The organism is Scytonema sp. PCC 10023 (assembly GCF_963920835.1).
Classification (GTDB): Bacteria; Cyanobacteriota; Cyanobacteriia; order Cyanobacteriales; family Nostocaceae; genus Kalymmatonema.
In genome coordinates this window covers 1-57,671 of sequence record NZ_CAWUDP010000065.1, presented here as the reverse complement: position 1 = coordinate 57,671, position 57,671 = coordinate 1, and the positions used below count along the sequence as shown (strand labels likewise).

At 41.9% G+C, this 57,671-nt stretch carries 42 protein-coding genes and 1 pseudogene; 27 read left to right on the top strand and 16 right to left on the bottom strand.

From position 1 onward, the window contains the following. Positions 1 to 356: 356 nt before the first annotated feature. The 4 genes from ACM0OZ_RS31840 to ACM0OZ_RS31825 all read left to right on the top strand — a co-directional run bounded on the left by ACM0OZ_RS31840 (position 357) and on the right by ACM0OZ_RS31825 (position 5,592). Positions 357 to 1,055: a hypothetical protein gene (locus ACM0OZ_RS31840; protein ID WP_414586831.1), complete on the top strand. Its 699-nt coding sequence runs from the start codon at positions 357 to 359 to the stop codon at positions 1,053 to 1,055. Positions 1,056 to 1,324: 269 nt separating this feature from the next. Beyond that, complete coding sequence (locus ACM0OZ_RS31835) at positions 1,325 to 2,002, top strand: response regulator (RefSeq protein ID WP_414586830.1); 678 nt, start codon at positions 1,325 to 1,327, stop codon at positions 2,000 to 2,002. A 657-nt stretch (positions 2,003 to 2,659) separates the two neighbouring features. Further along, positions 2,660 to 4,546, top strand: coding sequence for a CHASE2 domain-containing protein (locus ACM0OZ_RS31830; protein WP_414586829.1), 1,887 nt, complete (start codon positions 2,660 to 2,662; stop codon positions 4,544 to 4,546). Between the two features lie 311 nt (positions 4,547 to 4,857). After that, the gene (locus tag ACM0OZ_RS31825) at positions 4,858 to 5,592 is read left to right on the top strand and encodes a DUF928 domain-containing protein (protein WP_414586828.1); all 735 of its coding nucleotides are present in this window, start codon (positions 4,858 to 4,860) and stop codon (positions 5,590 to 5,592) included. Between the two features lie 133 nt (positions 5,593 to 5,725). Here ACM0OZ_RS31825 and ACM0OZ_RS31820 read toward each other — a convergent pair whose 3' ends face one another. From ACM0OZ_RS31820 to ACM0OZ_RS31800, 5 genes and pseudogenes are all read right to left on the bottom strand, one after another. Next, positions 5,726 to 6,556 carry a TerB family tellurite resistance protein gene (locus ACM0OZ_RS31820; RefSeq protein ID WP_414586827.1) on the bottom strand — a complete coding sequence of 277 codons (831 nt, stop codon included), beginning with the start codon at positions 6,554 to 6,556 and terminating at the stop codon, positions 5,726 to 5,728. Between the two features lie 617 nt (positions 6,557 to 7,173). Continuing rightward, a pseudogene (locus ACM0OZ_RS31815) lies at positions 7,174 to 7,428 on the bottom strand (chorismate pyruvate-lyase family protein); the annotation flags it as partial. After that, positions 7,323 to 8,009 carry an AMP-binding protein gene (locus tag ACM0OZ_RS31810; RefSeq protein ID WP_414586826.1) on the bottom strand — a complete coding sequence of 229 codons (687 nt, stop codon included), beginning with the start codon at positions 8,007 to 8,009 and terminating at the stop codon, positions 7,323 to 7,325. The pseudogene ACM0OZ_RS31815 and the gene ACM0OZ_RS31810, both read right to left, overlap by 106 nt. Before the next feature lie 236 nt (positions 8,010 to 8,245). Continuing rightward, the gene (locus ACM0OZ_RS31805; RefSeq protein ID WP_414586825.1) at positions 8,246 to 8,413 is read right to left on the bottom strand and encodes a transposase-like zinc-binding domain-containing protein; all 168 of its coding nucleotides are present in this window, start codon (positions 8,411 to 8,413) and stop codon (positions 8,246 to 8,248) included. Positions 8,414 to 8,576: 163 nt separating this feature from the next. Further along, positions 8,577 to 9,968, bottom strand: coding sequence for an AAA-like domain-containing protein (locus tag ACM0OZ_RS31800; RefSeq protein WP_414586824.1), 1,392 nt, complete (start codon positions 9,966 to 9,968; stop codon positions 8,577 to 8,579). 267 nt (positions 9,969 to 10,235) lie between these two features. Here ACM0OZ_RS31800 and ACM0OZ_RS31795 point away from each other — a divergent pair, with 267 nt between their 5' ends. Beyond that, positions 10,236 to 10,424 carry a hypothetical protein gene (locus ACM0OZ_RS31795; protein WP_414581817.1) on the top strand — a complete coding sequence of 63 codons (189 nt, stop codon included), beginning with the start codon at positions 10,236 to 10,238 and terminating at the stop codon, positions 10,422 to 10,424. A 285-nt stretch (positions 10,425 to 10,709) separates the two neighbouring features. Here the strand turns inward: ACM0OZ_RS31795 and ACM0OZ_RS31790 are convergent, their stop codons facing one another. The 7 genes from ACM0OZ_RS31790 to ACM0OZ_RS31760 all read right to left on the bottom strand — a co-directional run bounded on the left by ACM0OZ_RS31790 (position 10,710) and on the right by ACM0OZ_RS31760 (position 23,840). Then, positions 10,710 to 10,868, bottom strand: coding sequence for a hypothetical protein (locus ACM0OZ_RS31790; RefSeq protein ID WP_414586823.1), 159 nt, complete (start codon positions 10,866 to 10,868; stop codon positions 10,710 to 10,712). Positions 10,869 to 10,973: 105 nt separating this feature from the next. Beyond that, entirely contained in the window at positions 10,974 to 11,378 is a 405-nt protein-coding gene (locus ACM0OZ_RS31785) for a response regulator (protein ID WP_414586822.1), read from the bottom strand. 231 nt (positions 11,379 to 11,609) lie between these two features. Continuing rightward, on the bottom strand, positions 11,610 to 11,987 hold the full coding sequence (locus ACM0OZ_RS31780; protein ID WP_414586821.1) for a response regulator: 378 nt from the start codon (positions 11,985 to 11,987) through the stop codon (positions 11,610 to 11,612). Beyond that, positions 11,984 to 18,769, bottom strand: a complete 6,786-nt coding sequence (locus tag ACM0OZ_RS31775) for a PAS domain S-box protein (RefSeq protein ID WP_414586820.1) — start codon at positions 18,767 to 18,769, stop codon at positions 11,984 to 11,986. Before ACM0OZ_RS31775 ends, ACM0OZ_RS31780 begins: the two co-directional genes overlap by 4 nt. Before the next feature lie 63 nt (positions 18,770 to 18,832). Then, complete coding sequence (locus ACM0OZ_RS31770; protein WP_414586819.1) at positions 18,833 to 19,009, bottom strand: hypothetical protein; 177 nt, start codon at positions 19,007 to 19,009, stop codon at positions 18,833 to 18,835. Beyond that, the gene (locus ACM0OZ_RS31765; protein WP_414586818.1) at positions 19,010 to 20,944 is read right to left on the bottom strand and encodes a response regulator; all 1,935 of its coding nucleotides are present in this window, start codon (positions 20,942 to 20,944) and stop codon (positions 19,010 to 19,012) included. A 451-nt stretch (positions 20,945 to 21,395) separates the two neighbouring features. Next, positions 21,396 to 23,840 carry a CHAT domain-containing protein gene (locus tag ACM0OZ_RS31760; protein WP_414586817.1) on the bottom strand — a complete coding sequence of 815 codons (2,445 nt, stop codon included), beginning with the start codon at positions 23,838 to 23,840 and terminating at the stop codon, positions 21,396 to 21,398. Positions 23,841 to 24,493: 653 nt separating this feature from the next. On the opposite strand from ACM0OZ_RS31760, the gene ACM0OZ_RS31755 reads away from it, so the two are divergent. The 3 genes from ACM0OZ_RS31755 to ACM0OZ_RS31745 all read left to right on the top strand — a co-directional run bounded on the left by ACM0OZ_RS31755 (position 24,494) and on the right by ACM0OZ_RS31745 (position 30,808). After that, entirely contained in the window at positions 24,494 to 25,459 is a 966-nt protein-coding gene (locus tag ACM0OZ_RS31755; protein ID WP_414586816.1) for a ribonuclease Z, read from the top strand. A gap of 1,262 nt (positions 25,460 to 26,721) precedes the next feature. After that, complete coding sequence (locus tag ACM0OZ_RS31750; RefSeq protein WP_414586815.1) at positions 26,722 to 28,983, top strand: GumC family protein; 2,262 nt, start codon at positions 26,722 to 26,724, stop codon at positions 28,981 to 28,983. A 1,582-nt stretch (positions 28,984 to 30,565) separates the two neighbouring features. Further along, the gene (locus tag ACM0OZ_RS31745; protein WP_414586814.1) at positions 30,566 to 30,808 is read left to right on the top strand and encodes a hypothetical protein; all 243 of its coding nucleotides are present in this window, start codon (positions 30,566 to 30,568) and stop codon (positions 30,806 to 30,808) included. Here the strand turns inward: ACM0OZ_RS31745 and ACM0OZ_RS31740 are convergent. Further along, positions 30,805 to 31,146: a helix-turn-helix domain-containing protein gene (locus ACM0OZ_RS31740; protein WP_096562242.1), complete on the bottom strand. Its 342-nt coding sequence runs from the start codon at positions 31,144 to 31,146 to the stop codon at positions 30,805 to 30,807. The two genes, ACM0OZ_RS31745 and ACM0OZ_RS31740, sit on opposite strands and share 4 nt — an antisense overlap. 101 nt (positions 31,147 to 31,247) lie before the next feature. Here ACM0OZ_RS31740 and ACM0OZ_RS31735 point away from each other — a divergent pair, with 101 nt between their 5' ends. The 3 genes from ACM0OZ_RS31735 (at position 31,248) to ACM0OZ_RS31725 (ending at position 35,062) form a co-directional block, all read left to right on the top strand. After that, positions 31,248 to 31,427, top strand: a complete 180-nt coding sequence (locus ACM0OZ_RS31735) for a hypothetical protein (RefSeq protein ID WP_414586812.1) — start codon at positions 31,248 to 31,250, stop codon at positions 31,425 to 31,427. A 1,043-nt stretch (positions 31,428 to 32,470) separates the two neighbouring features. After that, positions 32,471 to 33,115 carry an IS200/IS605 family accessory protein TnpB-related protein gene (locus ACM0OZ_RS31730; protein WP_414586811.1) on the top strand — a complete coding sequence of 215 codons (645 nt, stop codon included), beginning with the start codon at positions 32,471 to 32,473 and terminating at the stop codon, positions 33,113 to 33,115. A gap of 78 nt (positions 33,116 to 33,193) precedes the next feature. Further along, positions 33,194 to 35,062, top strand: a complete 1,869-nt coding sequence (locus ACM0OZ_RS31725) for a hypothetical protein (protein ID WP_414586810.1) — start codon at positions 33,194 to 33,196, stop codon at positions 35,060 to 35,062. Positions 35,063 to 35,176: 114 nt separating this feature from the next. Here the strand turns inward: ACM0OZ_RS31725 and ACM0OZ_RS31720 are convergent, their stop codons facing one another. After that, positions 35,177 to 35,938, bottom strand: a complete 762-nt coding sequence (locus ACM0OZ_RS31720; RefSeq protein WP_414586809.1) for a glycoside hydrolase family protein — start codon at positions 35,936 to 35,938, stop codon at positions 35,177 to 35,179. A gap of 374 nt (positions 35,939 to 36,312) precedes the next feature. Between ACM0OZ_RS31720 and ACM0OZ_RS31715 the strand changes: the two genes are divergently transcribed. The 8 genes from ACM0OZ_RS31715 to ACM0OZ_RS31680 all read left to right on the top strand — a co-directional run bounded on the left by ACM0OZ_RS31715 (position 36,313) and on the right by ACM0OZ_RS31680 (position 42,939). Then, positions 36,313 to 36,747, top strand: coding sequence for a hypothetical protein (locus tag ACM0OZ_RS31715; RefSeq protein ID WP_414586808.1), 435 nt, complete (start codon positions 36,313 to 36,315; stop codon positions 36,745 to 36,747). A gap of 890 nt (positions 36,748 to 37,637) precedes the next feature. After that, positions 37,638 to 38,357, top strand: a complete 720-nt coding sequence (locus tag ACM0OZ_RS31710) for a sigma-70 family RNA polymerase sigma factor (protein ID WP_414586807.1) — start codon at positions 37,638 to 37,640, stop codon at positions 38,355 to 38,357. After that, positions 38,338 to 39,204: a hypothetical protein gene (locus ACM0OZ_RS31705; protein ID WP_414586806.1), complete on the top strand. Its 867-nt coding sequence runs from the start codon at positions 38,338 to 38,340 to the stop codon at positions 39,202 to 39,204. Before ACM0OZ_RS31710 ends, ACM0OZ_RS31705 begins: the two co-directional genes overlap by 20 nt. A 164-nt stretch (positions 39,205 to 39,368) precedes the next feature. After that, a complete protein-coding gene (locus ACM0OZ_RS31700) occupies positions 39,369 to 39,539 on the top strand; it encodes a hypothetical protein (RefSeq protein ID WP_414586805.1) in 171 nt (56 codons plus the stop codon). Then, positions 39,529 to 39,921 (top strand): FHA domain-containing protein, encoded by a 393-nt coding sequence (locus tag ACM0OZ_RS31695; RefSeq protein ID WP_414586804.1) that lies wholly within the window; start codon positions 39,529 to 39,531, stop codon positions 39,919 to 39,921. Before ACM0OZ_RS31700 ends, ACM0OZ_RS31695 begins: the two co-directional genes overlap by 11 nt. Then, positions 39,905 to 40,489 (top strand): hypothetical protein, encoded by a 585-nt coding sequence (locus ACM0OZ_RS31690; RefSeq protein WP_414586803.1) that lies wholly within the window; start codon positions 39,905 to 39,907, stop codon positions 40,487 to 40,489. The genes ACM0OZ_RS31695 and ACM0OZ_RS31690 overlap by 17 nt, the downstream gene beginning before the upstream one ends. Positions 40,490 to 40,530: 41 nt before the next feature. Next, on the top strand, positions 40,531 to 41,100 hold the full coding sequence (locus ACM0OZ_RS31685) for a hypothetical protein (RefSeq protein ID WP_414586801.1): 570 nt from the start codon (positions 40,531 to 40,533) through the stop codon (positions 41,098 to 41,100). 606 nt (positions 41,101 to 41,706) lie between these two features. Continuing rightward, positions 41,707 to 42,939, top strand: coding sequence for a DUF4336 domain-containing protein (locus ACM0OZ_RS31680; RefSeq protein WP_414586800.1), 1,233 nt, complete (start codon positions 41,707 to 41,709; stop codon positions 42,937 to 42,939). Between the two features lie 271 nt (positions 42,940 to 43,210). Here ACM0OZ_RS31680 and ACM0OZ_RS31675 read toward each other — a convergent pair whose 3' ends face one another. Further along, positions 43,211 to 45,439, bottom strand: coding sequence for an FdhF/YdeP family oxidoreductase (locus ACM0OZ_RS31675; RefSeq protein ID WP_414586799.1), 2,229 nt, complete (start codon positions 45,437 to 45,439; stop codon positions 43,211 to 43,213). A 451-nt stretch (positions 45,440 to 45,890) separates the two neighbouring features. On the opposite strand from ACM0OZ_RS31675, the gene ACM0OZ_RS31670 reads away from it, so the two are divergent. From ACM0OZ_RS31670 to ACM0OZ_RS31640, 7 genes are all read left to right on the top strand, one after another. Further along, entirely contained in the window at positions 45,891 to 47,567 is a 1,677-nt protein-coding gene (locus ACM0OZ_RS31670; RefSeq protein WP_414586798.1) for an AAA-like domain-containing protein, read from the top strand. Positions 47,568 to 47,626: 59 nt separating this feature from the next. Continuing rightward, on the top strand, positions 47,627 to 51,202 hold the full coding sequence (locus ACM0OZ_RS31665) for an AAA-like domain-containing protein (protein ID WP_414586797.1): 3,576 nt from the start codon (positions 47,627 to 47,629) through the stop codon (positions 51,200 to 51,202). Positions 51,203 to 51,334: 132 nt separating this feature from the next. Further along, on the top strand, positions 51,335 to 52,417 hold the full coding sequence (locus ACM0OZ_RS31660) for a class I fructose-bisphosphate aldolase (protein ID WP_414586796.1): 1,083 nt from the start codon (positions 51,335 to 51,337) through the stop codon (positions 52,415 to 52,417). 771 nt (positions 52,418 to 53,188) lie between these two features. After that, positions 53,189 to 53,407 (top strand): hypothetical protein, encoded by a 219-nt coding sequence (locus ACM0OZ_RS31655; RefSeq protein WP_414586795.1) that lies wholly within the window; start codon positions 53,189 to 53,191, stop codon positions 53,405 to 53,407. Positions 53,408 to 53,494: 87 nt separating this feature from the next. Then, positions 53,495 to 55,252 (top strand): hypothetical protein, encoded by a 1,758-nt coding sequence (locus ACM0OZ_RS31650; RefSeq protein ID WP_414586794.1) that lies wholly within the window; start codon positions 53,495 to 53,497, stop codon positions 55,250 to 55,252. A 145-nt stretch (positions 55,253 to 55,397) separates the two neighbouring features. Further along, on the top strand, positions 55,398 to 55,595 hold the full coding sequence (locus tag ACM0OZ_RS31645) for a hypothetical protein (RefSeq protein WP_414586793.1): 198 nt from the start codon (positions 55,398 to 55,400) through the stop codon (positions 55,593 to 55,595). A gap of 259 nt (positions 55,596 to 55,854) precedes the next feature. Next, positions 55,855 to 56,793: a DUF5996 family protein gene (locus ACM0OZ_RS31640; RefSeq protein WP_414586792.1), complete on the top strand. Its 939-nt coding sequence runs from the start codon at positions 55,855 to 55,857 to the stop codon at positions 56,791 to 56,793. Positions 56,794 to 56,853: 60 nt separating this feature from the next. Here the strand turns inward: ACM0OZ_RS31640 and ACM0OZ_RS31635 are convergent, their stop codons facing one another. Next, positions 56,854 to 57,039, bottom strand: a complete 186-nt coding sequence (locus tag ACM0OZ_RS31635) for a hypothetical protein (RefSeq protein ID WP_414586167.1) — start codon at positions 57,037 to 57,039, stop codon at positions 56,854 to 56,856. Positions 57,040 to 57,098: 59 nt separating this feature from the next. Between ACM0OZ_RS31635 and ACM0OZ_RS31630 the strand changes: the two genes are divergently transcribed. Next, the coding region (locus ACM0OZ_RS31630) for an RNA-guided endonuclease InsQ/TnpB family protein (protein ID WP_414586791.1) at positions 57,099 to 57,671 on the top strand (573 nt) is incomplete at its 3' end.

Below are 57,671 nucleotides of genomic sequence, written 5' to 3'. Positions count from 1 at the left end.
ATTTATCATTTATTGCTAAAAAACGATAAATGACTTATCTGAGATTTTGCACCTGTTGCAATACTGAGGAGGCAAAGCCTCCAAACCCTCGTTACCAGGTTCAACCTGGTAACGAGATATTAGAGCCTCTGGCTCTTGTTGGGTGCAAGATCTGACTTATGACAAATCAATATATCAATGAAATGTGCAATAGCTGAATAACTAATTCTTAATGATTTTGTTCTCTATGCAGTATTGAGAAATAAAAGTGACGTATTATAACTATTATATTTCGCACAAAGATACAATGCCCTGCCTAGCCTTTCTTTATTATGCTAGGAAAATAAATAACATAACGATGTCTTGTGAGGCTAACATTGTGTACACCCATTATATTCTTAATTATCTACTTCGTCACCCTGATCCGGTTTCTAGCTTCTGAGCATACAACTCAAGAGGCATTACAGTGGTGGTCTTGTAGGGAATCTATAAAACTCTTTCAAGAAGCGGAGAAAATCCGAGACGGTTTGTTGCAAGAGTCTTTCGCAATTCGTCGTAGCCTAGAGATGTTAAGCGTAGATAACTTGGAGTTGTCGTTCAACAAAACTCAAGATTGCTTAAAACAAATTGATCAGTTCCATCAATATTTAGTGCAATTAAGCGATCGCTTATTTCCAGCATACCTTCAAGATAGCTTGCCTTTAGCTATTCACTGCCTCTTAGAACCTTGGAGAACATCTCATCCACACCTATATTTTCATATTGATATGCCACCTTGTTGGCGACAGGAGTCAGTTGGATGCAGTTTGACAGTTGTCAGAGCTTTAGAGGAGTTACTAAGAATAACTTTGCCAGAAGTTTTAACCCCAATATCAATTGATATCAGTTTAGAAGAACAGCAAAATATAGGTCAGCTGATCGTGCGAATGACTTATCCTGATACCCATACACTTATTTCTTATTCTAGTCTACCTGAATTAAAATTTCTTTGTAAAACTTTTAAAATCTTAACATCCGGCAAATGCTTTTACCGTATCAAAAATCTCAGCATAGTCTGGTACTTTTGCTGGAAGTAAGTTATAACTTGTAGTCTACAAACTAAATATAACGTGAGTTAGATGTATCCTGATTTGACCCCTCTCCAAACCTCTCCCCTATAAGGGGAGAGGCTTAAAACTCTGATTTTTACGTTGCTCCTCCCTCTCCTTCTAGGAGAGGGAGGTTGGGTGGGAGAGGTCTGTCGAACTCACGTTAAATATAATTGATGAATTAAACATCAGACGATTTCTGATCTTGTTTTTTAGTATATAATTATACAAATGTTTTCGTTGACGAGGTATAACAAATGAGACAAACTTTATCAGGGAAGGCATTGCTGAAAATTTTGGTTATTGATGACCACGAATCAGTTTTAGGTGGAACCATAGATGTCCTGCGAAAACAATACCCAGATGCGGAACTCATCACTGCTCTAACTGCTAAGAATGCTCTCAATCAAGTGATGAATTCGCAGCCCGACCTCGTGGTTATGGACCTTTCCATTCCTGAGAATACTGGGATGATGGCACGACCTGATACGGGCGTTCAACTTCTCAGGACTTTCATGAAGGAGTTCCCCAACTTGAATATTGTTGTCCAAAGCGCTCATGTCAGAACAATAGTACGCATTAGACCTGACATTGATGCTCATAAAGGAGGCTTCACTGTTGCGGATAAAAGTCTTTCTAGTCAAGAAATGTTAACGAGAGTTGATTGGGCATTGCAGGGATTAACTCATACCAAAGATATAAAAGGAATTCATTCTGGATTGGAGGTGAAACCAGAGTGGCTAAGGGTGCTAAGTCTAGCTTTTGAGGAAGGATTACAAGATAAGGCGATCGCAGAGCGAATGTGTGTCTCTGAAAGGATGGTGCGCCATTACTGGAGTAAACTGCAAGACGCTTTAAACGTTTATCCTGACGATGGAAAAAATATCCGAATTCAAACAGAAATGATAGCCAGGGAAGAAGGGTTAATAGATTAGTTGTGAGTTCAAAGTTATCAATAAGGATAAACTCATGATATATGACCAAGAAAGAACTCAGGAATCAGAACTCAGAAGTCAGAATATTAAACGCGTTTTCTCGTCACGAATTAAGAGTAGAGACGCCCATAGAGGGCGTCTCTACTAAGTATTGATCTTATGCCCCCGAATTCATTGCCTACGGCACGGACTTCGTCCTACGTGGAGACAAAGAAAGTTTTTCCTTCTCCAATCTCCCGGATTCTATCCGTGGGGATATTCTGATTACTGAGTTCTGTGTTCTGCGTTCTTCTTAAGAATTTTATAGAGATTGAAATTGTAAAAAATATTGAATTGGAAATCAAAATAGATTTTTAGAATTTAAATCAATACGGTTCAGTTAAGAGAATTGATCTACCGTCAACCTTTGTAGAACTTTCGGACGCAACGTCTCTAGACACTGGAAATTCATATTGTTCAGCCCTAACTGAACTGTATTGGAATTTAAATAGGTCGGCACAAATATACATTTTTTGTTTGTAGTAAGCGCTTTAGCGCTAAAGCGCTTACTACAAGCGTTTCACGTCAATTTACATTTCTTTACATAAGTTTGTTTAATCACGCCGACCTACTTACAATAGAATTTTTACAAAAAAACCTGCTCAATTCACACTTCTAATGCAGCCTGGAATTTGGAAAATAATTAAAGATGAAATTGCCATTTGGCGTGTGGGTGCATTACCAGGCATTGCAGTGATTGGACTAGTGATTGTAGCCCGTCTCACTGGTTCTATGCAATCTTTAGAGTGGCTAGCTTTTGATAGTTTTGTTCGTCTACGTTCAAGTGAACGTATCGATGAACGCATCCTGATTGTAGGAATTGACGAAAAGGATATCCGCAATGTCGGAAAGTATCCTATTCCAGATAAAGAAATTGTAGCGCTTGTCAGAAAATTACAAACCTACAAGCCTCGGGTGATTGGTATTGATATTTTTAGAGATTTACCTGTTGAGCCTGGTCATCGTGAACTTGTGGCTGCATTTAAGGATATCAAAAATTTAATTGCTATTGAAAAAGTCTTGCCTGAGCAAGTTGCGCCACCACCAGCATTACCACCCGAACAAGTTGGTTTTGCAGACCAAATTACGGATAATGATGGCAAATTGCGACGTAGCTTGCTAGCAACACCAACGGCTAAAGAATACAAGCTCTCTTTATCGCTATCTCTAGCAAGTGCTTATCTGGCTCATAAAGGTATAACCTTAGAAAACGGTATTCGCGACTCGGCTGCTATGAGGTTCGGAAATACCGAACTACCTCGGTTTTTGGCAAGCACTGGGGGTTACGTGCAAGCCAATGATGGTGGAGTTCAAGTACTACTCAATTTTCGTAGTGGTCGAGAACGATTTAGAACGATTACTCTTAATGATATTAAAACGGGAAATTTTCAACCTGAGTGGATACGCGATCGCATCGTGATTATCGGGATCATAGCCCCAAGCATCAAAGACTGGATAACGACTTCCGCAATTCCATCTACCAAAACCGCACCAGGGCGAGTTTATGGAGTGGAAATTCAGGCACATGCCATTTCTCAAATCATCAGTGCTGTGCTTGACAAACGACCACTTTTACATTCTTGGTCAGAAGGGTGGGAATATGTATGGATTATAGGCTGGGGTATTTTGGGAATTGGTTTTGCCAGACTCACTAAATTCCCGTTGATCAATCTTTTGGCTGTTTTCGTTGCTAGCAATTGTCTTGTCGCCCTGAGTTATTTGTTCCTCGTGACATGGGGTTTGTGGGTTCCAGTAACACCAGCAATGCTCGTTTTAGTTTTGAATGGTATAGGCATGACCGCCTTATATCAATACGACCAAGCTTGGCGTTCTAGAATTAACGCTCGCCAAACCGTGATTGAACGCACATTTGAAACGATTCACAACGGACCATTGCAAACCCTTGCTAAAGCTTTAAAGCGTGTCAGAGACAGAGATTTACCAGCGAACGAATTAATTGGCGAACTTGAAAAAGAACTTGAAAAATTGAATCATGAACTGAGGGGAATTTATGAATTTCTGCAACAAGAACCTCTGATGCAAGATAATTGTCTTTATTTAGGAAAAGGTCTAGTCCTAAATTTACAAGACCCCATTCATGAACTTCTTTATCAAGTTTATAACCATACCTTAGAGCGGGACTTTTCCTGTTTTAAAACACTCAGAGTGAAAATCCGTACATTTGAGCCTATAGATAATCGACATTTAAATACAGAACAAAAGCTAGGACTGTGTCGATTTCTGGAAGAAGCTTTGTGTAACGTCGGTAAACACGCCACAGGAGTCACAAAGCTAGAAGTCACCTGTACGACTTATGAAGGCTGGTACACTTTGAGCATTATAGATGATGGCTTAGGCATTAACTCATTTAAAGAAGGTCACGGAACGCAGCAGTTTAGGTCATTGGCGCGACAACTTAAAGGGAAATTTAGGCGATCGCCTCTTTCTCCTAAAGGCACTCTTTGCGAGTTATCTTGGCCCATAGCCAAATTGTACTTTTGGTAATTGTTACCCTGGGAAAATGAGCCTTAATATCTTTACAATTTCGCCTTTTTATCAAGATTCTATTTCCCCTCTGGAATTGACATAACTGCATGAGAAGATATTAATAGTAAAACGTTAGTGATTGAATAGTTAACCGGCCTAATTAAAGTTATGTAAATTCCACTATATACAAATATTAAACAATATTTTAATAGGAAATTTCTACGTAATTTCCTCTAGATTGAAAAGTAAGGGAATTCGTAGAAAACCCGCTTTGAATTTTTAAGATTTTACTGTTGTTTTTTTAGTGCAATGCCGGAGAGGATATGAAGATGACTCAGAGAGAGTGGCTCTTGCACAAACTTTTTAATGCCAAATTTTTAACAAGTTGTGTTTTGACCATTACACTTTTGTTTACTCAAGCGGCGCAAGCTGCATACAAACCACCCCGCACTCAAAAGCCGCCCAGTGGTTATACGGACTCCTCAGGTGTTAGAGGGGGGTGCCAAGCAAACGGTGTGCGCCCAGTCATTTTACTTGCCCCTGTGACACACGTCGGTCAAACGACTTCGCTTCACCCAACGTTTGCTTGGTTTGTACCTCACTCACAACAGATCCCTATGGAATTCACACTCTACGAGTTTGATACAAACGACCAACCAAGCAAGCTCGCTTACAAGCAACAGTTGCAAAGCTCACCAGGGATTATGACACTATCCTTACCACAGCAGGGACAAGGTTTAACTGTCGGTAAAAAATATCTTTGGCAATTGGAAAGTTTGTGCAACCGTAACCGTCCCTCGCGCAATTTACTTGTTCGCGCAGAGATGGAGGTTGTACCAACGCCATCAAATTTGAAAATTGCGCTTTCTGAGCAGCTTGAATCCTCCGAAAGAGTTAACTTATATGCTGAAGCAGGTATGTGGTACGACGCTTTAAGCGAAGCTCTAGCCTCCGCTAATAATAAACAACAGGCAAAAGTTGCAGCAAGTTTGTTAGAAGATCTCGCCAAATCAGAACACCCATTACTAGATGAGGATTTGTCTAGCATTGCTCTGAGTGATTGATCATGGGGACAAAGCCAAAAGTTACAACACTAATGTTGAAGTCATTGTTTGAGTGAAATGAGCTAAACTCCAGTTAAAAGGGCTAGTACCGCTGCGCGGAAGTCAAAAGTCACGCATTCAAAAGTCAAAAATCTTACAACTTTACTATCTCTAATTCTGGTGGTAGTGGAAAGCCAAAATTTTCATGATAATGAGGAAATTTAATTGAGAAAAGGCATAAAGGTTGATTTCGATAAAAAGCGGTTAAATAAAACACTCGAATAACAAAATCCTCTTTGTCACCTTCCTCTGATATAGAAAAATTGCCAGGAAAAATCTCGTCAAAGTAAATTTCAAAATGTTTGGCGGTTGCCAAAAAATACTTTCCAATGATTTTAGCAGCATTATCATAAGCTGGGTTGGGAATAGATTTTCTGTAATGACTTTCGTCAAATCCCGCTTGTAAAAGAAAATCAAAAAAATCATGAAATAACTTGTATTCTTGGCTGCTATTAAAATCTTCCCAACCTTTTCTTAAACTCTCGTAGAGTTTTGGATATATCTTAAAAGCTAGCTGATCTAACTGCTCTACTATTTCTTCTTTTACTCCTAAAATAGAAGCCATTTGCCGAATTTTTGCCTTTTCCTTTTCATGATATTCTCCATCAGCAGCGCAAACTCTAATTGCAGTGAGAAGTATATCCCTTTGTGCTATGGATACCTGAGGAGAGCGAGCAATGACTTCTTCTATAGCTTCATCCGCCTCATATGTTTTTAGCTCTTCAATCACCCAGTCTTCTACTCCCCAAGATGCACAGAATCCAACAGCCCAGTCTTTTTCTTCGCTCGAGAGAACTCCATCTGCTTTAGCGCAACATAAAACTGATTTCATATAAATGGAACTATCCTCATTTGTAGGAATCTGGTTAAAACCAAAGAACCAATTAAGTATCCACGATTGACCAACTTTTTTGATGTCAGACATAAGTTTTTATTTCTAGCTGCTAATTGGCTGTGAGCTTTTTGAGTATCATTTTTTAATCCTCTTATCATCGTTTGTAAAATGCAAGGACAGTTAAGACACTTAAGCAATTTACATGAATAAATTTTTTAAAATTATCTAACTTCAAGAATGAAAATGCAAGGTCAGATAAGACAGTTAAGACAGTTAACTAGACAGATAAGACAGTTAACTAGACAGATAAGACAGTTAAGACAGATAAGACAGTTAAGACAGATAAGACAGTTAAGACAGTTAAGACAGTTAAGACAGTTAACTATAGGATTCCTATTTAATTTTTGAAATACACGTAGGGTGTGTCTTGCTCACCAAAACCCAGATAGAACCTAGATACTGTTCCTTAAACAACCACAAAGTGCCTAAATTATTGCTAGCTTCTTTCTCTTGAATGTGAGTAGCCATTTTGTTCTCTGGAATGAGTTATTTTTGTAAATTACAAGTCTAATTATTGCATGCATAGATATTATTTGAAAAAAATATTTTAACTGTCATAATTGCAAAAATAAACTATGGATATTTAATTCAAAACCCATAGTTTAGTAACACTAATTAAGCGTATTTATCGATGGAAATGCATAATTTTACAGAAATCGAGGTGCAATGCACTCCGAGCCAAGGTACTTTCTCAAGTAGGGCGAGAAAACCTCATAAATCAGCGTTAGAGGTTGTCCTTGATGCCAAAATAGGTAGTAACGTCCCCAAAAAGGTCCTGTGTGACTAAAAGCTGACTCTAAAAAAGCTGATTTACCGTAGTGAATTCCCCAAATTTCTCGATACAACTCTGTACGTTGACCGGTTCGCAGTTTTTGAATTGGTAAAAGTTTGCCAAAAATGTATAGTGGGTATGCATCACACCTTTAGGCATACCAGTAGTGCCACTAGAGTACAGCAAGGCTATCAAATCTTCTCGTGGATTGATTTGTACGGATGGTACTTCCCCTTCACCTTCTAAAAGTACAGAAAATGAAGTAGCACAATCTGCCTCCCCAAACACAAACACTTGCTCTACCTTTGACTGACGGGCTGCTTCTAATGCTTGAGTTACAAGCTCAGGTATTGTGACCAGATATTTTGCACCAGCATCATTAAGTTGGTATGCAAGCTCTTCTGCTGTATAGGATGGGTTTACTGTGGTGATAACCCCGCCCAAAGTTGCCACGGCATGGAAGGCGATCGCATATTCGGGAAGATTCGGGCTGTAAATCGCCAAAACATCACCCTTTGAGAAGCCACGCGCCGCTAAGCTAGCAGCAACTCGACCGATGAACTCTGCTAGTTGTCCATAAGTCACTATGCGGTCAGTCAGCCCTTCAATGAGAACTGGTTTCTGGGCTAATTCTACTGCTCGTTGCAATACAAATTCTGTCAGTGGCTGCTCGGAGATAGCAATATCAGGATATGGACTGCGAAAGATCATGGAATTCCTTATGAAATACAACAGGGAAAGATATTGAACACTGGTTCAGGCAGGGCAAACGCCAGCGCCTCATTAACAAGACTCTGTTCTCAATAGGGTCTGAAAAAATCGCATTAAGCAACGCTTATTGACGTAAAATTGTGTTCGATTTTTACTTTACTTTTATAAGTAAGTAAAATGCTGAGCGCGATAAATCTGATTTGAGCGTTCAATACATAAATCAGACTTTTCGTCAATCACCTATCAACCAAATTTAGATGCCTTTGCCCTGGTGGTGTATAACTTTTTGGTTCATAGGTATCGATAAACTGTCGCTGACAGACTTGGCACAAGTAGTTCTGTTTTCCTTTGCGCTGTCCATTTTTGCTAACTGTGGTTGAACCGCATTCAGGACATTGCATCATATTTCTATTGTCTCATATCTTGCACCTATCCGTATAACCCAGGGCTTAGTCAAAAGCAGCGCAATAAAGTTACATCACTTTTCTGAGCTTTTATCGGTTAAATAAGGGCTTCAGGCTTAGTACTGAGTGTGAGAATAACATCAATTTTTCTTGGTGCAAGATGTCAGTTGTGCAACGCTACAATTGTAGATAGTTGTTTTTTAAAGTAAGCGCGGTAAAGTTCGCAACGAGGAGAAATGCGCGAGCCTTCATAGCAGATCAATCCCAAGCAATCGAGCTTGTAAGCCTCAATCGGATTCAGATAAACACTTTCGGATGCTGCTACAACTTTAGTATATGCCTCTATCAAACTGGGGTTCTCTTGCAGCGTTGTCCACTGTCGCAATAAATGAGAGCGATAAATGCCGCCGTTGGCGATCGCGTCCTCTACGAGTTCTTCTAGGGTCATGCCTTGATAGGTCAGATAATATAGGCTAATCTGAATCAGTGCGGGATGTCCGCCCACTAGAGACATCAATTGGGTAGCCTCTTTACCAGAATTCCAGCTTAACCCGTGCCTCTGGGCTAATTCCTTTACTTGTTGCTCAGTAAAGTCGCTCAGGTACAACGGTAACCCAATGTGAAATGGAGAACAGTTGATATCTAGGGAAGCATACACTTCTGTGGAGTAAACCACCACTAGTCTCAGTTTCTGCCAGTTAGTATTCACTCGTGCTTCCTCGTACCATGAGCGTAACAGAGGAAAAAACTCTTGAGCAATTTGAGGATATTCAAAAAAGCGGTCAAACTGCTCTAACACCAGAACTATTGGACGTTTGATTTGCTCCAGTAAGTAGTTTTTCCAGTAGAAATTACAATTCAACTTACTGTCAATTTCACTATCCCAGTAGGCATCCAAATTGGGAGCAATGCCTAATTCTTTTGCCACTCGCCAGCAAAAATGACGGAAAAATAGGTTTAAGTCACTCAAGAATAGCGCATCGATTTGATTGCAATCTAGTTTTACTGTGTAATACTCCTGCTGTTGAGCAAAAGCACAAAGCCGCAGCACTAGAGAACTTTTACCCATCTGTGTTGGAGCGCAAATCCGAATCACACAGCCTGGTTGAGTTATTTCTTGATAGCCCAGTTTCTCAACGGGTGGTCGTTCAATATACAGCACAGAATCGAGGGGAACTAAGCCATCTGGGTACAAACAACAACCTCTAAACTTGTCATGCTGTTCATTAGCAAAGGTGTCTTTCCCTATTGATTGCAATGCATATATCTCTTTTGTGTCCGAATTATATGATAAGGCTTCAGTGGTTTCATCCTCATCCATCTCCTTACTGATGGTGTAATCCTTTGTGCATATTTCTAGGTCAAAGGCACTAAAGCATAGTTTGAGCGTTCGCCGATCCACACTTGCATTCAAAGACCATAACCGACTCAGGGTTTTCATTGATACGTTCATGCGTGCGCTTAATTCTTGCAAGGTGAATCGCTCGCCGTTGTTCTGGTTTATCTCCACTGCTTCAATTGCCGTTTGTAACCGCTTTAGTCCAACAGAAGTCAAGAAAACTCCCCTTCTTCGTCTAGTTCTAGATTGTTTCATCTCGCTCACTATACAATTTACTCTAAGGAAATTGTGTCTTTCCATCTTGGAGCTATCCCTATTACTAAGGATGTCTAAAAGACGGAAATACTATTTTGTTATTTGATGTCAATTCACCCAGCCTCACTGAGTCAACACTTTTTCATCTAAAAATCTCCGGGAGTGTGGAAACCTTGTGTCTTTAGACCAAGGAGGAAACACGACGGCCGCGTTATTTTTAGCCGTCAAATGCCTTTAGATACCATTACCGCCTTGGGGTTACTTGAATCGGTGTACTTTTGTGATGTACTTTCAATGGGACAGTTACCATTTCAACTCGTTCACCCCAACGGGAGAGCCAGTTCCCTACGGCGGGAAACCCGCCTTCTCCTAGCGGAGACGCTGCGCGAACAGGACTGGACTCACCTGTACGCATAACGGTTTTGCACTCGATGTGCCTTCCCAAAAGGGAGTAAAGTTAGCCTTGACAAAGTTATTGGTCGGTACTTTCGCTTGCGACACTGGCTTAACCCTCTAAACCTGTTTAATCGTCCGGTTTCAGAGTCCGGAACTGGCTGCGCATTCTGGAGTGAGAACTTGAACACTTACCAATAACGTAGTACGCTTCGGTACTGAGTCGGGTCAACTAATCCTATTGGCTTGAGGCGCTTAAGCCCCTAGCATGGACGGCAGGGGTGTTGACCGTGCTGGAATTATTTTTTGTTAGCCTTTTAAAAGGTACCTCTGCACGCGGCGAGATATTTTCGGCTCGGCGACTAACAATTCTCTCAACCTGCTTTGAGGCGATTGCGCAAAGTGCAGTGCCAGAGGCGATCGCACTTCCGTTAGGGGAGTAGAAAATTGGCTTGCGGATACAGTCATTTTGTTCCTCCAAATTCTTTTTCCAAAAACCTTAAGCTCAGGCTATCAATGAAAAATAAGGAACTAATAGGGACGCTAAAATTTTTTCGATTGGGCGGCGATCGCTCAAACAAAAAATTCATTCTCAGCCTGCAATGTCCATCCGAGGGCGCGAGCGATCGCTCCTGGTAAAGTCACTGGATTAAAGGGCTTAGCAATTGCCTTAACCACACCAAGTGAGTAAAGTTTTTGTGAGGTAAACCAAGCCGCTCTCACGCTCAAGAAGATAACTGGAATAGCTTTGGTTAAAGGGTTTTCCTGGAGTCTATGCAGAAAGGTGATGGCATCCATACCCGGCATGGAAACGTCAAGAAGGATCGCATCAGGACGTTCTATCGCTAGCTGTTTCAGCCCGGCTTGAGCCGAGGCGACAGTTATAACATTCCACCCTGCTAGGTCGCTTAAACAGACTTGTACGAGTTCTCGAATAGTTGCTTCATCATCAATAAGCAATATCTTCTTGGTTGTCATTCTTAGATTGCTTCAAGCAGATTGAAGGAATTGATTTATTGAGATTAAACCAAGAAGATAAGAAACTGATAAGAATATCAGCCAGTACGGTTCAGATAAGACCAGAACCCTTATCAGGAACACAATGTTGAACTCTCGGATGGCGCGTCTCTACACTCGGATGGCGCGTCTCTACACACGTGATTTTTTACACATCAACCTTAACTGAACCGTATTGGAATATCAGCTACACTACTCAATCCAACCTAGCATTTGGGCTATTTGTTCGCAAATGAGCGTTGGATCGAAGGGTTTTGTAATAATTCCGGCTATATCTAATTGAGCAAAGCGGCTGCGCTCGTTTGGTAATACTTTGGCTGTTAGCAAAATCACCGGAATCATTTGAGTTGTTGGGTTGGCTCTGAGTTGCTGGTAGAATTGCAAGCCATCCATGTCAGGCATCGATACGTCGAGGAGAATCATATCAACAGCATACTCCTGGGCTTTGTCGAGTCCTTCATGACCGGATTGGGCAGCGATCGCCTCCCACCCTCCCAAATCCTCCAAGCAGGTGCAGGCAAGTTCTCGCAGCGATTCTTCATCATCGATCACAAGGATGCGTTTGCTCATGATTCTCTAATCATTCCTGCTGGTGGTATTGGCAAGGTGAAATAAAACGTGCTACCTTCACCGAAGGTACTCTCTACCCAAATATTACCATCGTGCTGTTGGACAATACTTTGACAAATCGCCAAGCCTAAACCAGTTCCTCCCTTGGCGCGAGCATCAGAGACATCAACCTGCTGGAAGCGTTCAAAAATCTTTTCTAGTTTGTCGGCGGGAATGCCTCTGCCTTGGTCTTTGACTTGAAACAGAACTGAGTCGGTCTGTGGTTGGGCAGACAAGATAATAACCGAGTTCGGGGGAGAAAACTTGATGGCGTTGCTCAACAAATTGGTCAGGGTTTGGATGATCGAGTCGGGGGAAGCCCACACGCGAGCTGTGGTGGGAGTGATCGAGAGTGTAATGGCGGCTGCAATAGCGATTGACTGTACCCCTTCAACTGCTCGTTGCATTAAATCTTCTGCCTGACACACTTCCCTGACAAGCTGCACTCGCCCCGAAGACAAGCGCTCCAAGTCAAGGATATCATTCACCAAACGCACGAGGCGATCGCTGTTCGTTAAAGCTTGCTGAATCATCCGCTTGGCTTTTTCGGGTTTGTTGTCGTAGATACCAGTATTGAGCAGCCCTAAAAATCCTTGGATGGCTGTGAGCGGGGTGCGAAGTTCATGGCTAACGATGGAAATGAATTCATTTTTCATCTGCTCAATAGCGTGCTGTTCGGTGATATCTTGGATCTGGGCGACGTAGTACAAAGGTTCGTTCTGGGAATTTCGTACCAGCGAGACGCTCGTTAGTCCCCAAGCGATGCGTCCTCGATTGCACAAGTAGCGCAACTCGACTTGAGCATTGCGATTCTCGTTAGTCAGGACTTGCTCGATGCAGTGCTGAAGCTGATTAACATCTTCTGGGTGAATTAGCTTAGATGCGTTCAGGGTTAGAGTCTCTGATTCGGAGTAGCCAAGCATTTCACCTAGCATCGGATTGATAGAGAGCCAGCGATCATCCAATCCCAGCAGCGCCATGCCAATGGGGGCATCATGAAACGCATGGCGAAACCGCTCTTCACTTTCACGCAGAGCTAACTCAGCTTGTTTGATATGGGTAATATTTGTTACGCGCACTAGATGGATGAGTTGATTAGCAATCGAAACGCCCTTAGCAGCCAGGTTGCCCCAAAAGAGATTTCCTTTTCGGGTTACGTATTCCATTTCCCGACTCCAGCAGCCTTTTTGGTCAATTTCCGCAGTGATTTCGCCCAGTTCGTCCGAGGTAAATGGACGAACCTGAAGTATATGCCCTCTGATGCCAATCAGTTCGGCTTTACTATCTGCTTCAAACAGTTCTACTGCTCGATGATTGCAGTCAATGATCAGCAATGTTTCAGGATCGACCAGAAACAGAGCATCGGCAGATTCGTTGTAAATCGTCTCGCGCAGGTCTTTTTGCTGTTGCAGTTCTAATTCTGCCCGTTTGCGCTCCGTAATATCAAGTATCGTTCCGAAGAATTTAATCACCTCTTTTTGCTCGTTCACGACAGTCTCGCATCTTCGAGAAACGTGCCGAACTTCACCATTAGGGCGTACAATCCGAAAATCCAATTCCTCGCCTCTCCCAGTCCGCATCATTTGCGCGTAACTCTGTTGCACTAATGCTCGGTCATCCGGATGAATTTGCTGGATGTATTGTTCGTAGGTTGGTTCGCTTTGAGTTGGATCAAGACCAAAAATGCGAAATTGTTCTTCCGACCAGGTAATTTTCTGTGTCATGACATCAAATTCCCAGCTTCCGACATGGGCAACTCGTTGAGCGGCTTTTAAAGTCGCTTCACTCTCTTGTAAAGCGGCTGTCCTTTGACCAACTTGCTTTTCTAAAGTACGATTGTAGTCAGTTAAAATCTGCTGAGCATGTTTGCGTTCTGTGATATCTTGAATTGTAGTAATCGCATAGGCAAGGTAACCCTTTTCATCAAAGACGGGTGTTCCTCGACTCTCGACGGGAATAATCCTATCCGGTTGGTGGATTTCTATATCATCCGCGATCGCCTGCTCGCCGTTCAACGCTCGCAGGATTGGTAGTTGGTCGCTTGGGTATTGCCGAGATGTTCCCGCGACATAAAGTTGATAAACTTCTCCCAATTGTTCGCCTGTAGCTGACGGCGCGACTCCTTGACCCAATAATTCCACAGCCATTCGATTGGCATAGCACGGTCTACCGTGAGCATCCAGCACTCCGATGCCTATGGGTATTGCCTCTAGAAATTGAGTCAGCCTCGTCTCATTTTCACGCACTTCGGCATAAAGGTTGGCATTTTCAATTGAAATTGCTGCCTGGGTCGATAACAGTTTCAAGATTTCCAATCTATCTGGCGTAAAAGCCCCAGTTGTCAGATTATTTTCCAGGTACAAAATACCTACCAGTTTGCCTTGATTTCGCAGGGGCGCACACAAAATTGATTTCGGTTGCTGTTTAACAATGTAAGGAGTACGCATGAAATTGCCTTCACCAGAAGCATCATTCAAAACAACGCTTTCTTGGGTACGGATAACGTAATTGACGATCGCATCACACAGCATTGGGGTATGACTGCTGCCACCGAGTGTTTCAACGGGGATGGATGGTAAAATTTTGAATTCATTATTCTCAACTGTTCCTGATGCCGAAATCACCCATTGCCCATTGTTGTTCCCTGGCTCAAGCTGCGATCGCAAAATCAGATAACCTTTCTGTGCCCCTGCATTTTCCAGGACAATTTTCATCATCTTTTCTAACAGGGTACTTAGCACAATTTCACCCGACAGGGTTTGTGAGGCTTTGAGAACGCTGCTCAAATCGAGTTCAGTAGATGTTTTCGATCCACTGCTTAAAATTGCATTACTGTAAGGCTTGATGCCCTCGCTTGAAGCTGTTTTGGGAAAAAATTGGGGATAGCGTTGTTCTAAATCCTTAACCTTTGCTGTTGCTCCCCAGCGTGTGTAGGTGTAATGAGCCTCTTGCATATAAGTTTGGGCAAACTTCAACCTACCACGCGCTAAATAAAACTTGGCAGCTAACTCATAAGCTAAAGCTTCTTCCTGGATATATTCGTTTTCCCTTGCTCCTTGAATCGCTTGTTCGTAAAACTCCTCGGCTTCAAAAAATTGACCCAAGACTCGTGCTTTCTCTGCCTCGACTAGATAAAATTTATGCAGATAATTCATCGGGGCATGATGTGCCCATTTCTGCATTTTCTCTTGATTTCCATGAACCCGATTGAGCCAAGTTTCTTTTTCGGAGTTTGAAGCCTCGACAAATGCGATCAAATGTGCTAAAGAATCATAGAAATGCAGTAAACCAGTAACTAGCATTGTAGCTAATCCTTCTAGATACTGTTTAGCGAGTACTGCATTATGGACGGCTTGCCGAGTGTCACCAAATAGATAACATAATATGAGTTTATTTAAGTAAAAAAATAAAAGTTCTATTCTATTATTGGCTTTGAGAGCAAGTGGCAGGCTTTGCTCCTCGTTGTAAGCATCACCCAATAACTGGATGGGATTTTCAGTTTGATCCAACAAGTTGAGGACTGTTTGTCGAAAGATTGCCGTCCAATTAAAAGATGCTTCCTGCTTGATTCGAGCGATCGCTTTACTATAAGTTGCTATCCGTTGTTCTAGCTGGGTAAGTTCGTGACCTAAAAAGTATAAATGTTCACACACATAACAGGCGCAATAGCCAGCATATTCAAAATCGCCGATTTCAACTCCCTTTTGATAGCCCTCAATCAAAATTGATATTGTTTCCTTGAAATGCTCTTTCCAGTGCATTGAGTGGGCACCAAATCCCAAGCATATTTTAGCTTTTACTTTCTGAGCATTTAACCGTTCTCCCAACCTTAAAGAGAGTTTGCCAAATTTATAAGCTGACTCAATGTCTTGGAGTATTCCACACAGAACTACTGTGTATTGACCATAAGCAAATGCTGATAATTCTGTATTGCCATATTTGATAGATAAATTAATTTTTGATAATGCAATCAGTAAGAAAAGATTAGGAACCGCTATAAACGAAGCCGATGCTATACTCGATAGGACAAGCATCGCTGCTAGCTTTTCGGGTTCGGTCATCTTTGGTAGGTTAATTAATTCTTCGATTTCCTGCCCAGCCAAAAGTGAAGCTGTTTCCTCCATTCCTCTTTGAATATCTAACTGGCTCGGTTCTTCTGGTAATATCACCCCTAACAGATTCAGCGCTTGCAGTCCAATCTTAACGGCTTCTTTCAGATTGCCCTGTGACACAGAGGCTTGAATTTTGACATCATAAACTTTGACTTTGTGCAGCACTGTTTTGGCATGGTTTAACACGACTAGAGCCAATTGCTCCATCGTGATAAAATCCCCGTTGAGGTACGCCGCCTCTGCTGCTTCTTCGTACAAAGCTAAGGTTAAGTCATACTCGCTGTGCCAACTATCTGCACTCAAAAGTTTTAGCCCGACATTCAAATACTCAACTGCCGCGCCATAAGCCGTTGCTGCTTTGGCTTTATGACCAGCCATCAAATTGAGTTTAGCTATTTCATTTCGCTCGTGTTGATGGGTTAGTAATTCAACCCCAAGATTGAAATGATCGACAATTTCAAATAATTCATCTGATAAGGCATCGGCTGAGGTATTTTGTAACAGCAGGCGAGCTATTTGTAAGTTAAGAATTGTTTTTTGTCCATCATCCATCAACGCATAAGCCGCTTGTTGTACCCGGTCATGCAGAAATTTATAATTTTGAATGAATAGGTTTTCATCTAACTCAGATGTAGATAGGATTAACCCGGATTGAACTGCCGTCAGTAAGTCAGAAAAAACTTCACTTCTTGATTTTTCACAAATGATAGAAAGGGTTTTTAAGTCAAATTCTGCACCAACACAAGCCGCTAAACACAAAACCTCCTGTGTGGATTCTGGCAATTTTTTTAACTGACCAATCATCAACTCCACCACATTGTCAGTGATATTCGTTGCCTGAATTTGAGCTAAGTTCCATTGCCAAGCATTGCGTTCAAAATCAAAGGTAAGCAGATTGTCGGCGTGCAGTGTTTTCAAAAATTGATTAACAAAGAAAGGATTACCGTCAGTTTTACGCGCCACCAGTTCTGCCAAGGGTCTGACGGATGCCGTATCACTATGCAATGTATCAGCTATTAACTGGCTGATAGACTCACTCTGTAAAGGAGCTAAGGTAATAAAATTGACAGTTGCTCCGACATGACGCAACCTATCAACAGTCATCATCAATGGATGGGTGGAGCCGACTTCATTATCTCGATACGCTCCAATCAGAAACAGATATCGTGTATCCGCATCCGTCATCATGAGGTCTATCAACTTGAGACTGGCGGAGTCTGCCCACTGCAAATCATCCAAAAAGATGACTAAAGGATGCTCTTTTATACAAAATGTCTGGATGAAGTTTTGGAAAACGAGATTAAAGCGATTTTGCGACTCAGCAGCGCCTAACTCAGGGACGGACAGCTGTTTGCCGACAATCAGTTCCACTTCCGGAAGTACATCAATAATCACCTGACCATTAGAACCCAAAGCACATCGAAGTTTTTCTCGCCATTGCTCAAGCTGTGCTTCAGTTTCAGTTAACAGTTGCTGTACCAATCCGGCGAACGCGCTCACAATGGCTGAGTAAGGAATATTTCGCTTAAACTGGTCAAATTTACCAGTTAGGAAATAACCGCGTTTTTCAGTAATGGGTTTATAAATCTCTTGTACTAAGGCTGATTTTCCGACACCGGAATACCCGGCAACGAGCATCATTTCACTACTCAGGGTAACTCGCTCAAACGCTCTGAGTAAAGTTTCAACTTCCGCTTCACGTCCATAGAGTTTTTGGGGGATTTGAAACTTGTCGGAAATATCAGTAGAACCGAGGGGAAACGGTTCAATGTTGCCAGTTGTCTGTAACTGGTGAAGGCATTTTTCTAAATCAGCTTTTAGTCCCCAAGCACTTTGGTATCGTTCTTCTGCCGTTTTCCCCATCAATTTCATCACAATATCTGAAACTGCCTTGGGAATGGCTGTACCGCCCTTCCCCCCTAGCTGATGCGGTGGAATGGGGTGTTGGGCGATATGACAATGCACTAACTCCAGGGCATCATTCGTTTCAAACGGTAGTTTTCCCGTCAGCAGTTCGTAGAAGGTCACACCGAGAGAGTAAAAGTCCGTGCGGTAATCAAGACTTCGGTTCATTCGTCCGGTCTGTTCCGGCGATATGTAGGCTAAAGTGCCTTCTAAAACATTGGGATTTTTCAGAGTCGGATTAGAGCGGGTGATGAGAGTGGAAATGCCAAAGTCAATAATTTTGAGTTGTCCAGTTTCTGGGTTCAGGACGATATTAGAGGGGTTAATGTCTTTATGGATGACATGGTCGCTGTGAATGCTGCCCAAAATCTCAGCCGTTTTGATGCCTAGCTTGAGAAATTCTGGTAGGGGAAAGGTATGTTTTGCGCCTACAGGGGCATTCATCAATAGATTTAAGGATGTTGCGCCAAAATCCTCAAGGATGATAACTAGAGTTCTCTCTACTGGTTCTAAGCCATAAGCCTTAATCGCACCATCTACATTCAAATTGCGAGTGATTTCATATTCCTGCTTATATCGAATCAGTTCAGAGGGTGTAGGATAGTCCTCTTTCAGAACTTTGAGAATAACTGCTTTGTTACCTTTCTCTCGGATACCTCGATAAACCAGAGAATTGGCACTTTCGTAGATTTGAGTAAGCAGCTGGTAGCCTGCAATGGTAATCATTATTAAGTGACGTGGAGATCAAGGTGTTGTGCTAGTGGAAGGGCATTGCTCACTTGATGCATCCTATTGATAGCCAAGCTCCTGCACCGCCTGTTGTCCATACAGCCAAGATAGATAACCCACAATTCCTACAGAGCCAGTTATTAGCAGCAGAAAGGGAACGGTGAGAGCGAGGCGTAGAGGAACCTTCGGGTTATGGCGTTGGCGTAGCCTCTTTCCAACAAGATTGGGAAGTATCACTCAAGTAAAAGTTCCTGAAGTTCCAATCCTCCACTTTAGGGTTCTTAGTTCTTGCTGTAAGCGGGAGCGATCAATGCGACTGATGACACGGGTCACTAACTCCGGTCCCACCACGGGCTTGCCGATAAAATCATCGGCTCCCGCCGCAAACACTTGCTGAATCGATTCTAAATCTGTATGAGCAGTAACAACCAGTACCGGCAAATTCCCCCAGTTTGCATCTTGACGCACTACGCGGCACAAGTCAATGCCACTGTATGTTGGCATTTCCAAGTCGATAACCAGTATATCAGGCAATGTGGCAATTAGCACCTCCCAAAATTGTTGAGGGTCTTGCAAGGTCTTCACCCTTAACCCCCAAGGTTGCAGCAGATTGCTCAATAGCTCCAGCGCTACCGGATCGTCGTCTAAAATCATCACTTTGGCTTGGGGGGCTTGAGATTGAGGCAGGACTTGAGCGATCGCCTCAAATACTTCGGCAGCGGCGACTGGCTTGTGCAGAAATCGGTGTGCTCCCAAACGAGAAACAGCAACTCGCTGTGTTAGATTGTCTTGCTCACCTATCACCAAAATTGGCGTGGTGGGAAGCTGCTCCTTGAGTTTTTGCAGCTTTTTTAAACTGTTTTCAAGCGGATCTTGCTTATTGAGATTGAGCAAAACAGCGTTGGGAGATTGAGAAATCTGCTTTTGAGCGATGCAAGAGAGCGCAGTGCCAGAGGCAATCGCCCAATTGGGAGCAACTTCAATCCGCACTCCCCAATTCGTCGCCTCGGTTTTCAGTTGATTGGTCAAGGATTCATCATCGATGACCAGCACCAGAGGAATCTGAGTTGGCTCAAGCTGTTCTTCGGTTAGTGGCGTGGGAGGTTTGCTGAGCGCCTCTTTGAGTTCGGTAACAAGTTTTGAGAGTTGGGAAGCTTCCTTTGCCGCTAAAGGCTTGTCGCCCATCAGGAGATGTTCAATCGCCTGCGTTAACTTCGATCCCGTCTCGTAGCCAAACGATCCTAGCGTCCCTGTCAGCTTGTGTGCTTCGTCGCTTGCACGGTGGCGGAGTTCGGGCTGTAATTTCCCGAAGCGCAAGGCAAGTTCTACTTGCTCTAGCAAAATCACTCGTTCGGCAAACGTATCTTTGTAACGTTCTATGACTTTGTTGACTGAAGCAAGACCCATTTGACGTTTTCCTTTCCCTGCTTTTCCAAGTCTGTGTGTCTGTTCGCCCTGTTCACTAGACAACACACCCTTTGCTCCCTCACTCTTGGGTGGAGCCTTAAGTCGATAGCCCAAGCCATAGACGGTTTCGAGTAGATCGGCAAACATTCCCGCGCCCTTTAGCTTTTGCCGCAAGTCTTTAATCAGATTCGTGACAGTTCCTTCGCTAGGTATGGCATCAATTGACCAGAGGCGATCAATGATGTCACAGCGGCTAAAGACACGTTGCGGATTACGCAAGAACAGCCCCAGCAGGCTATATTCCTTGGGGGTTAGAGATATAAGTTGCCCTTTGTAAGTGACTTCTGCCGAGACGGGATTGACGCAAAGATTCTCCCAAGTCAGTACTGTAGGCACTAGCTCGGTCTGTCCTCTACGCAGCAACGCCCGCATCCGTGCTAGCAACTCAGACAACTCGTAGGGTTTGGTGAGATAATCGTCTGCGCCCGCATCTAATCCCTTGACCACATCAGCACTCTGATCTTTGGCGGTGAGTAAGAGAATCGGTGTTTGAACTCCCTGAGCGCGAAGTTGACGGCAAAGGCTAATCCCATCGAGTTTGGGAATCAGCAGATCCAACAAGATCAAGTCAAAATTACATGATGTTGCTAATGCCAACCCATTTTCACCATCCGTTGCTAGTTCAACCGTGTAGTACTGAACCGTGAGAACCTCATAAAGCACTGCTGCCGTTGGGCGATCGTCCTCTACCAGCAGAATTTTCACAATTTTAACAAATGTACATATCAGTTTTATAGATTGATATTATCAGTTTCAGTAGATTTATGATATGTACCGCAATTCAATTGAATGAAGTAATTATTTATCTGTGTCCATCTGTACGGCAGTTGCTATCTCCTGCGGAGACGCTGCGCGAACAACGGGGGGAACCCCAACGCCAATCGCCTGCTGTCGGGAAACCCTCCTGCAGCGCTGGCTCCGCAACACACGCAAGAGTCCATCTGTGGTTCATTATTTCTTTGTGTACCTTACTCCGGGTTCTTACCGCTATAGTTAACGTTCGCCTAATAGGAAGCCTGAAATCTTGCACCATTCTCAAAACTCTTCGGGTGGGCACTGTTCACAACGTAAAAATAAGGGTTTTCGGAAAGTTAGGCAGTGCCCACCCGAAAAAAATTGCAAGAAAGCAACTGGTGCAAGATGTGAAAAACCCTACCTACAGCCAATTACCCACGAGGATGAATGGTGCCCAGTAGTAGGGATGGGCATACTTACGACTAGAAATCAGTGTCTGTTGCGCCCTACGCAAAGCCTCCGCTTTACTCACTCTGTTCTGGTACCATTCTGCATAAAATTTTTTCACTAAAGTGACAGTAGCAGCATCATTAATCGACCAAAGGGAAGCGAGAACACTTTTCACACTCGCGTTTCCCACCACACCAGCCAAACCAAGACCAACACGGTTATCTCCAATAGCAGTTTCACACGCAGTCAGCACCAGTAAATCTACTAACTTAGAACGGCTAGCAACAGTACCAATCATATTATCTAGGTCAGTTATAGTAAGCTTGTCATTATTGCCTGTGACGAGGAAGGTATCTTCGGGAAGTGTGCCGAAGGTACCGTGAGTGGCAATATGAATAATAGAGTAAGCAATTTGGCTCAATTCAGCGTGCAGATGAGCGTATGTAAAATTCTCATCCAATAATTGCTTGCTATCGGGAATTTGCGCCACAACTTGATTAATTTCTTGTCTGACGTTTGTTAGCGCCTCATATGTTCGACCATCAACTACCGCATTTTTGGTTAACCCTACAGCTAGCACCCGTAGATTTTCATGGTTCACTTTTTTAGTATTTATTAAGGTTAGGCTGGGGGTTGTGGCGATCGCATATCTCTGAACCAAGAATTCCTCACCATCATGCAGCGCCGCCATTGGTACAGTGCGAAGAATTCCATCATTGATAAAAACCAGAGTTTTAACGTGCAATGAATCTAAATCTTTGGCGAAAGGACGAACTATCGAGTCGTACAGACTCTGTGCTTCTTGGGAGTTGTAAATTATGCTACTACGTCTCTCTAAACCTCTACGAAATTCGTTGATTTGTTGTCTTAGGCTTTTTCTATCAATATATATCCACTTCAAGTGCTTTTCACTGTTAGGAAGACTCACTATAATCGCAATACGGTTTTCCAAGATAATCGAGTAAAAGACAGCGGTTGTTTTATCTGTATCTGCTTCAACTCTTTTTTTATGAACTGGTGTTAAGAAAGATTTCCCGAAGTAATTTTGCAGTTCTACCAGTTTTAAAGCTTCAATGTTGGTTAGTATATCACTCAGTTTAGAATTATTGTTTTTAGATGCAGCTTCTACTAAACTTAATTTTAGTTCAATCAGTTGGCGGTAAATAATTTCAAAATAGTCCTGCTCAGGCTCTTGTACATTTGAATCAAAAATGACATGACGACTGCGGAGCAACTTTAAAGTAGTAATAGCTGCTTTATAAGCTGTGATTGCCTTGAGAGGTTTATTTTGTGCTTTTAAAATGCGAGCAACTTGCCACTTCCACAAATACAAACTATCTTTAGCATTCACCTTTTCAGCAACAGACTCTGCTTCACGATTTAACTTGAGTGCTTGCTCGTAATTATGGCGACACTCAGAAAGATGAGCAAGATGACCCAAAGCAAAAGATAAAGCGCGATTATCTGGCAAACGTTGAGCAATTGAAACGGCTTGCTGAAGTAGCTGTTGAGATGTGATGTATTCTGTCTCTAAAATTGGTTCTGGGCATTTAAATAAGGAGAAAGTGACATCATTATCCAAAGCTTGTGCAAATTTAGCTAATTCAAGAACTGCATAAACTTTATCTTGTGAATCTGGTAGTTGTTCTAGCAACACTAAAGCTTCTTGCAATTTTGCTTTAACTAAGTTTGATTGTTTGGTGCGCTTTGCAGGCAGAATCGAATTTATAATTAAGCGTATTTCCTCTAGCTTATTCTTGTGCTGACGGGTAATAATAAGGCTTTTCTGGAAGTATTTTAAAGCTTGGTAATCATAATTAAAACCTTGTTCTCTTAATATATCCGCATCGTCATCATCACCTAATTCCACAGCGGAATTTGCACGAAGATAATTTACTTGAGCAAGGCTTATGTATGTATTTCCTAAATTTTTTAAAGCAGAAGCACGAGAGACAGAGTTTTTAATTGTATTAGCAATTTTTAAGCTATCCTGTAAATCTGTAATTGCTTGCTTGTAATCACCTTTTTGTTGATAAGCTTCCCCTCGACTGCTCAAAGCCAATGCTTCTAAGACACTATTGTTATGGGTACGAGCAATTTGCAACACACTGTTTAAAAGAGCGATCGCCGCTATTGGTTGCCCTAAGTTCTTATAAGCTTGAGCTTGCTGGGTAAGCATTTGCCCTACCTGTAGCCAATTTTTGGTTTGGCGATAGTAAGCAATAGCCTGTTTGGTTTCTTGTATCTGCTGCACCAGTTGACTAGCATCGCGAGTTTCTGCCGTTACTGCGTCCCCAACTCCCCATCGCCAAGGTGATAATGGAGTGTGATTCAGCCATAAGATAAATGAAAGACTGCACAATAATATCAGTTTTAATGAGCGACGGACACTAGATATCTGGTGTTTGCTTGGCATAAAAGTGCTTTGATCATATATAAGTTTTGGACAAATTTGGCAAGCACTCCAATGCAGGACTTATATCAGGAATTCGCAAAGGGAACTGTTTGCTGCAGCGCCCGAAATCTGTCTGTTTATGGCTTTTCCATTGATTTTTATTTTGAAACTTATGATTGTCATTGTGACTTAATTCTTGTAAATGTTGGGTTAAAATAAACATTTTAAATGCAAAAAATCTATGTTTTAAAGTGGTGATAACTTTTCATAAATACTGAAAATATTACTGAAAAAAACATGGAAAAAATATCTCATTTCGTAGAAATACTGAGATGAACAAAAGTTAAGTCAGTAGTTAAGACTGTAGGGTGGGCAGTGCTGAGTAAAACCTAATGAGCTGGACATAAGTTTAGGGCACTGCCCACCCGTTGTGGTCGCAAACCATTGAATGCGCGTTTATACACATGATGCTCAACCTGTACAGTGCGTAAGTCCTAACAAAAAGGAAAAAGTATATTGTTATACAAAAAATAAGAATACTGTTATTTTCCTGAGATTCCCAAACAATGTGATTTCTACTGAGGGAGACTTTCTGGCAAAAGAAATTTGCTTTTTTCCGTGCCACTATAGAGAGTAGAAAGCCAAATTCAGCAACAGGAAGGCAAAATAAGGCTGTGCAGATAACATTTCTAGGGACGAGTTCCGGTGTACCTACGCGATCGCGCAACGTTTCCAGTGTCGCCCTGAGATTACCACAACGAGCTCAGATGTGGTTATTCGACTGTGGCGAAGGGACTCAGCATCAACTTTTGCGGAGTGACCTAAAAAGTAGCCAACTCTCCCGAATTTTTATCACCCATATGCACGGCGACCATATTTTTGGCTTAATGGGTCTTCTGGCTAGTTGCGGGTTAGCTGGAAATGTACAACGTGTTGATATCTATGGTCCACCTGGATTAAATGACTACTTGCAAGCCGCCTCGCGTTACTCTCATACTCACTTTTCCTATCCTGTCAAAGTTCACGCTGTACGTCCAGGGGTGATTTACGAAGATGATGAATTCACTGTAACATGTGGTCTTTTGCATCATCGCGTGACCTCCTTTGGCTACCGCGTCTGTGAGAAAGACCGAGCAGGACGTTTTGATGTAGAAAAAGCCAAGGCGTTGCAAATTCCTCCCGGTCGCATTTACGGTCAACTCAAACGCGGTGAAGTAGTGACCCTTGCTGATGGGCGAGTGATTAACGGTCAGGAACTGTGTGGACCGACAGAAATTGGACGCAAAATTGCTTATTGTACAGACACAGTTTATTGTGATGGCGCTGTGGAATTGGCACAGGATGCAGATGTATTAATTCATGAAGCGACCTTCGCCCATCAAGATGCAGATATGGCTTTTCAAAGGTTGCATTCCACAACCACAATGGCGGCGCAAACCGCTTTAGCCGCCGGAGCGCGCCGACTGATTATGACACATTTTAGTCCCCGCTATGCTCCTGGAAATGCAATAGAGTTGAAAGATTTACTTGAGGAAGCTCGTGCTATTTTTCCTAACACAGAGATGGCATATGATTTTATGACTTATGAAGTACCAAGGCGGCGGGACAAGGAGTTACATAAGACTGAGGCGATCGCTTAAATGCAGCCATAAAAACGCATCCTACATCTAGATGCTTTCACGGGCTTAGTATGAGAGATTTCCTCAACACAAGGGAATCTCTTTATTTTCCGCCCATTTTCTCTCATTTTTACGAAATCTTTAATTGATAAGGTCAATAAAATTGAAAAATTGTCAGTCTTTTATCTCTTCTTTAGTAAATTAATACACAAATATATAAATGGAAATAGACAAATATCAAGCTTTTAAGTTGCTTGATAGCAAACATTCTGTATACCATTGTCATCTTTATCAAACTGTGACTCACACAAAAATATTACACATACTTGCCTGTTACCATTGAACCACTCATTCTATTATTGTTTAACGCCAGATATTTAAATATTCGCTTTACTTATCTTGTTATAATAAGCATTTAGAGTTAATAGCAAAATTTCAAAACGTAGATATGTCTCGGTGTAGTCACAAGTATCTTGAAATACTAAATACGCTTAAGCAGAGTACAACATTAAGTATGTTCTACTTTTGTAACCGTCGCAAGATTTATCACCAAAGGAAAACTAACCCAATCATTGTATAAAAAGCTTATAAAATAAGTAGAAAGCCAAAAAAGCTCGACTAGTAACGATATGGTAAAGATAGGCAAAATGGGTTGACTATCTCTATCTTGTCACTTAGGTTGAAATGAAACTAAAAAAAATCAGCAGAGGTGACATCTTCCAAGTGTTGTAGTCTGAAAAAAGATTTGCTATTTTTGGTGGATGTTGTCCCAAGTCAGAGAGAGCCATTAGCAATCTATGTCTTACTTTTGAACTTATGAGTGAAAATTAAGAGCAATGTTATCTCCAAGTTAAAATCGTGTATGGTGTAGGAATAAAAGAAGGAGTTTATGAATTAAGAAGAACTCAGTTGTCAGAACGCAGAACACAGAACCGGACATCCCCATAAAATGCGCGGGGATTTAAAGTGCGGACGCCTTGTTTCTAAGAGAAAGCGGGCACGCTGCGCGTGAGGGGTCCTGCGCTTTGCGCTTACGCACTACGTGTCCTAAACTCGTCTTTTTCATATGCCATAACAGAGTTGGGCGGCTCAGATCCTTTTACTTATTCCTCCAAGCTGACTACTGAGTTCTGAGTTCTGAGTTCCTAGCTGCGCTTCGGTCACAAAAGTTAAGAATAAATGTCTAGTGAGCGACTCCCTCCTGCACTTGTTTGAACTCCTAAAAAAATTTTCTCACCATCTTGTAGAAAAAGTAATTCGGTATAATTAAGAGGACTTTGATTGTGGCTGACATTAGTCTGAAGCGTGGGCAAATCGTTATTGCTTCCCCACAAAGCAAGGTTAAGAGCAGAAAACTCTCTACAATTCTGCTTCGCCGACGCTTGCAAATCTTGGGTGTTTCTGGCGTAGTCATGTCGGTTGCTAGCCTTCTGGCTTTAACTGCAAAACCGACGTATCAAAGTACTATACAGATACTGGTGAGTTCTCAGCTTAATGAAGGGGTAGGATCAAGTCATATCCAAGAAGGTGTAGAAAGCAATTTTCTTAACCCTAATGTTGACATGATTGACTACACTCTTCAGCATAAACTGATGCTGGGTTCCACGTTGATTCAGAAGGCAGTGAATTTGCTACGTTCTGATTATCCATATTTGACAGTAGAAGATATTAAGGGCAAGAAGGGTCAACAAAGTCCTTTGGCTATCAATTTATTAGAGCGGCAAATAGCAGAGAATAAAGTCATTCATCAAGTCTTTGAAATGTCTTTTAAGGACAAGGATCCAACGAGAACACAAAAGGTTCTTCAGACTCTACAAAATGTCTATCAAGAACATAACATAGAGCTACGAAAACAGAGCCTTTCTAAAAAGCTTTCTTTGCTCAACGAAAGACTGCCTAAGGTCAAAGAGAAAATGGTTCAAGCTGAGAAAAATTTAGAACAGTTCCGCAAAAAACATCATTTACTCAACCCAGAGGTGCAAAGCAAAATTCTTCTGGAATCTCTTGCTGATATTAAGAAACAGCTCTTCATCACTCGCGCACAGCTTAAAGACTTACAAGCTCGTTACGACAACTTAAAACAAGAATTGTCGTTCTTACCCGAGAATGCACTTATCTCCTTTCGTCTGAGTCAGTCAACTCGCTACCAAACACTACTTAATGAGGTTCAAAAGACTGACTTGGCTTTAACTCAGGAGCGGTTGCGCTATACAGATGACTATCCAGAAGTTCAAAAACTGATACAGCAGCGGCGTAGTCAAGTGGCGTTACTACAAGAGGAGATTAAGCGATCGCTAGGAGACAAAGCAGTGCAAGCAATCTCAGCTGATTTGTTCCAAGAGAAACAATTGGGTACAGAAGAAGCACTACTGACGGGAGGGCAAGTCGCAGAAGTTGACTTGAAGCTTATGGAAGAGCTAATTCAGGTACAGACAAATGTCTTGGGACTGCGTGCCAATGAAAAGAGCCTCGCTAATTCAGAAGCGCAAATTCGCGCCGAGCTTAGCAAATATCCTAGTTTAATAGCAGAGTACAACCGCCTGCTGCCAGAAGTGGAAACAAATCGTAAAACACTTGAGCAACTGATGGCAATGCAACAATCTTTAGGGTTGATGATTGCTCAGGGAGGGTTTGATTTGCAAGTATTGGAAGAACCCCAACGGGGAACATATTTGGGTAGCAGTAAGCTATTAATATTACTTGGGGGAATCTTATTAGCACCAATTTTCGGGGTGACAACCGCCTTGATGTCAGAAATCTCTAACAATGCCATCTTTTCTCCAGAAGAGTTACAGAGGCTGACAAACCTGCGTTTACTAGGGACAATTCCAGAAATTTCACTCCTAAGTACCAAAAAGAGGTTGTTCCGCCTGCCTTTGCAACGAGTACTTGCTGGCTTCTCAAAAGAAGCCATATCTGACGAAAAGCAACTTAACGTCTACGCCTTATTGCCCTCCCATGAAACGCTCGATATGGCGTACCAAAACATTCAAATATCAAAGCCTTCTGTTCCCTACAAGTCTCTGATGTTGACTTCAGCACTATCAGGAGAAGGGAAGTCAACCTTGGCGCTGGGACTTGCAGTGAGCGCTGCAAGGATGCATCAACGGGTTCTATTGATTGATGCCAACCTGCGACAGCCCAACCTCCACAAAATCTTGGGATTAACCAATGATTGGGGATTATCCCTGTTGTTAGTTGAGGAAACAAATTCCTCAGTTAAGGAATACATCCAGCCCATTCATCCCTCTATTGATGTTTTGGCTGCTGGACCTACACCAGAAGATACAGTTAAGCTATTAAGTTCTGCACGGATGAAAGAACTGCTTGAGTTTTTCGAGCAAACTTATGACGTTGTGCTCATAGATACTTCTGCCATTCTCAGCACAGTTGATGCCAGGATTGTGGCATCTCTGTGTCATGGCATTGTCATGGTAGGGCGCATGGATCAAGTGACCCGTAATGAACTGATACAAGCGACAGAAATCTTGAGGAACTTGAATCTGATTGGGATTATTGCTAATGGAACGAAGCGTTCGCTGTAAGTATCTCATGCAGATATGGTGCAAGCACCGCTAGGGGATCAGTCAACCGAAAAACGATGGGTTGTGTCCATTGCTAACAAGTTAAGGCTACGGTTGATTTGTCAATAAGTACTCATACTTAAAATATTGGCGAAAATCGGGGTGGGAAACACAATTTTTAGGGAAGCGATCGCCCAAAGGGCAGCAGCAGAGCTGATCGCGAGCGGATTTAAACGCATCATTCTTGCTCTAAAAATACAGTTTTGAGCTAAATTTAAACCTAGTATTTTACTAAAATTTAAGTAATATTACGAATTGACAAAATTAATACCGTCTGAAATTGTCACGTATGGGCTCAAATGAACGGCTCATAAGGGTTCTAGAAAACTTTGCGAGCTAGTGACGCTCCTACACTTCCCTAACGGGGAGCGTGTAGGCTTCTGTGACACCTCGAAGGGTGTGGAGAACTTCCTTGGAGGTAGTATCAGTAATAGAACCAACTATTACGATGCCACCTTAAAATCATCGAAGATAATAGCATTGGCAACATAAACACTCCTGGTATTGCTGCTGATATTCAAGCGTGAAAATCAGCAGCTTATTTATTATTTATATAAGTTCAAATTTGAACTTATACTCATTTTATATAAAGTATCCAAACTACAAAAAAGACACAAGATATTTCCAAAATATAAAACTTATGTGGTAGAAGAGTATCAAATAATCTTTTTACTATAAAAACATAGCGAAATAAGTTATAAATCTCCTTACACCAATTCTGTATGAAGATGCGCTTAGAACTTACGCAAGAACTCTCTGAAACTCTTATTTCTATGCGAAGACAGCGCACGCTACGCGAACGTGTACGAGTGCGTCCTTCGTGGTAGCCTGCGGCACGCCGCTACGCGTCTACGTTTCTTCATCATTTTGCGTAAGTCCTGGCGCTTATGCATAAGAGGATGTCTGAAAAGTTCAAGGCAGACACAATAAGATTTATGAACGCAACTTGCTATGAATGGAACTTTGTAACCATGCGCTTAAGCGAGAGTAGTGTTCGCCAGAAAAGAACCGATTCTTGCTTAAAACAGTGAAAGTTGACTGGCTGGAGTCGCCCTAAACAAAATTCCAGCACCGAGTGTAGGGTGTGATACCTCATACCCTTCACCGAACAACTGCATATACTGAATTATTTGCTTTTTTAAGTAAGGTCTTGATTTCATGAAAGCGCTTTTGACTTCCCTACTTTCGCTCAGGATTGTAGAGGGAGTTTAAGAAGCGGCGTTTTCCCCTACAAAATAACAAACGGGAGTCGTAGAGGAACAACTGATAAGGAAATTAAAAACAGCAAATCATTCTTGGGTTTTTTCTTTTAGGGAAAAAAATAACTAAATGAGAAAATCCAACTCATAGTCTAACTACAACGTCAGTTTAGATAAGTGTCCAAAATAACCGAACCTTGACAAATAAATAACTTTAACTCCACATCTATCCTCAGGTAGAGTGCTTCCATACTTGTGCCTTTTGTAACTTAAAAAATAGCCTGTGCATAAATTCTGATTTTCCACAGGCTAAAAATCTACCAGTACAGCAGATTAAGATTACGATGCAAAGTCATAATTCTCAGGGTGCCGAAATCTACAATCCTTTTCAGGAATTATTTGCCAACGAGCGCAGGCGCACTCTTAGAGAGTGCGTCTTCGTCTTTGTAGATACTGCTTTTACAGCAGGCTACACACAAAAAGAGGTGCTAGAAGCGTTCACAGATTGGTTTTTTCAAAATGATGAGGAGAAATTTGAAGAAGTCGTCAAATGCCTTGAACAAATTGTAGAAAGCGGCTACGACTAAGATTCTGCACTCACCTCATCAAGCAAAAGCTTAATCAAACGAACACACTCCTTTTTGGATAACTGTCTGGCGGTAGGAATTACATCCTCCGCCACTTTTGGTTTATGGGTTACCTCAGTTGCTTGTCCTCTGATTTCAGCAAGCAACTGCTCAAGGGTTTGTCCACGAGAAGTGGCGATCGCCTCCAAGTTTGCCAAATCTGGAATGACTTCTCCTCGTTCCCAGAGTTGTATAGTCACATAGCTTACGCCCAAATCCTTAGCAAACTTCCTCTGGCTTCTGTCTCCCCTGGCTTTCTTGATAGCTTCTGCTAACTTAGTTCGGGCGTCACTATCCATAAGCATCTTTCAATAATAAATCTCTATAATGACGTTGCACTTACTCTGATTTCAAGTTATAAATGTACTTATCAACAGTGGTAAGTTCTTTTTAATAGTATATGGCTAGAGCGACAGAAACAGAAAGAATCAATGTAAACGTATACATTGACAGAACTGTAGCCCAAAGGTTACATGAGTTTGCCCAGCAACAAGCAATGTGGAAAGGTCGAGTCGTCGAAGCAGCCATTGTTGAATATCTCAACAAAGTAGAGCACCGAGCAGGCACAACCTTTAATTAACCTTATAAAAGGAGTGATAACCAAATGATTCATCATCGTCATTCAACTTAAGACAGATTTCTCTAAAAAAAGCCTTGTAATCCCTTGTCTTTTGTAACAAACCAATAGCTTTAGTGACCATTTCCTACAAATAGAATTCACTTGCTTTTAGTACCATTCAGCAACGATAAACAGACAACACTATGCATCTTCACATATTGTCTTTCGTTCGTCCAGGGTACCCTTTGCGCTTGCCTCCAGGCGCGGTTAGGATTAAGCACTTGCTTCGCCAAAATCTAGAAGGTAGGACTTACCCAAGTTAGATCGCGCATGACAAGAAACTAGCCTCAAAGCCCCGTTTTTCAACAGCGGGGATAAAAGCCTCCATCACAGGCATATAGCCTGTCTGCCAGTATTTTATCAGCGTGAATCTTCCGCTCTTGGCCAAAAAAAGTCAAAGGAGAGAAACTGACATTTTGCACAAAAAAAGTCGATGTCATTTCTTCACTCAGCATCAAACTCAAAGCCTTAATTTAGCGAGAAAAGTCAAGAAAAATTATGTAACTTGCTCGCGCAGATTGTTCCTTAATCTCGGTTTTTACGGCTAAGCGCAAGATTCCGAAAAAATACACTTACGTGTTTACCCTGTAAGTGTGGACACTTTAATATGTAAATATCTAAAAGTGCCAATCTCGTGCTTTCTCACTAAATGGTGTAAAACCCAATTTTTGTTTTTTGGTGGTGTTATATCTAGTCATAAATATTAGACTTCTTGCATTCATTCCAAAAAAATGAATAATTAACCGCAGCCTGTAACAGATGGACGTACATCAAATCTACTTATGCAAGCAGTCTATTAGTTTACTACCATGAAATCTCAAATAACAAGGAGGTGGTTAATTAGTGTATGAATATCACCAAGTTTTGTTAAACCTTAATGGTTAGCTAGAACCCGTACTGAATAAGCCTAGATCAAAACAACCCTCTTGGCATTGATGCACAAACCGTCAATTGACTAACCTGTATTAGCAATGTTGGAACAATCTTTACTATTGAAGGGCAAAATGAAATCACAAAATCAACCATACAACAAAAAGGTTGCAACTATCAAACACCCTAAACCTCAAGGTTTCTGGAGTGTGAGGAGTGCACGTATAACCTCCAAGCGTAACCGCCAAATGCGAGATACTCTCAATAAATCTGCAAGACTAGTCATGGACTACTGTCTTGAACACAACATTAAAACCGAGGTTTTTGGATGGAATACCGGAGTTAAGCAAAACTCGAATTTGGCAACTAAAACCAATCAACGGTTTATGCAACTACTAACTGCAAGACTTAAAAACCATATCAAGCAACTGTGCGAGTACTACGGGATGCAGTTTGTAGAGATTGAGGAGGCTTACATATCTCAAGCATCATTCCTAAACACTCATCCACTATCTAAATATGGTGAAAAACCCAACAGATTGGTATTTAAGGAGAAACGACTTAAACGTGGGATGTTCCGTACAAGTGTGGGTAGAGTTATCAACGCTGACGCTAACAATGCAGCTAACATTTTAACAAAACTAGAGTTACAGCTAGGACTTAACTTAGCTAAGCCTTGTAAGGCATTATTGATTGTGCCGCCTAGGCTTCATGTCTGGGAAACCAAAGTTAAAAAGCGCAGAGACGTGACTGAAGCTGCACCCGTACGAACAGCTTAGAATTCCTTAATTGACTGCTTTCCTTAAGCCAAACGAAACATTCTTTCATTTGTGGACTCCTAACCTGAGGTTTTCAGGATGTCCTTTCTAAAGCACAAAATCTCTGCTCAAACCAACGAACTGCGTATGAGCTGCTTGTTGACGACTTCTCAAAAAAAAAGCCGCATAAAGCGGCAAGCTAACCAAAAAAAACTTTCAACAATTATGACATCTTTACCGCTAATACAAAAGCCTACTGATATTGTTTCGCTACTGACTTTAGAAGAGAATTTCAAATTTTCCGAAATTCTTGCCGAAACAAACATCGAAGACATTCCTCAACTAGAAGAGTCGGAGAAGGCAATTCAGAAATTAGGGAAAATTTCCAAAGAAGAAAGAGATTACAGAATCAAGCTTTTACAGCAACGCCTTTACCAACTTTCAGTGATCCAAAGCTTTCGAGTCTTTGAAGAGGATTACAAAGATTATAAAGCACACTTCTCAATAAATGGAAGAGGGATATCAATCAAAATTATATCCCCTCATGGTGATTCCTGGGAAAAGCAAACTCAAACTTTCACAGACTTGCAAGCTAGCCGTGAATTTCACCTTATAGTGGATGAGAACTTAGTCAAAAACACAGCGTTAGCAACAAATTTACAGTCATTAAGTGAAAAAGAGAAACGCTGGCAGATTCTTGGCTTACTGACTGAAGGCGAGCGTGTTTTGTATAAAGGACGAGTTGGGACATACAAAGGAGTCCAAGACTGTGCTACACCCCGCGCGTGGGTTTTTTTTGAAGATTCCCAAATAACTGAACCAGTTAATCCCCTAGAATTAACTCCAGAAAACTCGGATAACAATAACTTAACTCTCAACACAAGTTCAAATATGAACTTGTGTGAAGATGAAAAATCGATTTCAAGCAATTGTCTCACTTCCTGTAGCCAAGCAAGAACAATTGTTGATTTGACTCAAATAGATGGAGAAAATTTTCTTCGTCCTATCCTTGAGTGGGATAACGAAGGGGAATTGTCAAACTTACCTTTTGAGTTGCAGCATTTGGAGAACACTGAAGCCAGTTCTTTAGCAGACAATTTAAAACAGAATTCAACAAGTTCAAATATGAACTCAAAAAATCTTCCTTTTTGCTCCCACATTCTAGAAGGACGGCTCTCCAAACAAGACGCAGAAAAAATCATCACTTTGATTAACTCTCATTTGAGACAATTGAAAACCTTACCAAAAATTCAAAAACGCAGCAATGACATTATCCGCCACTATTTAGTTTTGCTGGATGAAGGGAAGGGATATGAGCAGCTTGGATTTAAAAATATGACTGCTCTGTTAAACAGTGACTTCATTCAAGGAAGCCGTTCTAATTTACAAAAACAGTGGCAAGCCGGGCGTATTGAACGCGACAGCTTGGGAGTAGAACCAGGAACCATACCAGAAGATCATTGTCGTAAATTAGCTGTACTAAAAGCTTACCCAGAACAAGTTCAAAAAGCATATGCTGAGATTCCATTTCCAGTTAGAAAACGCCAAGCTACCACATTGACTGAATTGCCTTTATCTACACAAGAAGAAGCAACAATCATATCATTACTCAAAACCCCTCAAACAACCTCAGAAATTGCATCTCAAATTGGAGTCAGTAGAGGGACAACGCTTAAAAAATTGACTTATTTGGAGGCTCGAAGAAAAGTTTTTCGATTTGGAGCCGGAGCAGGTAAACCTTGTTGGTGGGCACTTAGTCTGGATGCTGCAGTTCCCAATATGGCTGATAAAAATTTTGCAGATCAATTTTTAGAACTAGTAGATTTACGGGAACTAAGCGCCTTTGAATTGAAATTAAAATTGGGCAAGCGAATTGAAGATGTCCTTTCTGTTGGTAGGCGATTACAAAAAGCAGGCAAAGTCCGCTCATATCTTAAGGGTGATATGCAGTATTTCAAGGCGGTTTAACCAGTAAAAGATTCCCAACAAATAAATTCTCCAATATGAGTGTGGGGTGGGCCGGACAGCCCGCCCAGTTTCTAGGACGGGTACAATCCCATCCCATTTGTTCTAGCTGCCAACTTAATTAAACAACTTTCCTTTCCACATATCCCCTTCGGCTTTTCTCCTTCTCCTTAAACCTTCTGTAACACTTGTGCCAGGGTTGCAATAAAGTGTTAAAGCGTCTGGTACCTTTTCCCATTCTCTGTTTTTCAAAACTTTAGTTATGGTTTGAAAGTCAGGCGAACCAAAAAATGATTTGCCTAAATTGTAAGCAAAGCTAAGCAATGCTCCTTTTTGATTCTCGTTAAGTTCAGCCCATATAGGAATTTTTTGTAGGCTTGGTAAATAATCTTGTGTCAGTTGAAGTATGAGTAATTCATCAGCTTCTTGTTGAGTGATGCGATCGCCCAATTTCCACTCTCCTCCATCTCGTCTCTTCGTGCAGCCCCAACCAATAGTAATCGGTTTATCACCAGTTAAAGGATCGGGATAAGCTTCTAGGTAACATCCTTCAAACTGCTTAATAAGTTCAACTCCCTTTAAAGGTAGTTTTTCAAGTTGTGTGTCTGCACAGGGGCAGTTTTCTAAACTCACGCCTACCTGCTTTGTCTCAATTAATTGCTTAGCAACTTGTGGATTAATTTTTGCTGGAAGGTTAAATGCTTTTGTAAACTCCGTTAACGATGCTTTGGTGATCTCTCCATAAGCGCCATCTGCTACACCTTGAAGTAGTCCTAAATTGATCAGGCGTACTTGGATTTGGCGAGCAAGTTCTTTGTCAGTTTGAAGAAAGTCAAAATCCAGTGATTGATTGCTTTTGATAATGTCTTGGAGGTTCATACTTTTTCTTACAAAAGTCAACTTTTCAGAAAGTAATACACTTCCGTGAAGGATTTTCTAGCAATCCGTGCAGGAGAATCAATCTTCGTGACACTAAAACACGAATAGCTTGGCTTTTTCACAACCTTCTTCTCAACCATTAGAGGTTGAGGAAAAGAATGAACGAAAGAATTAGAATTTCAAAAAAACCTGAAAATAACATTAAGTTTTATACCGTTAAAAGCAAGTTTTTTGGAAACGATAAAACTTTGCCATATTCAAGTAATAAAATTGACTATTTATACAATTTCCACTGCTATGCGAATCTAGAAAAATACTACTTTCATAAAATAAATAAATTTCGATTTTGAACTTTCATTTTCAATAACTAACAGATGAAATACAACGAGTCAATTTTGCTTAGAAGGGTATTCTATACAAGAAAGCCAACAACGTTTTACTGCTGGCAAATTATCACAGGGTGCTATATGCTAAAACTTCCATTCATCTATCAATGTAAGCAACTCAAACCTGCAAATATTGCTAATAAAGAAGTGGCTGAAATAGGAAAATTAAAACGATACCATAATCAAATAGAAACACTGCTTAACTTCTGTGCAAAAACAGTAGAAATGACGTGTGCCATTACAGATGAAATTGAAAGACGCTTACTAAACTCATACAACTTCTTGACTCATTGTGAAAGTGAATCATCAGATGATCATAGAGGAAGTGGACGGATTCAAACTTGCGGTCGTGCTGTAGATGTCTTTTTTTCAGTAGTAAAAAACGAAATTGTGTCAAGATGGATAATAGCAGAACCTTTGTAGAAAAGTATAAAAAACTAAAATCGTTTATGGTTCAACAAGGTTGTACATTTAATATCTTCGCTAATGACGAAGGGTGGACACAACATTTCTAGAGATTTGTGTTTAAACCTGTCAATTGTTGAAGGGATAAGGGAGACAAGGGAGACACGGTAATATCTATAAAGACCATTTGGTATTAATTGTGGCAACCCAAACAAGATATTTTGTAGAAAACCTGAGTCAATTGTTTTGGCTCAGGTTTTTGTGTCAGATCAACTTTCTGCATTTTCCAGCAACGCTATGGCGCTTTTCTCCCGCCCAAGGGCTTCCACGCTGCGGGTGTTTTTGCATACATTGAGATGCTCTCGATGTCATACAGGTTATTTGTAGGGGTACAGCAATGCCGTGCGCGTGTATTCTATGCAAGTAAGAATCGCGATATCTGTATTAATCTGTGTGCAGCTGTGGTTCTAAATATCTTTTTATGGCTTTTGCAACAAGTCTACTGTGATTAAAGGAAAATTTTGCATCTTCGGAAGTTCCGAGGATGCAATTAGGAAGAGTTTTTTAAGACTCCCACAAGTTTATACGGAGTTATATGCAATCCGTGCAGAAGTTGTGAGAACTATCGTAGACGCGCAGCGGCGTGCCGCAGGCTACTGCCAAGCGCTTACCTGAAAGGAGCGCTTAGCGCGTATCTGTATATCGTACATAGACGCCTTAAACGCGCAGCGCGTAGGCTAGAACGCGAAGAATTCCTAGAGTTTATGTAAGTCCTAAAGCAATTTACTCCGCAGAATTCCCGACTTGGTATGAAGCAACTCTAAAGCACTGCTTCCGTATTTCCCGAGTTACCGATTCAGTGCCTTATGCGCTATTCATATTTTTAGAAAATTTTGTACAGTAGTTTTATGGTCACAGAAAAAAGCAGGACTAGAGTTAGTCCCGCAATTGAACTTCAAAGACGTAATCAGATTGCCCAAACCCACAGCAAATTAGTTCATAAAATTGTGCATCGTTGGGTAAAGAAATGTAACGAAAGCTACGAAGACTTATATCAAATAGGGTTTCTTGGACTTCTTAAAGCCGTTGAGCGCTTTGAGTCAGAACTTGGACATGCTTTTAGTTCTTTCGCCGTTCCTTATATCCAAGGTGAAATTCAGCACTACTTGCGGGATAATGCATCACAGTTAAAAATTCCTCGTTCTTCAATAGAAAAGCTAAGTAAGATCAGGCGGTTAAGAAAGCAATTTATCGCTTTAGGAAGACAGGTTAATGAAGTCGATGTAGCTGCTAAACTCGGAATCAGCGCTCAAGAGTGGGAATCCCTAAAACTTACCGTTTCGCGGCGCTTAACTGTAAGCTGGGATGAGCTACCTTATGAACCTCTGATTGAAGATTCGGAAGCAATAACCCAAGAGGAATCAACTCAGCTGCTTTATGAAGCGATCGCAAAACTTCATCCTAAGCATAGGCTTGTGATTCGAGAGCGCTATCTTCTGAATAAAGAAGTCGTTGAAGTCGCTAAATTGTTAAAAATTTCAACCGCAGAAACTCAAGCATTAATACAGGAAGCAATTTTTATTTTGAACTCATCATTAAGTGCGCTTTATGGAAGTTCTTTTGGTTGAAATTGATAGAAAGCTACTCAGAAGAGACGGTGGAACACAACCAAGAGAGAAACTGGATCCAGAACATATTGAAGATTTGGTTCGCGACTGGAAAAAGGGCGCTCGGTTTGAACCTGCTTTAGTTTACTATGATGGTGAGTCTTACTGGTTAACAGATGGATATCACCGCGATGCTGCCCTCTCAGAGTTGGGTGAGCCTAAAATTCTTGTTGAGATTTGCTCCGGAACGCTTGAGGATGCTAAATGGCATAGTTACTCGGTGAATCAGCATAAAGCTTTGAAGCGAAGTAATGCTGATAAGCAGCGAGCAATCATAGGAGCGCTCAAACATCCTTATGCTGTAAGCAAGAGTAACGTACAAATAGCTGAACATTGCGGTGTGGATGAGGGAACTATTCGTGGTTGGCGAAAAAAGCTTGAGGATAATGGTGAAATTGAACTCTGTCACACACGTATGGTTACCCGCAACGGGAAAACCTACAGCCAAAACACCATTAATATTGGTAGTAGCAGACATAATCAACACCAACAGCAGAAGTTTAAGGTAAATTGTCCAGAGTTACCTTATCACGGACAAATTGTAGAAGTTGTTGAAGTCAAGACAGGTGATTGTTATCAATGTCGCACTGCAAGTGGTGATATTTATCCATTCTTTAAATCTGAACTTGGCGACGTGAATTCTTCTGCTACTCCTACTCCTACTCCTTCTCTTACTATTGCAAAGCAACCATCTGCAAGAGAAAAACTCGTTGCGTTAGTGGTTCGCTTACCAGAGGAGTGTTTAGAGGATGCGATCGCTCTTCTTAAAGAAAGGTTTGATGTTCAAACCGTGGACAATAAACCTTAATTTTTTTCAGTTTCAAGAGATTCTTATCTCTAGCTAAATGTTTGTCATACTGCCAAGATGCAGTTCAGCTAATTAATGAAATCTAGAAAAGATTGTTTGTCATTTCGCATGGCAAACATTTTTTATGGGAACTATAAAGGTATTAATTATCAATTCACAAATCTATGAGCAAGTTCAAATTGATAATGCAAGCTGGGGTTAGTATCGCCGTTCTTGGTTTTTGTATGCTGCAATTACTCTCCAATCCTAAAAGTGAAGCGCTTTATTGGGGAGGTGTTACAAGTACGATCGCTTATTGGTTACCATCTCCGACTGAATCTAAAGATGACAAATGATTTCTATTTACTTCTAACGGACTTGAATGGGACTATTCGGACAATTAAGTTAAACCTACAAAAATACATAATTGGTAGGAATTCTAGTTGTGATATCTGTATAAATGCAAATTTTATATCAAGATTTCACTGTACATTAATACTTCAGGAAACTGCTGAAGGTTATTGTTACACCCTTTGGGATGGAATTCCCCTAAGAAATGCAAGTACTGGAGGAACTTTTTTAAATGGAAACAGAATAGATAAACCAACTCGATTAAAAACAGGAGACATAATTAATTTTGCGAAAAATCAAAATGTCCCCTGTATTCAATTTGTCGTAGAACAACCAACCAGTCACGAAGAAACTTTGGGGTTTGAATTCAATGAAGCGGAAGCTTGATAAGCTTTACTCGGAAAGCGAAGTTACCTATAAGGGAACTATATTTTTAGCTGTTACTATTAGTAGCATAGCTGTTGGTATCCACCAAATTTTGATAGAAATGAATGTGCATCTCCATCTTCCTAAAATTGGAAATTTGGATTTTATCACTTTGTTTGGGTTAGCTGTTTCAGGCATCAGTGGTGTATTTGCATTTCAACAGATAAAGCTTGCTGACATTGGAATTAGAGATGTTAGACAGCACGCTATTAAAGATGAGATTCTGAGGGAAATTGATGAGGGAAAAATACTAACTGATCGATTGTCAGAAAGATTAAGATTGACTGCTGATAGTCTTGCAGAAAAACACGGAATGATAGAGAGAGAAGTTTATTCTCTCAGGCTACAATTGGAAAAACACGCAGATTTGGATCTACATATAGGAGCACAAAAAAGGCTTTCTTTTATGGAAGATAAATTGTATGAAATTGGTGCAGCTGTCAAGCTTTTAACTAAATCTGACGAAACTCTCTATCGGATATCTAGATTAGAACAAGGTTTGAAACATTTAAATGTTGATGAGGAGTGAAGATGGTTTGTTCTGAACTTGGAAGAAAAATGATTCGTTATATGAAATCAAAAGGGTGGAGAATTCGTCCTTTGAATATTGTTTACTTAGAAGATGCAAACGCCGATACTTGGCAACCAACACAAGGGAAATTGGACGAGTGGGATGATGTTCGTATTGTGATATCGGATATTGGTGAGGTATTGCTTTCTTGTGAAGCGACTTGTGAACCTGGTGCTTACTATACCTACAACCGGATGAATCCAAAAGGCGCTTTTAGGATTGCTAATGATGTTCAATTCCTTGATGCGTGGGAATTTGGATACCACTACAGGCAATCAGCGCTTGTGCAGTGTGGGACAATTATCGGGTTTCGTGACGCTAATGAAGATGGTATTCGAGTAGGCGATACAAAAGTCCAAGGGGATGACTTTTATGTCAATCAACATACCACAGGAGATTCTGAGGATGCTTCTGCACCAGATAAAGTGGGAAGGTGGTCCGCTGGGTGTTTGGTTGGTCGTTATGCATCAACTCACTATGGAAAATTTCTCCCTTTATGTCGCCAAATGGGTTTGGATAAATTTGATACTGCTATCATACCCTCTGACCGATTCGCTCAATTCTCTTAACTCTCAAATATAGCAATCCTCCGCAGATTTGTGAAAATCGCGTATGCTCAGATTCCCGACTTCTTTAAGAAGTCGGGAATCTTGTTGTTCAGAATGATTTAGGATTGCTATAACTCCTTTTAGTTTTGTTATTAAGATAAGTGTTAAGACGCGGGATTCTCCAAAACCATTTTTTATCTGACTACATTCACCAATAGGGACGCTTTATTCTTGTTTTTGGGCTTTTTTTTATTAAAAATCGTCGCATTAAGTCAGAATTATTGTCTGGATTAAGACATTGAATAAGTATAAAAAAAGCTAAATTCTTCATTATTTTTAATGAAAGTATTGAAAATTAAAAAAATATTTTGAGATATTATTAATCCATTAATTATTAGTTTCATAACAATAATTTTGCATTGAAAGGATATTGTTCCTCTCGTTATTTGTATAGGGGTCAGTGAAATTCACTTATGCATTTATTCAACAGGACATAAGTCAATACGGTTCAGTTAAGACATTTATTGTTGAGACACTACTAGGAGACGCCTTGGTGAACTTCAACATCTGGAGTTCAAATATAGATAAAATAGCTTGAGGATTGGGAATTCGGAAGGGGGGCATGGAGTGGCTCATGATGAACGTGTAGAAAACGCAGAACAGATTCATCCAAGCGACTTTTCATGGTCGTTTTGGCCTGTTGTGCCAATCTATCCATATGGCAAGCGGCGGACAATCCGCAAAGAAGTAGTAAAAGATACAGTCTGGACTTTTGACCAACTCCAGGGCATATTCTACGTTGTCGTGCCTGTTCGCATGACCGTTGTTAAGTTACAAAGTGGCGGACTCCTGGTCTATGCGCCTGTTGCACCAACAAGAGAGTGTATCCGTTTGGTCATGGAATTGGTGGAACAACACGGCAACGTCAAGTACATCATCCTCCCAACTATCTCCGGCATAGAACACAAAGTTTTCGTTGGTCCGTTTGCCAGATACTTTGCCAACGCACAGGTGTTTGTAGCTCCCAATCAGTGGAGTTTTCCGCTGAATCTGCCACTCAGTTGGCTTGGCTTACCCTCTAAACGCACTTTATTACTCCCAGAAGACAGCAGCCAAACCCCCTTTGCCGAGGAGTTTGATTATGCGATCCTAGGTCCGATTGAGCTTGGACCAGGTCGGTTTGAAGAAGTTGCATTTTTTCATAGGCGATCGCACACTCTGCTGGTAACAGACTCAGTGGTTTCTGTACCAGAAGAACCGCCGGCGATCGTCCAATTAGATCCATACCCCTTGCTGTTTCATGCTAAAGACAACGCGTCTGATATAGTTGAGGATAATCAAGCAAATCGCCGTAAGGGATGGCAGCGCATCTCCCTGTTTGCTTTGTACTTCCAACCAAGCGTGCTAAAAATACCCACATGGAGTGAGGTGTTTGGCAACGCCCTCAAAGCCCCAGAACGCAGCAAGAAAGCCTATTTCGGGTTATTTCCCTTCAAATGGAACTTAGACTGGAAGCGGTCATTCGATGCACTGCGAGGAAATGGTCGTCTGTTTGTAGCACCAATTTTACAAACTCTCATTCTCAACCGCGCACCTAGGGAAACCATCGAGTGGGCTGATAAAGTCACGAGTTGGGACTTTCAGTGGATTATTCCCTGTCATTTCGACTCACCAATTCAAGCACAGCCGCATCAATTTCGACAAGCATTTTCCTTTCTTGAAAAGCAGCCTGCTATCAGTGCGGGTTTGTTCAACAGTAGCAGTTATCCTTTACCGCAGGAGGATTTTAAATTACTTAGGGTAATTGATAAAGGTTTAAACAAGTTTGGCATTGTGCCGCCTGCGAAAGAGAAGGTGTAGCAGAAACGGCAAAGGGGTGAGAAACTGTAATTTTTTTGAATATAAAACCACAGATGGACACAGATGGACACAGATAAATTATATTATGTCCGATTAAATAACCTTACTAAGTTTGTAGTGAGGACTTTAGTCCTCTTGGACAAAACAAGGACTGAAGTCCTTACTACATATAAGTTTTATTACGGCTCATTTGCCGGACTTGATATTATCTGCGTCCATCTGCTATAGGCTGCGGTTCCAAATAGCCCTAAATCAGATATTTGTAACAAATTTACTCAACCTTTTCCAAACACACCACCGCATTATAATCCGGCACTCCTTCACTGGAACGCTTACTTCTATCTAACAGTACATTGCCTTCTGGCCAATGCACCTGCAAATTTCCCGGCTTAATCGGTGCTGTGTAAACTCTGCCTTGAAAACTACCGAGTTCATTTTTCAGAATCACCGCATCACCATCCTTAACTCCCAGGTGCTTGGCATCTTCCTGATTTATAAGTACCGCCTCGCGCATTGCGCCAGTAATTGCATCCTTGCGCTCTTGTACCATACTATTAAATTGTTTGCCCCGGCGCGTGGCTACTAGGAAATAGCCCTCCGGTAATTCTCGTTCTTGACGAGATACGACTGCAAAATGTGCTTTACCATCTGGTGTGGGGAAATTCCAGCCAAAGCACAGATGTGATCCACTGTACTGAAACTGGTCACCCGCTTCCTTTAAGTGTTGAATTCCAGCGTATTGCGGGACAACTTGGGCAATCTCTTGGCGTAAAGCAGCGGTATCAGCAAAATGTAGAGACGCGCCATGGCGCGTCTCTACAACGCGCCTTGCCAATTCCAGAAACACCTCCCACTCTGGACGCGCTTCCCCAATGCGTGAACCAGCAATTTCTGGACTGAAAATGATCCGGCGTTCGGTGCTGGTTTCTGTGACTCCTCCTGGTATTTCGTAGCGAGTCGTCGCAGGTAACAACACGACAGTATCTGCCCCTTCCACAAGCATTTGGCTAGAAAGGACTATATCCATATGCACTCGCAGTGGAACCCTCTTTAAAGCATCTTCTACATAATCAGGTTCTGGCAAAACTTCCAAGAAATTCCCACCCACGGAGAACAAAACATCTAACTGCCTTTCATATGCTGCATGAATCATCTCTGGAGCAATTAAACCTTTACTTGTCGGCACTTCAAAGCCCCAAAGCTTGCTCAACTGGGTAGCATTTTCTGGGGTAATCGGTTTGCCACCAGGAAAGACTGTAGCGTAACATCCCATCTCTGCGCCACCCTGCACCCCAGAGTGACCACGAATTGGCATCAAACCGCAACCTTCGCGACCAACAAAACCTTTGGTGAGAGCTAGGTTGATGATTGCTCTGACATTATCTTCGCCGCACTCATGCTGGGTAATGCCCATACTCCAAACAAAGACAGCTTTATTTGCTTCTCCAACCATCTTGGCAAAAGTGTACATTTCATCGCGGGAAGCACCCGAAAGCTTTTCTAACTCTTCCCAAGATTGCGTTTCCAGGAAGGTTTTGAGTTCATCAAATCCAGCAGTGTAGCGATTAATAAACGACTGATCTACCCAGTTGTTGGCAATCATATGCTTGATTGTACCATTCAAGAATGCCATGTCCCCGCCCATGTTTACCAAAAAGAAATCTTCAGCAAACTTGGTGCCAAACAAAGCACTTTCCACAATTGAGGGTACCCAGTAGCGCTCCATTCCTGGTTCCCGATAAGTGTTGATCACGACTATCCTTGTACCTGCTTTCTTGGCGTAGTGCAGATACTTAACAGTGACAGGTTGATTATTAGCTACGTTTGAACCAATGAAGACTAATAAATCTGTGCCAATCCAATCTTTATAAGAGCAGGTGGTCGCAGCTGCACCGATCGCACCTTTAAGACCAGCAGTACTAGGAGAATGACAGATACGGGCGGCGTTGTCAATGTTGTTGCTTCCCATCGCCCGCACAGCTTTTTGAGTGGCGTAGTATGTTTCGTTGACGGTGCCCCGGCTGGTAATATAGAAGCTGAGGCGGTTTGGCGTGGTGGCGCGGATGCGACTGGCAATAACTTGCAAAGCTTCATCCCAACTGACTCGACGAAAGCCTTTTTCTTTATGTTGGCGGATCATTGGGTAAGGAAGCCGTCCGAACTCCCGTAATTCGGCACTAGTTTTTCTTTGCAACTGGGAGACATCCGCCAAAATAGTAGGATCAAAAGCGGACATTGTGTTCATCTGCAAAAGCCGCAACCGCACATTGCAGACATGAATTCCTTCTACTGTCCAATCTTTCATCCCGGTTGTCCCCAAAGCACAGCCATCACACACACCTTTGTTCAGGATGTTCCACGCATAAGGTAATTTGTGACGAGATAGCCAAATGGCACGAAAAACTTCCCAGTAGTTATTTGGGTATTGCTCTCCAATTCCAAAGGGCTTCCAACTTGCCCAGTTTGAGGGTGTCCAATGCTTTTTGGGTTTAGGCAACATAGTTTTGTGTTCTTGTTAACAATTTGACAATCTATCTAAATATATATATATTGAGATTGTAAATTTAGATTAAGCTATTTTTCTAATACTCATGTTTATACAGAGTAAGATAACTCTTAATGTTTTATTTCTAAATAGGTATAGACAAAGTTATTATCATTAGTTTTTGAACAACAGCTTTGTAAACATAAACTGAATCTTATACTGCTCTAAATTTTGGAATTTACAACAATTAAAGCACAAAGCCCTACGCCTTCGGCGGGAATGAATGCGAAGGCAACTTGAGTTGCTGTCTTAAAAATCGCCTAGGTGATTTATTAGAATAATGTATGGTCAAGATGCGCGGAGGAGAGTAAAGCCATCGGACTCCCTGTGAGTTTAGAATCCCACCGCCTTTTAGGCGTGGGAGTGTCAAAGATATAACAATCCTATTTGATTGGTGAAAATTATTTTGGCTACGAACTACGAACGACAGCACTCAGTAACCACAGAATTTGCTTGTGATCCAGAACCTCTTGATTCTCCTTTTTACATTGCACGTCCCTCAATTGAAGAACAAATTTATCAAGAACTCACCAGAACCGGGAGCGTTATTCGCATACAATCTCCTCATAAAACAGGGAAAACTTCTTTGGTACTGCGTTTGCTGGATTATGCCAAGCAATCTGGTTTCTCTACAGTATATATAGATTTTCAGCAAGCAGAGGCAGCAGTTTGTACTTGCTTGGAGAAATTTTTGCGTTGGTTTTGTGGTTATGTCAGCCGCCAGTTAGACTTAACACCAATGCTAGATAACTATTGGGATGAGGATACTGGCAGTAAGGTGAGTTGTACAATTTATTTTGAAAATTATTTGCTGAAAAATTTAAATACTCCTTTAGTTTTAATTTTAAATGATGTGGATCAGATTTTTGAATATTCCACAATTACCCAAGAATTTTTCTCTTTGCTGCGCTCATGGCATGAACAAGCAAAACAAAATGTACTTTGGCAAAAACTTCGGTTAGTTGTTGTTCACTCTACAGAAGTTTATACTGATCTCAATATTAATCAATCTCCTTTTAATGTCGGAGTAGCAATTAAATTACCTGAGTTTAGTTTAGAGCAAATTCAGGAATTAGCCCAGCGTTACGGACTCAATTGGACAGGTGACGTAGGGCAAAAAAATGCCCAAGCACTACAAGCAATGGTGGGAGGCTATCCCTATTTAGTAAGATTGGCTATTTATCACCTTGCTAACTTCCGTGAAAAAAGTTTACACCAGCTATTAAATGAAGCCTCCACAATGGCTGGAATTTATAGCGTTTACTTGCGCAGACAATTAGCAAGTTTACAGGACAATCCTGAATTGATAACAACATTTAAACAGGTGCTTTCTGCTGGTATTCATGTGGAATTAGACCCCATACTAGCATTTAAGCTAGAAGGTATGGGTTTGATAAAATTGCAGGGTTATCAATACATCGTAGCTTGTGAGTTGTATCGGCAGTATTTTACTGTTCACATTCTTAAGGAACAGAATGAGCCGGAAAAAATTGAGCAGTTGCAAAGACAAGTTCAAGAGTTACAGCGCTTGTCTTATACTGATGAACTGACTCAACTTGCTAATCAACGCTACTTTGACATCTACCTAGAACAACAATGGCAAAGATTAACAGAAGAAAAAAGTCCTTTGTCATTGATTTTGTTGGAAATTGATTATTTTAAAATTTACAATAATACTCATGGTCAGAAAGCTGCAGATGAATGTGTACAACTTATTGCTAAGGTTATTAGTAATGTTATAAGCAGCCATGATTCGCATCAAGGATTGCCAGTTTGTTATAAAGAGGCAGAATTTGCAGCTATTTTGCCCGATACAACAGCCGATTCGGCTTTTAAAATTGCTGAACTGATCCGCAAACAAGTCAAAAAATTAGGTCTTGCTCATCAAGAGACACTTTATGGTCTTCCAGCACCTGTGGTTACTGTCAGTTTAGCAATTGCTTGCACAATTCCCCAAAAGAAAAACTCTTCAAGCGTTCTCGTAAATGCTGTTTCTGAAACACTTGAGCAGTCAGTACTTGTAAAGCGCGATCGCACTTATATCAGCAAAACTTTAAATTATGGATTCCGTAATAATAGGTAGAAGGTGAGCCGTGGTGCTTCAGCGCCATCACAAGCCTATGATTGAGCCATGAGTAACTAATGACATACAGATATCAAGTAGGTGGAAGTCTTGGAATTGATACTCCAAGCTATGTAAAACGCAAAGCTGATGAGGAACTATATCAAGCATTAAAAGCGGGTGAGTTTTGTTATGTCCTCAACACTCGGCAAATGGGCAAATCCTCAATCATGGTGAGGACTCGTCATCTGCTACAACAACAAGGATACCGCTGTACGACTGTAGATGTGTCCTGTGTAGGCGGCGAAAATATCACGCCACTCCAGTGGTACAAAGGCGTTGTGAGTGAATTGTGGCGGGGGTTTAGCTTATTAGAAAAAGTGAATTTAAAATCCTGGTGGCGCGACGAACAAGGTATCTCGCTGCTTCAGCTTGTGAATCGTTTTATTGAAGATATCTTGTTAATTCAGTTTCCCCAAGATAATATTGTTATATTTATTGATGAAATTGATAGTATTCTCAGCTTAGATTTTGCCGTTGATGATTTCTTTGCCCTCATACGGTCTTGCTACAATCGCAGAGCTATCAATCCACACTACAATCGCCTCACGTTTGCAATTTTTGGAGTCGCCACACCCAGCGATTTAATTGCAGATAAAAATCGTACACCTTTTAATATTGGTACAGGGATAGAACTACACGGATTTCAATTAGATGAAGCACAGCCGCTCATTCAGGGATTAAAGGACACAGTTAGTAACCCGGAAGCTATTCTCAAAGAAATATTAGCTTGGACAGGTGGACAACCATTTCTCACTCAGAAGCTTTGTCAACTTTGCCTAAATTCCTCAAACAAAGCAATCAAGAGTTCGATCAACGAAATTAATACTCTGCCTAATACTGCAAGCAATGAGGAATATTGGCTCAACCAGTTGGTGCATAAACACATCATTGATAACTGGGAATCGCAGGATGAACCACAGCATTTGCGGACGATAAGCAACCGGATTCTGAGAAATGAAAAACGTGCTGCGAGAATACTCGGTATTTATCAGAGTCTTTTGCAAGGTGTGTTCGTCAAAGCCGATGACTCGCGTCAGCAAATCGAACTGTTGTTATCAGGTTTGGTGGTGAAAAACCAGGGTTATTTGCAGGTGACAAACCGCATTTATCAGGAAGTTTTTAACACCAAATGGGTGGAAAAACAATTCAGAAACCTGCGTCCCTACTCCCAAACCTTTGATGCTTGGGTTGCCTCAAAACAAACTGATGAATCGCGACTACTGCGCGGACTTGCCTTAAGAGATGCCCAAGCTTGGGTGCAGGGCAAAAGTCTGACTGACTTGGATTATCAGTTTCTTACCGCCAGTCAAGAATTAGAGAAACGCGAAACCCAAAAAGCTTTGGAAGCTGAAAAACAAGCGGCTTTGCTCTTAGCTCAAGCTAATTACACTTTAACGGTAGCGCAACAAAAAGCCCAACAAACCATCAAACAAGCGAAGCTTGGGTTAGGCATAACTTCAGTAGTAGCGTTCTGTCTATTAGGAATCGCAGGATTGTTGGCGCAGCAAGCAGCATCTCAAAAACAACGGGCAACGGAATACGAAATCACTGCCTTAGTAAACCATTCAGAAGCATTGTTTAACACAAATCATAAGCTAGATGCCTTAATAGCAAGTCTGAAAGCTAGCATCAAACTTAAACAAACTCCTCAAGTCTGGGCTAATACCAAACTTCGGGCGAAGGTAGAGACGAGACTCCAACAAACCCTCTACTGGGTAAGAGAACACAATCGTTTAGAAGGACATGATGGAGTCGTCAGGAGTGTCAGGTTTAACCCGGATGGTAAAATCATAGCTAGTGCCAGTCGGGATAACACCATCAAACTTTGGCGTCTGGATGGCACAATAATGCAAACTCTTGTCGGGCATAATGATGAAGTCACCAGCTTAGCTTGGAGTCCCGACGGTAAAATGATAGCCAGTGCCAGTCGGGACAAGACCATTAAACTCTGGCGTCTTGATGGTACAATAGTGCAAACTCTTGTCGGGCATAATGATGAAGTCACCAGTGTAGCTTGGAGTCCCGACGGCAAGATAATTGTAAGTGGCTGTGTTGACAATACAGTCAAACTTTGGAGTCTTGAAAACAAAGCGTCTGGGCAGGAGTTTGGCACAAGAGTGCAAACGCTCAAAGGACATGGCGGATGGGTTACTAGTGTAGCTTGGAGTCCTGACGGCAAAATGATTGCTAGCGCCAGTCGGGACAGAACTGTCAAACTTTGGAGTCGCGAGGGTAAAGAACTACAAACTCTCAAAGGACATAACCACACAGTTATGAGTGTTAGTTTCAGTCCTGATAATGATATCTTGGCGACTGCTAGTTGGGACAAAACAATTAGACTTTGGAGTCGAAAGAATCAAACTAGCTTTAAAACCCGTCCTGATAAAATCCTCCAAGGGCATGACAAAGGAATTATCAGTGTCAGTTTCAGCCCTGACGGAAAAATTGCTACTGCCAGTGCAGATAATACGGTGAAACTTTGGAGTCGAGATGGCAGAGAAATTCAGACCTTCAAAGGGCATAATGACCAGGTGATGAGCGTGAGTTTTAGCCCTGATAGCAAAACTCTTGTGACTGGATCTCAGGATAAAACGGTTAGGCTTTGGAATCTAGAGGGTAAGTATCTCAACGTTTTGTCGGTGCATAAGGACTGGGTGATGAGCGTTAGTTTTAGTCCAGATGGCAAAGCCCTCGCCACTGCCTCTCAAGACAAAACAGCTAAACTTGTATCGCCTGACGGTTTAGCTGTTAAAATCCTTAAGGGACATACTCATGTAGTCAACAGTGTAGCTTGGAGTCCTGACGGTAAAACGGTTGCTACTGCTAGTTGGGATGGAACAGTTAAGCTCTGGAGTCAAGATGGGCAACAACTGCAGACGCTTAAAGGACACAAGGGTGGGGTACTAAGTGTCAGCTTTAGTCCGGATGGCAAAATGATCGCGACAGGTTCTCAGGACAAAACCGTGAAATTGTGGAGTCGGGATGGGCAAGAGTTGCTCACGCTCAAAGGGCATAGCGATCGCATTTGGAGCGTCGCTTGGAGTCCTGATAGCAAGTTAGTTGCCTCTGCCAGTCCTGACAATACTGTTAAAATATGGAACCTTAATGGTACCGTATTGCACACGCTGCGAGGACATGACAATCAAGTGATGAGTGTCGCTTGGAGTCCAAATGGCAAAATGATCGCGACAGCTTCTCGCGACAAAACCGTGAAACTGTGGAGTCGGGATGGGCAAGAGTTGCTCACGCTCAAAGGGCATGGCGATTCGGTTTGGAGTGTCGCTTGGAGCCCTGATAGCAAGTTAGTTGCCTCAGCTAGTGCTGACGACACTGTTAAATTATGGAACCTTAATGGTACCGAAGCGCAAACGCTGATTGGACATAACTTTCAAGTAAGGGCAGTCAGCTTCAGCCGTAACGGGCTTGTGCTTGCCTCATCTGATACTACCGGAAAAGTGATTTTGTGGAACTTGGAGCGAGATTTGCAGCGCGAGGCTTTGGTGGCGTATGGTTGTGATTGGGTGCGCGATTATCTACGGACGAATGCAGAGGTCACAGAGGAAGATAGGCATCTGTGTGATAAGTATCGCTGATAAGAGTGTGTCCAATTTTTCTTAGAACCTAAAGAAAATCCAAAGAAAAAATAGCTATTGTTCTGTCTTCGGGGAGACATACGCTAGTCTGGGCATAGCCACTATAAGAGACGGAAGTCTTGAGGAAAAATTATGACTGCCACTCTATCTACACCAGGTTTTATCGAGTCCCAGCTCGGCAAAGAAGCAGAAGACTTGCTCACCTATAAGGCAAAAGTTTCCAAGGATTTGCTACATCTACCAGGACCCGACTTTGTGGATCGAGTCTGGTTGAATAGCGATCGCAATCCCCAAGTTTTGCGCAATCTCCAAACACTTTACTCTACCGGACGGCTGGCAAATACTGGGTATTTATCTATTCTCCCTGTAGACCAAGGGATTGAACACTCAGCGGGTGCGTCTTTTGCACCCAACCCCATTTACTTTGACCCAGAAAATATTGTCAAGCTGGCAATAGCAGCCGAGTGCAACGCTGTTGCTACGACTTTAGGAGTCTTGGGTTCAGTTTCGCGTAAATATGCCCACAAAATCCCTTTCATAGTCAAACTCAACCACAACGAACTGCTGACTTACCCCAATCAATTTGACCAGGTTTTGTTTGCCGATGTCGAACAAGCTTGGAACTTGGGTGCTGCTGCGGTGGGTGCGACAATTTATTTTGGCTCAGAACAGTCCACCCGGCAAATTCAGGAAATCAGCCAAGCCTTCAAACACGCTCATGAACTGGGGCTGACGACTATTCTTTGGTGCTATTTGCGTAACAACGCTTTCAAACAAGACAAAGACTATCACCTTGCAGGTGACCTTACGGGACAGGCGAATCATCTTGGTGTAACAATTGAAGCAGACATCATCAAACAAAAATTGCCTGAGATTAACAACGGCTACGGAGCAGTAGCCAAAGCGACTGGTCACAGTTACGGTAAAACCAATGAGCGGGTTTATACAGACCTAACAACAGACCACCCAATTGATTTAACTCGTTACCAAGTACTCAATTGCTACTGTGGACGTGCAGGGTTGATTAACTCTGGTGGGGCGTCAGGAAAAAATGACTTTGCAGAAGCCATTCGCACTGCTGTAATTAACAAACGTGCTGGTGGAACAGGATTAATTTCTGGGCGCAAAACATTCCAGCGTCCTTTTGAGGAAGGAGTGAAGCTGTTCCACGCGATTCAAGATGTTTACTTGTCTAGTGAGGTCACAATAGCTTAAGCGGCGTTGCTGAATTTAGGGATGATTCTTGTGGGGTAGGCATCCTGCCTGCCCAAAAAATTCAAGGGACGGGCAAGATGCCCCGAAGTTCTGAGCCTTCACCCGGTGGGAGCTAACGCGGTTTGGAGGAGACCGATCCTCAGACTTCTCTCCATCCCACAAAAACACAAAATTCATCCTGCAAATATGCAACGTCGCCTAAGCTGATCCCCAAACTCCACCCCTCAGTAGGGGCGCAGAGCATGCTGTGCCCCTACAAGCTACATGTATTGCACTCAATTGAAAACACCTATAGAATCTATCAAGGAACTTGAAGACGCATTAGTTGCACATTGCCAAGTCTTGCTAAAACATAAAGGTTTTATAGCTGTCGCCATAAAGGTTAGGACAGATTTAATGGCTGAAACGACCACGTACTAGTAATAAACCTTCTGCCCACCCTTCGGGAAGAGCTTCGCCCTACAGCATAGCAGCATAGCTGCCTTTTGCCATATCAGTAGATTAACCTGTTACCACTGGTGGCCGAAGACTGCCATATACGATAACTAATTACCCGGATTTCATATAACGTATATTTCCCGATATTTTCACCAATAGGAGATTACTGGAGGTTATCAACAAAAACTGGGGACAAGTGGGGACAGTGGGGACAATTTTTCAACCTTCCCTAGTGAAAAAGAGACGTTACTATATAAGCTGAGCTTATTTTATAAAATTATTTTATACTATGGCGGTTCAAACGATGACTCTATTACTAAAGAAGCGTCCCCATTGTCCCTAGGAAAGGACGAAATTATTGAGACACAAAGCAAAGAGGGTGGGGACAACTGGGGACAAGTTGTCCCCGCTTCTAAGCTTGAAGTTGGTGAAAGTATTGATAGCAGGTCATTAGAGAGTGTCGCCGCTTCTGTCCCCAGTTGTCCCCAAGCGATCGCCCCAAGAAAGCAGTCGTCATATTGCCAGCTATTAGATATGATGATGAGCGCGTAGCGCGATATTCACGTAGCCAGGGGAGTGTCAATTGGGTATATTGGGGAGTTTAATTAAAACACTTCTTGAAACGATAAGCAACAGATAATGCTAGTCTCACGTCTGCATAGATTTTTTACTGCTTCGATAGACAAACCATCTGCTTCTGAACACTTTAGAACCTCTACATCAGTTATATTTTGGTTTGGTCTGAGCCTATCGTTTGCAATTTTTTATGGTATTTTAGGGCTTCTGAAAGCTGTCAGACATGAATACGCTGTCCAGGATGATGCGCGGGAGTATGTGTTTTGGATGCAGCGGTTTATAGATCCAGAACTACTGCCTCATGATTTGATTGCAGATTACTTTAAATCCATCACACCGCCTGGATTTGCTACTGTTTACCAGTTGATGGCAAGTCTAGATATTAATCCACTTTTACTCAGTAAAATCTTACCAATCGTATTGAGCTTGATTGCCACCGCCTACTGTTTTGGCGTTTCCCTCCAGATTTTTCCAGTGCCCATGGCTGGATTTATCGCTACATTCCTCCTAAATCAAAGCCTTTGGTTCCAAGATGACTTGGTTTCTGCCACACCTAGATCTTTTGTATATCCATTGTTTTTAGCATTTTTGTACTATATGCTACGTAGATCTTGGCTAGCTGTGTGCGTAACACTCGTTCTGCAAGGGCTTATTTATCCTGTACTTATATTTATTTCAGAAGGAATTTTGTTCCTACGGTTATGGGACTGGAAGCGTTGTACACCCCGGCTTAAGCACAAGCAGAGTAGCTTATTGTTGTGTGTAGCTGTCTTGGGGCTAGGCTTTCTCGCAATGCTGCCCTATGCCTTAGCTTCCTCTGAGTTTAATCCACTTGTCACCGCTACACAAGCCAAAGCAATGCCGGAGTTCTGGCCGGGAGGACGACATCCTTTTTTTGACGACAACTCTTGGAAGTTTTGGCTAATTGGACAACATAGTGGTATACTACCGCCGTTATTACCTCCTTTGATTTGGGTTGGGTTGTTCTTGCCAATAGTGCTGCAAAATTTGTCTTGCTTCCCATTGGTTAAGCAGGTCAAAAGTGAGGTTACAGTTTTATCTCAAATCGTGTTGGTATCCTTATGTCTATTTTTTGCTGCTCATGCTTTGCTACTAAAACTGTTTTTTCCTACCCGATATACAGGTCATACTTTGCGAATTGTTATGGCGCTTGCTGCTGGAATAATGTTGACCCTAATACTGGATGCACTGTTTCGGGCTTGTGAGCAAATGACAGAATCCAGTCTCCGAAGAAAAAGATTCTGGATATTAGTATTAATGGTAACATTAGGAGCGACGCTCGTGCTGTTCCCTAATTTTTCAAAAGCGTTTCCAAGAACGAATTATAGAGTGTCTAACGAGTCAGCTTTGTATAAATTTTTTCAGAGGCAACCTAAAAACATTCTTATTGCTACCCTGTCTGATGAAGCAAATAATATCCCGACGTTTGCGCAACGATCTATTTTAATCGGTAAAGAATACGCACTTCCCTTCCATCTAGGCTACTACCGCCAGATTCACCAACGAAGTATCGATTTGATTCATGCTCAGTACAGTCAGGACTTATTAGCAGCACAACAGTTGATTCAGAAGTATGGGATAACTTTCTGGTTGTTGGATCGCGTAGCGTTTACACCTGATTATTTAAGCGGCAAAAGCTGGCTTAGAAGTTTTCAGCCAGCGTTTACAGAGGCTTTAACCAGCTTGGAACAGGGAACAGTTCCGGCACTAGTAATGCTAACAAAACGCTGTTCTGTGTTCGAGACTAAGAGTATGGTTGTGCTGGAAGCAGACTGTATTACTCATGCACTACAGCAATAACTACCAATTCTTGTGATTGTCATAGTGATAAGCTTTCACCTACCCAGCGGAATCGCGAGGCGTAACTTTCTGCACGGCTGCTAATTTCACCCCTCGATGGCAAATTTGCCTTCTAATCGTTCTGGTAAACCAAGAGCAGAAGCATATGGAAATCCAACGACTGCATCTTCAGCAAATAAATTTACCCAAGCTTGAACATCCTTTCCAATCAGTGCGAGATGATCAGCAAAAACTTAAGCAGCCGTATATTGCTCTTTTGTTTCACCTAGAAATTGCATCGCTTTTTGTTGCAGTTGTTTTATTTGTGCAGGTGAAATTTCTAACTCTGAATAGACCAAACTAAAAAACATCTGATCGCCCAAAGTAGTCACGCCGGCCATACGATCGCAATCAATGTGCGAATTTTAACTATTGATGTTGCTCATGTTTTTTGAGAGACTGCTTAGGATAGAATAACTTTTTGGACAAAAGTTAGAGCAAACTGCTGTAACTGGTTTAATAAAAGGATGAGTGGGTCTAGTTTGCTTGTCTACCCACTTTATACAGCAGTTTGGGGTTCGCTACTTTCCCTTGCTAATTTCCCTATATGGAGACTTTACGTCATGGCAGAACTTGATCATGGTACACTCACCGATACCACCTGGCCCAGTCTGCCCGTTACAGAATGGCAAGATACGTATGCAACACTACATATGTGGACTCAGATTATCGGCAAGATTCGGCTGGTGCTGGCTGCCAAACTTAACCATTGGTGGCACTCTACTCTGTATGTAACACCGCGTGGTCTAACAACCTCTTCAATTCCCTACGGAACACGCACCTTTGAGATTAGCTTTGACTTTCTGGAACACCATCTACAAATCCAGACCAATGATGGCATCACTCGAAGAATCGCGCTTGTTTCTCGCTCCGTAGCAGACTTTTACCAGAATGTTATGAATGTACTAGGCGAGATTGGCATTTCCGTTCGGATTTGGACAATGCCGCAAGAAGTCGCACAGCCAATCCCCTTTGAGCAAGATTACAAACATGCAACTTACGATCCAGAGTATGCACAGCGGTTATGGCGTATTCTTGTGCAAGTAGACCGGGTGATGACAGAATTCCGCTCGCGTTTTCTTGGTAAATCCAGCCCCGTGCATTTTTTTTGGGGCAGCTTTGACCTTGCCGTGACCCGTTTTTCTGGGCATCGCGCCCCAGAGCATCCGGGTGGGGTTCCTAATATGGCGGATTGGGTAACGCGAGAGGCTTACTCGCATCAGGTAAGCAGCTGTGGCTTCTGGCCTGGTGGCGGGGCAGTGGAAGAACCTGTTTTTTACTCCTACGCCTACCCTGAACCGGAGGGATTCCGAGTCTACCCCGTCCACCCAAAGGAGGCGTTCTACAATTTGCAGATGCAAGAGTTCATCCTGCCGTATGAAGCAGTGCGACGGGCTGATGATCCGGATGCAGTACTGCTCGCCTTTTTGCAAAGCACTTACGATGCAGCTGCTAAGCGAGGAAATTGGGACCAAGCAGCGTTGGAACGCACCTCAATCTGACCGACAATCGAAGGGCGCAAGCCCCTAAATTCATTTATGGGGATAAGCCCGTAGGGGATTTTAATCCCCGTCTAATTTTTGCGCCCACTGCTCGATAAGTTCACTAACACTCACTCCCTGTTTTTTGGCATATATCTGCAATTTCATCCAAGAACTCGGAGTGATTATGATATTATGCCTAGTTTTTAACTCATTGTAAAACACTGGTTGATTTTTTATTCTTTTTTTTCCTTTACCTGTTGCCATTTTCAGTAAGTGTGGATATACTAGCCATAAGTTAACAAATAAGAGGAGGTGGTTCAAGAGTGTTGGTATTGGAGTACAAAGCGGTAGTCAAGAAGTCGCAAGCAACAGCAATAAATGAAGCTATTCGTACAAGTCAGTTTGTGCGAAACAAGGTGCTGAGATACTGGATGGACAACCGTGGTGTAGGCAAAAAAGAACTGTACCAATACAACACTCGATTGCGCGCAGAATTTGAATTTGTCAAAAACCTAAACAGCCATGCAACTCAAGCATCCGTTGAGAATGTAGAGCGAGCTATTTCACGGTTTTTCGACAATTGTAAAAAGAATAAGCCGGGTAAAAAGGGCTATCCACGTTTTAAAAAGGATGCTCGTTGTGTTGAGTACAAAACCTCAGGATGGAAGCTGCACCCAACCAAGCGTCGGATTACCTTCTTAGACAAAAAAGGTATTGGTACCTTGCGGCTTTTGGGTAAGTGGGATATCCATACATATCCAATTGAGTTAATTAAACGAGTTCGGATTGTGCGTAGGGCTGATGGCTACTATGTTCAATTCTGCGTAAAAGTGGATATAACTCCTGAGCCGAGAATCGCGGATGGGGAGATTGGCTTAGATGTCGGTTTGGAATAC

Coding starts and splice junctions, on each gene's coding strand:
- ACM0OZ_RS31760 (WP_414586817.1), bottom strand. CDS start 23,840: ATGCCAAGCAAACACCAGATATCTAGTGTCCGTCGCTCATTAAAACTG.
- ACM0OZ_RS31650 (WP_414586794.1), top strand. CDS start 53,495: ATGCTAGTCTCACGTCTGCATAGATTTTTTACTGCTTCGATAGACAAA.
- ACM0OZ_RS31825 (WP_414586828.1), top strand. CDS start 4,858: ATGACTCAGAGAGAGTGGCTCTTGCACAAACTTTTTAATGCCAAATTT.
- ACM0OZ_RS31745 (WP_414586814.1), top strand. CDS start 30,566: ATGCAAAGTCATAATTCTCAGGGTGCCGAAATCTACAATCCTTTTCAG.
- ACM0OZ_RS31715 (WP_414586808.1), top strand. CDS start 36,313: ATGAAATACAACGAGTCAATTTTGCTTAGAAGGGTATTCTATACAAGA.
- ACM0OZ_RS31635 (WP_414586167.1), bottom strand. CDS start 57,039: ATGGCAACAGGTAAAGGAAAAAAAAGAATAAAAAATCAACCAGTGTTT.
- ACM0OZ_RS31830 (WP_414586829.1), top strand. CDS start 2,660: ATGCAGCCTGGAATTTGGAAAATAATTAAAGATGAAATTGCCATTTGG.
- ACM0OZ_RS31785 (WP_414586822.1), bottom strand. CDS start 11,378: ATGACAACCAAGAAGATATTGCTTATTGATGATGAAGCAACTATTCGA.
- ACM0OZ_RS31645 (WP_414586793.1), top strand. CDS start 55,398: ATGGAAATCCAACGACTGCATCTTCAGCAAATAAATTTACCCAAGCTT.
- ACM0OZ_RS31730 (WP_414586811.1), top strand. CDS start 32,471: ATGAAATCACAAAATCAACCATACAACAAAAAGGTTGCAACTATCAAA.
- ACM0OZ_RS31790 (WP_414586823.1), bottom strand. CDS start 10,868: ATGACTGTATCCGCAAGCCAATTTTCTACTCCCCTAACGGAAGTGCGA.
- ACM0OZ_RS31660 (WP_414586796.1), top strand. CDS start 51,335: ATGACTGCCACTCTATCTACACCAGGTTTTATCGAGTCCCAGCTCGGC.
- ACM0OZ_RS31720 (WP_414586809.1), bottom strand. CDS start 35,938: ATGAACCTCCAAGACATTATCAAAAGCAATCAATCACTGGATTTTGAC.
- ACM0OZ_RS31805 (WP_414586825.1), bottom strand. CDS start 8,413: ATGATGCAATGTCCTGAATGCGGTTCAACCACAGTTAGCAAAAATGGA.
- ACM0OZ_RS31700 (WP_414586805.1), top strand. CDS start 39,369: ATGAGCAAGTTCAAATTGATAATGCAAGCTGGGGTTAGTATCGCCGTT.
- ACM0OZ_RS31735 (WP_414586812.1), top strand. CDS start 31,248: ATGGCTAGAGCGACAGAAACAGAAAGAATCAATGTAAACGTATACATT.
- ACM0OZ_RS31695 (WP_414586804.1), top strand. CDS start 39,529: ATGACAAATGATTTCTATTTACTTCTAACGGACTTGAATGGGACTATT.
- ACM0OZ_RS31665 (WP_414586797.1), top strand. CDS start 47,627: ATGACATACAGATATCAAGTAGGTGGAAGTCTTGGAATTGATACTCCA.
- ACM0OZ_RS31710 (WP_414586807.1), top strand. CDS start 37,638: ATGGTCACAGAAAAAAGCAGGACTAGAGTTAGTCCCGCAATTGAACTT.
- ACM0OZ_RS31690 (WP_414586803.1), top strand. CDS start 39,905: ATGAAGCGGAAGCTTGATAAGCTTTACTCGGAAAGCGAAGTTACCTAT.
- ACM0OZ_RS31775 (WP_414586820.1), bottom strand. CDS start 18,769: ATGATTACCATTGCAGGCTACCAGCTGCTTACTCAAATCTACGAAAGT.
- ACM0OZ_RS31740 (WP_096562242.1), bottom strand. CDS start 31,146: ATGGATAGTGACGCCCGAACTAAGTTAGCAGAAGCTATCAAGAAAGCC.
- ACM0OZ_RS31795 (WP_414581817.1), top strand. CDS start 10,236: ATGCCTTTAGATACCATTACCGCCTTGGGGTTACTTGAATCGGTGTAC.
- ACM0OZ_RS31725 (WP_414586810.1), top strand. CDS start 33,194: ATGTCCTTTCTAAAGCACAAAATCTCTGCTCAAACCAACGAACTGCGT.
- ACM0OZ_RS31780 (WP_414586821.1), bottom strand. CDS start 11,987: ATGAGCAAACGCATCCTTGTGATCGATGATGAAGAATCGCTGCGAGAA.
- ACM0OZ_RS31675 (WP_414586799.1), bottom strand. CDS start 45,439: ATGTTGCCTAAACCCAAAAAGCATTGGACACCCTCAAACTGGGCAAGT.
- ACM0OZ_RS31820 (WP_414586827.1), bottom strand. CDS start 6,556: ATGTCTGACATCAAAAAAGTTGGTCAATCGTGGATACTTAATTGGTTC.
- ACM0OZ_RS31640 (WP_414586792.1), top strand. CDS start 55,855: ATGGCAGAACTTGATCATGGTACACTCACCGATACCACCTGGCCCAGT.
- ACM0OZ_RS31810 (WP_414586826.1), bottom strand. CDS start 8,009: ATGATCTTTCGCAGTCCATATCCTGATATTGCTATCTCCGAGCAGCCA.
- ACM0OZ_RS31685 (WP_414586801.1), top strand. CDS start 40,531: ATGAAATCAAAAGGGTGGAGAATTCGTCCTTTGAATATTGTTTACTTA.
- ACM0OZ_RS31705 (WP_414586806.1), top strand. CDS start 38,338: ATGGAAGTTCTTTTGGTTGAAATTGATAGAAAGCTACTCAGAAGAGAC.
- ACM0OZ_RS31835 (WP_414586830.1), top strand. CDS start 1,325: ATGAGACAAACTTTATCAGGGAAGGCATTGCTGAAAATTTTGGTTATT.